This window comes from Paenibacillus sp. 1001270B_150601_E10 (genome assembly GCF_015558675.1).
Taxonomy (GTDB): Bacteria; Bacillota; Bacilli; order Paenibacillales; family Paenibacillaceae; genus Paenibacillus_B.
In genome coordinates this window covers 93,210-147,373 of the sequence record NZ_JADMOL010000003.1, presented here as the reverse complement: position 1 = coordinate 147,373, position 54,164 = coordinate 93,210, and the positions used below count along the sequence as shown (strand labels likewise).

The following is a 54,164-nucleotide window of genomic DNA, read 5'->3' as shown; positions in this document are numbered from 1 at the left end:
CGTTCAAAGACAATGATTACAAGTCTAGCCATAAAGATTCTGGAAAAAATTTAAAAATAGCATGCGGGGCTGTTGACAGAAGAAAGAATGATTGTGTATACTAAAACCAGTTAATATTGATAATCATTCTCATGTGTAGAGGTGATATCGCGTTGACTACGTTCTTGCGGACGTTCCTCCGGTAAGGTGACGTCATGCAGTTGGTTGGTTGTAGTTCCTCATCCTCCATTGGTTAGCCGTGTAGAGACACGGCTCTTTTTTTTGCCTCGATAAATAATTCTGCACTACCCTCATCGAACGTCTTCTTCCTTTAGAACTTTATCCCCTATGACGTATAAAGCGGACGTTCCTTCATTCGACTTATAAAGCTCATATATAAGCAATTCTTATCTCGCCTTGCGTTCCTTATCATAAACAGAAAGCCTGTTCATATAGTATAGATAGCAAGAGAAAGACAGGTAGGGCACTTCATTCGTGGTTCTAACAAGATGATGGTGCTCTGCTTGAATAGCAAGATGGGGGAGATGCGATGGAATACATCAATCACTACGTCATCGTGGTCATATTCGTGGCCCTTGGTATTTTGCTGCCTGTTGTAGCACTTACAGTAGGGCGATGGCTCCGTCCACATAAACCGACGGATATGAAGCAGACCACCTATGAAAGCGGGAACGATCCTGTAGGTGTAGGACAAGTTAGATTCAACATTCGCTATTATTTGTTTGCGTTGATGTTTGTTATTTTTGATGTGGAAACGATATTTTTATATCCCTGGGCCGTCGCATATAAGCAGCTAGGCATTTTTGTCTTAGTGGAGATGCTGATCTTTGTCCTGCTGCTGCTCGTTGGATTGCTGTATGCCTGGAAGAAGAGGGTGTTGACATGGAATTCTCACTAGAATCTTTGGCACCAGAAGACAGACGACAGCTAGAGCAAAATGTATTCTTTACTACGCTGGAGCAGATTAAGGGATGGGCTCGAAGCAATTCGATTTGGCCGTTAACATTCGGGTTAGCTTGCTGTGCGATTGAAATGATGGGGACTGGAGCCTCGCATTATGACCTCGATCGATTTGGCGTTATGTTTAGAACTTCTCCCCGTCAATCCGATTGCATGATTGTGGCCGGCACGGTTACGAAGAAGATGGCGCCTTTGCTACGCAGATTGTATGATCAAATGCCGGAACCGAAATGGGTAATCGCAATGGGCTCGTGCGCTACAGCAGGCGGCCCCTATGTAAAGTCCTACGCTGTCGTGAAGGGAGTCGATCAGGTTGTCCCGGTCGACGTGTACATTCCCGGTTGCCCACCGAATCCAGCCGCGCTCATTTATGGGATTCACAAGCTTCAGGAGAAGATTCGCTACGAGGCGAAGACCGGAAAGCGGGTGACATCTACATGAGCGAAGAGGAGAAGCAGAACGCTACGAAACATAGCCATTTATCCAAGAAAAAGTCTGAACTGCCTGCTTCACAAGAGCAAGAAGATCAGGGTACGGGGAAAGTGGATGCTGCAGAACAGGACTTGAAGACATCGGGAAATGAAATCAATCATGAGCTGGAGCAAAGCGAACAAAGGAAAAAAGATCATAAAGAAGACAAAGGTCATAAAGATCGGATTGATGTTGGGGATCAGAACAATCAAAAGAATCGCTTGGAAAAGAACGCAAAAAATGTCCAAGATGATTCAAATGCAGCCCCTTCTAATCAATCAGTAGATTCATCTGCGCCAAGCAGCGACCAAGAGTCGAAGGCGATTACTTCCACAAATGCGCCCGACACACAAGCATCGGACTCTTCTGCATCAGCTGCTCAACAAGACCCTCAGCATGAAGAACAATCACCACCGAAGTCCTCAACAGGCGATGAGAAAGAAAAGGCCGAAAAGGCTCCTGCCAAAGAGCGGCCAGCTAGAACTCCACGAAATGCAAAAACAGAGGAAAAAGAACCAGAGGAGCCTTCACCGAACCAGCCACTATTCGAACAGCTGCTTGAAGATCTTAAGCATGATATCTCGGAGCAGGCGGTACAGACTTCCTCTATTAATCGAAAAAACGGCCACTTGCTCACGCTTACGATTGAACCCGAGCATTGGCTTGCGACAGCCAACTGGTTCAAAGAGCACCCTCAGTGGCAGTGTAATTATTTACGAAACCTGTCGGGAGTAGACCAAGAGAGTTATCTAGAGGTGGTCTATCATTTGATTGGTCTAACGACAAAAAGTGAGGTTGCCATTCACGTTAAGGCTGAACGCGAGGCTCCCTCCATTCCATCGGTAACACCGATTTGGGCTACCGCCAATTGGAATGAAAGAGAGGTATATGACCTGCTCGGCATCCATTTTACGGGACACCCGAATCTCTCTCGAATCATGATGCCTGATCAATGGGTCGGTCATCCGCTTCGCAAAGATTATGAGCCGATTGATTCGGAGGTATAGCTATGATACGCACGGAAGAATTGCTATTGAATGTTGGGCCGCAGCATCCAAGCACACATGGAGTATTCCGAATTATCGTCAAGCTGGACGGTGAGATCATTACAGATGCGATTCCTGTTATGGGCTACCTGCATCGGGGGACGGAGAAGCTCGCCGAAAGCCTGAACTACACGCAGATCATCCCTTATACCGATCGTATGGACTATGTATCTGCGATGACGAACAATTACGTGCTTGTCCATGCGGTCGAGAAGATGATGGAGATCGAGGTTCCGGAGCGAGCAGAATTTCTAAGGCTCATTGTCATGGAGCTGCAGCGTGTCGCCAGCCATCTCGTGTGGTGGGGGACTTATTTGCTTGATATTGGTGCAATGAGCCCGTTCTTGTACGCCTTTCGCGATCGTGAGATCATCGTTGACCTGTTCAATGAGCTGTGCGGTGCAAGATTGACCTATAACTATATGCGGGTCGGAGGCGTGAAGTGGGATGCTCCAAGCGGCTGGCTGGAGAAGGTACGCGACTTTATCCCCTACATGCGAAAACGACTGGACGAGTATGACCGGCTTGTAAGCGGGAATGAGATCTTTCTAGCGCGAATTAAGGGCATCGGGCAGTATGATCAGGAAACGGCGATCGCGTACGGCCTTAGCGGAGCTAATCTTAGATCGACAGGCGTGGATTGGGATCTGCGGAAGGCAGAGCCGTACAGCCTGTATCCTCGGTTTGAATTCGATGTTCCCCTTGGGACGAGAGGAGACTGCTATGACCGCTATCTTATCCGAATCCAGGAAATGAAGGAGAGTCTTCGCATTCTTGAGCAGGCGGTTGAGCAGTTCCCTTCGACAGGGGAAACAATGGGCAAGGTTCCAAGAGCGATTCGTCCTCCAGAAGGTGAGATTTATGCGAGAATCGAGTCTCCTCGTGGAGAGATCGGCTGCTACATCGTATCCCGGGGGAAGGCAGAACCGTATCGCTTAAAATTCAGACGTCCGTCCTTTGTGAATTTGCAGATCTTGCCGAAGCTGTTGATTGGAGAAACCATGACCAACTTAATTACCATTCTGGGCGGCGTTGATATTGTGGTTGGAGAGGTGGACTGCTGATGAATGAGCTCATTCAACAGACGTTTACGTGGCAGCACGGACTGATCTTTTTAGGGTGGGGCGTTGTCTTTCTATTCGTGGTGCTTGGATTCGTGACGTATGCCATTTACTTTGAGCGCAAAGTCATTGGCTGGATGCAGTATCGTCACGGTCCGAACCGGTTAGGCCCATTCGGGCTGTTTCAGACGATTGCAGATATTTTCAAGCTCCTTATTAAGGAGGACACGATTCCAAGAAAAGCAGACCGCGCGTTGTTTGTTCTTGCGCCAGTCATGGCCTATGTGCCTGCATTTGCGGTTCTGGCAACGATTCCATACACGCCTTCCTTGCGATTTGCAGATTTGAATGTCGGACTGCTCTATTACGCTGCCTTATCAAGCATTTCGACGATAGGGATTGTGCTTGCAGGCTGGGCCTCCAACAATAAATATTCCTTATTGGGTGGGATGCGCTCCGCTGCCCAAATGATCAGCTATGAGATTCCGCTCGTGCTGTCTTTGGTTGGCATCATTATGATGAATGGAAGTCTTAGCCTGAAGACGATTGTAGAGGGACAAGGGCAAAACTTTTGGGAATGGAACCTGTTTCCGCAAATCATAGGCTTTGTCGTGTTCGTCATAGCAGCAGTGTCTGAGCTTAATCGTACACCGTTCGACCTGCCCGAGGCCGAATCAGAGCTAGTCGCAGGCTATCACGTGGAGTACAGCGGCTTTCGCTTCGCCTTCTTTATGCTGGCTGAATATGTGTATGTATTTGCTATCTCAGCGCTCACAACCGTTCTGTTCTTGGGCGGATGGCACCCGCCGCTTGCGATTCTGGATTTTGTGCCGGGGCTATTGTGGTTTGTACTCAAGTTCTCCTTCTGTGTCTTCTTCCTGTTCTGGCTGCGAGCTACCCTGCCGCGCATACGTGTGGACCAATTGATGAGCTTCGGCTGGAAGGTGCTCATGCCGATTGCGCTGCTCAATATCTTTATTACAGCGGTATGTCTTGAAATATTCAGCAAGTAGACGTTGGTTGTTCAAACCCTCTAGATTAGAAGGGGTGATCCGATGAAAGGATTAATTAAAGGGCTAGGTGTTACCTTCAAGGCGATGACGTCGAAAAAGGTAACCTACCGTTATCCCGATGTGCCGCTCCAAATGCCTGATCGCTTCCGCGGCATTCAGTATTTGGACCCGGATAAATGTATTGTGTGCAATCAGTGTGCCCGAATCTGCCCCACCGATTGCATAACTTTAACAGGTAAGCCCAATCCCGATCCTGCGGTGAAAGGGAAGGTGGTGGACACGTTCGATCTTAATTTCGAGACGTGTATCTTATGCGATCTCTGTACCGAGGTATGTCCGACAGAAGCGATTATCATGACCAATCAATTCGAGCTGGCTGCCTACAGCCGGGATGATCTGTTCAAGGATCGAAAGTGGCTGAGCGAGAACACCTCGCTGATCCGGCAGGATAATAACGGGGCTTTCATGCTGCCGAAGGGAGGCGGGAAGAAGGATGTCTGACTTTCAGCTTGTCGTCAATGGACAGACGATAGCCTTCTTTTTACTCGCAATATGTACGATCGTTGGCGCCATTCTGATGATCAGCTTTACCAAGGTTGTGCATATGGTGGTTTCACTGGCCTTCGTTTTTCTTAGTCTAGCCGGTATTTATGTGATGCTTGAGGCAGAGTTTGTTGCCTTTGTCCAAGTGCTCGTATATGCAGGTGCGATCTCGATTCTTATGATCTTTGGCATCATGATGACTCGACATGACAAGCAGGAACAGCAAACCGTTAAACCTGTTCGCACGTTAGCTGCGTTTATCGGCTGTGCTGCCTTATTTGGCGTGTTGTTCTTTGCGATTAGAGGGACAGGATTTCCCCAAGCAGGTGAGGTGTCGCTGGCTCAAGACAATACCCTAAGGCTCGGGCAGCTCCTATACACCGAGCATGTCATCCCCTTTGAACTGTTGTCCGTGCTATTGACGGTTGCCTTCATCGGAGCCATCGTGCTGGCAAAGTCTGACCCAAAGGAAGCAAGCCAGCTTTCAGCAAATGGACAGGAGTGTCAAGCGCCTGGAGGACATGACCATGTTCAGCATGGAGACCTCGTTCAAGCAGAGGAGGAATCAAAATGAGCACGATGCTGGCATCCTTCCTAACACTCGCAGCCATTCTATTTTGCATCGGTTGTTATGGTGTCCTTACGAAACGGAGCGCCGTGATCGTCTTGTTGTCGATTGAACTGATGCTGAACGCAGTGAATCTAAATCTCATTGCTTTCGCGAAATACGGCGTGATGCCGAGCCTCAAGGGACAAGTGTTCTCGTTGTTCACGATCGCAGTTGCTGCCGCCGAAGCTGCAGTGGGCATCGCGATTCTTATTGCTCTCTATCGAAAGCGCGGTACGGCGAATGTCGATGAGTACCATGAGCTTCAGTCATGATCGGTCGAATCGTGAATGGGCAGAACATTGATCCTGTTCAAAGGAGGTGCGTAAATGAATAGTGTATTTTCTCCCTATGTATGGATCATCCCGGTGATCCCACTCCTCATCTTTTTTGTTCTGATCGGGCTTCGAGGATTCTTAACCGGACGAAAGGCCGCTTATATTGGAACGGTCGGTTCAATGCTTATCCTTCTGTTATCCTTTTTGATTCTCGTAGAGCGATTGCCATCGGGTACGGCGAATCTTGCAAAACTTATCGATTGGGTGCAAATCGGAGAGGTTCAATTTCAGATTGGTTATGAGCTGAATAACTTAAATATGCTGATGCTGATCGTCATTACAGCGGTCAGCACGCTGGTCCACTTGTATTCCATCGGATATATGGGCCAGGATAAGCGGATTGCGGTCTATTACGCCTATCTCTCTTTATTTACTAGCTCTATGCTGGCGCTTGTACTCTCTCCTAATCTCATCCAGCTCTTTATTTGCTGGGAGCTTGTAGGATTGTGCTCCTTTCTATTAATCGGCTTCTGGTATGAGCGGGAATCGGCCAAAGCTGCGGCTAAGAAGGCTTTCATCGTTACAAGAATTGGCGATGTCGGCTTGTTGATTGCCATCCTTCTGCTGTTTTGGCATATGCCGAATCATGCACTGGATTTCGCTACCTTGTCTGCTGTATTTGAACATGCTTCAAATCTCTCTCAAAACGGAATTTCCATCGGGCTAGCAACATGGATCGGCTGTCTGCTTTTCGCGGGAGCGATTGGCAAGTCAGGTCAATTTCCGCTTCATGTGTGGCTGCCTGATGCGATGGAGGGCCCGACGCCAGTATCCGCTCTAATTCACGCAGCAACTATGGTTGCGGCAGGCGTATATCTTGTTGCACGAACTTTTGATGTGTTCCTAGCATCGGATATCACCTTGACCCTCGTTACGATGGTTGGTGGTTTTACCGCCATCTTTGCGGCATTGATTGCGTTGGCTCAGCGGGATGTAAAGCGGATATTGGCCTATTCCACCGTCAGCCAGCTTGGCTACATGATGCTTGCACTTGGACTTGGCTCCGCCACAGCAGCCATGTTTCATTTATTTACCCATGCCTTCTTCAAGGCCTTGCTATTCTTAGGAGCGGGCAGCATTATTCATGCCGTACATAAGCAGGACATCATGGAGATGGGTGGACTTGGTCGAAAGCTTAAGATTACGGCATGGACCTTTGCCGTCGGCATGCTTGCCTTATCGGGAATTCCTCCGTTTTCGGGCTTCTGGTCGAAGGAGGCCATCCTGACCTTGGCATGGGAGCACCATAAGCTTTGGTTTGGGGTTGCCATTTTAACCGCCTTCTTAACAGCATTGTATATGTCGAGATTATTCTTTCTCGTATTCACGGGAAGACAATCGAAAGAAACTTCTTCAGCCCACATTCACGAATCTCCCGCAGTCATGACTGTGCCCCTAGTGATCCTGGCGGTTGCTAGTGTAATTACGGGATTTGTTTATACCCCCTTTAATCCATGGCTGGAAGGCTGGCTGCAAGGATCGGAAGCGAATGCGCATGCTAGCGGCTGGATTATGGTGTTGTCGAGTGCGGTTGGCTTGCTAGGGCTCGGAGTAGGATATTTCCGCTATGGGCCAAAACGACGCGTTCAAGTGCAGGAAACCTCCCAATCCTGGCTGTATCGCGTGCTGGAAAACAAGTTTGGCATGGATGAGTGCTATCAATTTTTAATCGTACGTCCATTGACAGCATTGTCAAAAGGTCTGCATGTGATGGATCGTGTACTTGTGGATGGGGCCGTTCGCGGCTTATCGCAGCTCACGGTCAAGTTCGGGAGCGGCTGGCTTCGTTTGCAGCAGGGTCAGCTTCAGGCCTATGGGGTTGTCTCGTTGTTTGGATTTTTATTGTTTATTGTCTTGCTGCTCGCTTTGAGAAGGGGGTTCTGGTAAATGCTGCAGGAGTGGTCTCATATCCCATGGCTGTCCATCCTTGCATTCTCCCCGCTGCTTGGCGTGATGACGTTGCTCTTTGTGCCGGCGGCAAGAACCCGCGTGATTCGGGGCATTGGGTTCGCAGCGACGCTTATCCCTCTCCTTTTGTCTTTCGTGATTTATGGAAGCATCCGATTAGAAGGGCAGGGGCAATTTTTAACGGAGCGATTGGACTGGATCTCTATCCCCTTGAACATCGATGCGGCAATGAGTCAAGGATTCGCCTCGTGGACCTTTAAGGTCCCTTATCATTTGGCCATAGATGGTATTTCGCTGCCTCTAGTGCTGTTAACATCTATTATTGCCACAATGGCCGTGCTTGGTTCTTGGATGATTCAGCATCGTCTCAAGACTTACATGATCTGCTTCTTGCTGCTTGAGATCGGAATGCTGGGTGTCTTTATGGCAAGAGATCTCTTTTTATTCTTTATGTTCTTTGAATGGACCTTGGTCCCTTCCTTCTTCCTGATTGGCATTTGGGGTGCGTTGAAGCGGGAGCAGGCAGCCAATCGCTTCCTCGTGTATAACGGAATCGGTTCAGCGCTTATGCTCGTTGCGTTTATGATGATAACTGCAACAGCAGGCTTTGGTGTCGATCCAGCCTCACAAGAGGGCGGCCATTTTATCTATAGCGGCGATCTCTCCTTTTTAATGCAGCAGCTGCAGGAGAAAGGCTCTCTCGCCATGATGGACTCCCCTGCGAATCCATTCTATCTATCGGAGAGCTGGCAGATAAGCGCCTTTGTTTTATTGCTTATTGCGTTTGGCATCAAGCTTCCGATCTTTCCGTTTCATACGTGGATGCTGCGGGTGCATGCCGAGGCTCCTGCTCCGATGGTTATGCTGCATTCTGGAATATTGCTCAAAATGGGCGCGTACGGACTCATTCAATTCGGAATAGCCTTATTGCCTGTTCAAATGACAGAATGGGCAAGCGTCATCGCCATCCTAGGCGTCATTAATATCGTATACGGTGCGCTGCTTGCCTTCGTTCAGAAGGAATGGAGGCTTGTGCTGGCTTACTCCAGCATGAGCCATATGGGCTTTGTTCTATTTGGCGCAGCATCCATGAATGAGCTTGGCTTGCAAGGAGCAGTGCTGCAGATGGTATCCCATGGCTTCATCTCTGCTCTGTTCTTCCTCCTGATCGGAAGCTTGCACGAGCGAACCAAGACGACACGGTTATCGGATCTTGGAGGCTTGGCGAAGGCAGCGCCTTGGCTTAGCGGGCTATTGCTCTTCACGGGCCTAGCTTCCTTGGGCCTCCCGGGCCTATCGCAATTTCCAGCAGAGCTGTTTGCCCTGCTCGGACTCTTTGATGCCATGCCATGGATCACGATGATAGGGGCGCTCGGATTGATCCTTAGTGCTGCCTACGTGCTTCGCGCTGTGCTGCAATCCACCTATGGAACATGTCCACAGCAGCATGCAGGTATTCGGGATCTACGGCTTGCAGAAGGAATACCGGCTTTGATCTTAACGGCAGGCATTGTGCTGCTTGGCATTTGGCCGGGAATTGTTAGTGAACCTATCGCAGATGGCATCAAGCAAGTGGTTCATATTCTTACGGTGAGGGGGTAGATCCATGGTCTCCACATCCACAACTATACACACGCTTCAGTGGGCCGATCTCGCCATCCTTGCCCCGGAGCTGACGCTTGTCATTGCGGCCATATTGATAACCATTCTGGACTTGTTCGCACCTCGAAAGTGGGGGCGGGAGTGGACAGGGGCGCTTACGCTCATCAGCATCGGAATCTCCTTTGGCTTTGTTGCATGGAAGCTTGCCGATCGCATTTCCCTTGCAGCGGCAGTTACGCCGCCGGAGGTTCATCAGCTGCTTAATCACAGCTACCGGGTGGATGATTTTGCGCTATGGATGAAGCTGCTGTTTCTTGTTGCTGCTTTTCTAGTCGTGCTGATGAGTCTGCGAGCAACAGCATTATCAGATATGCTGCATAGAAGTGAATATTATTATCTCATCCTGCCAGCTGTACTTGGAGCTATGATGCTAGCTTCATCAGGGGATTTGATTACCTTATTCATCGGTACTGAGTTGTTAAGCATTACGACATATATCCTCGTCGGCATGAAGAAGAGCTCCAGGGGGCTTGAAGGAGCGTTTAAGTATACGGTTCTTGGGGGAACCGCTTCCGCCTTTATTCTATATGGCATGTCGTTCTTATACGGGCTAAGCGGAAGCACCAATCTGAACGAGATCGGTCGAATGCTGCAGCAGAACGCCGAAGCCTTTGAACCGCTCATTTACCTTAGTTTTATCTTGATCTTAGTTGGCGTCGGCTTCAAGATAGCTGCTGCTCCATTCCACATGTGGGCACAGGATGTTTATGAAGCTTCTCCAACCCCGATAGCCGCATTTTTAGCTGTTATCACGAAGGCGGCGAGCTTAGCGCTTCTATTCCGACTGGTGTACAATTCTTACTTAGGCCTTGGCTATGCTTACGGTGAGGCTGCATCGCCGATGTTCATCTACAAGGACTTTACGACGCTGATCCTTGCTTTAGCAGCCATATCCATGGTTGTCGGAACCGCGATGGCTCTTCGTGAGCGCCGGGTCAAACGGATTCTCGCCCTGTCTGGGGTTGCGAATACAGGATACCTGCTTGTGCCGATAGGGCTTGATCTATTGACTGGAGCATCCATCTATACCTCTTCCTTTACTTCCTTTTGGTACTACATGGCTGCCTATCTCTTTACAGTAATTGGGGCCTTTGCCGTATGGATGATTATAGAGAAGCGTGGAGGTACAAAGGAGCAATCAGCATTAGCGGGATTATTTCACCGATCGCCTTGGCTTGCTGCCGCCATGATCCTATTTATGTTGTCATTAGCAGGCATCCCGATCACTGCAGGCTTCTTTGGAAAGCTGTACATCTTGCTTGGTGCAATGGCAACCCATGCGGTATGGATCACCATTGTCATGATGGTGACAAGTGCAGTATCCTTCTACATTTACTTTGGCTTTATCCGCCAGATGTACATGCGGGGTGGGGAAGCAGGCAAAGTCAGCATCTCATGGACACAGCATACGGTAGTATTCTTATGCATGGCAGGGGTCGTCGGACTTGGATTATTTCCGAATGTCCCCATGGAATGGCTTCAAACGCTATTTACGATCCCAAATGACCTATTTACGCAATAAGTGCCGTTGGAGATAAATGCAATGGGACTTTCTACAGTCTTTACAAGACAAAAAGTATGTTATAATATGACCGACTTGTCACCTAATTTAGGGGAATGGCGAGTCGGTTTGTTTTTTTTTGCGTATAACTTGATGTGTTACTCTGTTTTGTTTTCAACGGGTTTCAACTGACGTTGACCGTAAACAAGAATCGGTTGGTTCTTTAGCAGAACAGTGATCTTTTGTTTCAATTGTGTGATAAGCGTTTATGTTGAGAACATGAAAGATGGATTTATGAATATAGAATCGATGAAGTAATATGGAGTGAATGCGATGATAGAACGAGTGTCAAGAACGACTGCGTGTCTATTGATCGCCTTGCTGATCTGGACGACGACTGTTGGCTGCAGCAATATCCAAGGTACGGCTGAGCCAATGTCACAGCAGCTAAATGCCGAAGTGAGTGTAAGTGAAGGAGTCATGAAGCAGGAAAGGGCAGCAGAGTCCCTAACTTGGATGGTAAAATGGCATGATCCTAAAGTAAGAGATCAAGAGGTGCTGGATAAGAGCATCATTGTGAATGAAATCCCAAATCTCGGCGTAACGGTCATGAAGCCTGCCAATCCCGATGAATGGGAGCAGTGGGTAGAGGAGCTGGCACAGCATCCGCAGATTGAATATGTGGAGCAGAACCAGCAGGTGAATATTATGGCTAGTACCGTAAAGCCTAATGATAAATATTTGCCTCAGCAGTCCTATTTACATGCAACAGGCGTGGATAAGGCTTGGGAGCAGGTGAATAAGACGCCTGATATCACGATTGCGCTTGTTGACACGGGCGTGGATCTTACGCATCCAGACTTGCAGAGTAATCTGGTCAGTGGAGTCAACTTGCTAGGCAGCGGAAAGCCGCAGGACGACAATGGACACGGAACGAGTGTTGCTGGTGTTATTGCGGCTGTGGGCAACAATAAGCAGGGTGTCGCCGGCATTTCATGGTCGGCCAAGCTCATGCCAATTAAGGCGCTTGATGCCCGAGGTTATGGCGATGAAGACAAGCTGGGAGCAGGAATTATGTATGCCGTCGACCATGGCGCAGACATAGTGGTCATGTCCGTTGGGCTCTATCGGTATTCCAACTATATGCAGGATATCGTGGATTACGCAGAGGACAAAGGCGTGCTGCTTGTAGCAGCTACGGGCAATGACGGCGTCCGCTTGCAGGATAAGGCTGAAGTGAAGTATCCAGCAGCCTACCCGAGCGTTCTTGCGGTCGGCGGTAGTACGGATCGTTTAACCGTTCAGCCTGACTCCAACAAGGGCCCTGAAGTTGACCTTGTTGCACCATGGGATGTCTTTACAACTGCTTTAGGAGGAGGCTACACCGTTGCAGAGGGAACGTCATTATCCGCCCCTCAGGTGGCGGGAATTGCAGCTCTGTTATGGACGAAGTATCCGAAGCTTAAGCCTTATCAGATTCGAGCTCACCTGCAAGCAACTGCACAGGACCTCGGATCCAAAGGGGTTGACTCATCCAGCGGCTATGGATTAGTTCGAGCGGACAAGGCTTTAGCGACAGCACCGACGTCCAATCCTTTTAATGGCCATAAGACAAGGCAGCAGGCACGTACATATCCTTTGAATACGATGGTGCATGGCGTCATCGAAGCTTCAGGGGACAGCGACTGGTACAAGGTGTCCGTTCCTTATGATGGTGTGCTTCAGCTGAACCTAAGCAGAATATCTGGTGCTGGTCAAGCTTCAGTCGTTCGCTATTCAGGAGATTCGTCGAAAGGCACGACTTATGCCTTTGACAAAGGGAAGATTCAGATTTCCGTGACGAAGGGCGTTCATTATTTTAAAGTGGCGAATGCGCAGGCAGCCGGATCAAACCCTTACAAATACAAGCTCTCCTCTCGGTTTACCGCTGCGCCTGACGCCTTTGAACCTAATGATAAGCAGTATGAGGCTTACGCAATTCCAACAGGCGTGAAGCAGATAACGGGGACCTTTAGCCATCGTCAGGATGTGGATTGGTATCTGGTGGAGCTAAAGCAAAAGGGCAGTCTTAATATGAAGCTTACAACCGATACGGCGAGGATTGATCCGAAGCTTGAGGTGTATGCGAAGGACCAGTTGCTCAGAAGCGTCGATAATCATGCGGAGGCGCATGCAGAGCAAGCGGTTCTGTCTAATCTTGCGCCTGGCAAGTATTATATTAAGGTAACCAATGCGGTGAATGATACACCTGAAGCGGTGGCGGGTCATTATACACTTACAGTGGAGACGAAGATTCCGCTCGTAGACGGTAATGAGCCAAATGACAGGATGTATGAAGCTGTCACGATTGTGACGGATGCGGATTATAATGGAGTATTCGATACAAATGCGGATAAGGACTGGTTCTCATTCCAAGTCAGCGAGACAGCCTATTATAAAATAGACGTCAAGAACATTCCAAGCAGCCGTATCGTGGATATGACCGTTTATAACAAGGAAAAGCAGCAGCTGCTCACAGGACATAATGCCAAAGGTACTCAAGCTTTCAGCAAAGGATTGAAGCTGGAGCAGGGTACTTACTATATCCGCCTAGGTACCGATCAGGCCTTTGATACCCAGTACTATAAGCTTCATCTTACGAAGAAGCCATTAGTGGCAGGATATCATGATATCTCAGGGCACTGGGCACAGGATGCAATCGTGAAAGCAACGAAGTCTGGATGGATGAGCGGTTACGGCGAAGGAGAGTTCGCTCCGAATCGAACGATTACAAGAGCGGAGGCTGCGGCGGTGCTTACGTCAGCATTCAAGCTTCCTTCTGCTGGCTCGAAGACTCAGGTGTTTAAGGATGTTCCTGTATCGCACTGGGCGCATTCCTCGATTATGAGAGTGTGGGAAGCGGGCATTGCTTCAGGGGTTGAGAAGAACCGCTTCGGTCCGAGCCAATCGGTCACGCGCGCGGAAACCGCCGTTATGCTGGGTAACGCGCTGAAGCTTCAAGCGGGGCCGATTGCTTCCCCTCCATTTGCGGATGTACCAGTTAACCACTGGGCAGCTCCAATGCTTGCTAAGCTTAGGAGTCTGCACCTGATTGGCGGATATCAAGATGGCACCTTCGCTCCTCAGCGCAAGACGACTAGAGCTGAATTTGTCGTCATGCTGGAGGCGATTTTGGCAGATCAACAATAGCAAGCATGAAGGAGGCATAGCAGATTGGATATTGATCAAACATGGAACGATGTGACGAACTCCATTGGCATAAGCGGAATGATACAAATGATGATTACGCTGGCCTGCATCGCGCTTGCATGGTGGTCTTTGCAAAATGTGAAGCTGGATCTGTTTATCCGTCACCCTAAAAGTGCTCAAGGAAGAATGCTGCAGCTCCTGCTCGCGATCATCGTTGGGCGGGCAATCTCGAGCTTTTTCCTTGATTACTGGGGATGGTCCCAGTCTTTGATGCATTTATTTAGATAGTGTTTGAGTTTTGTCAAAAACGGGTTATTGTAATGGGAAAGAAATGTAATAAAATCATGACAGATTATCGATCCATGGGGGATATCCACCCTTGCTGCCGAATAACATCGAATGAAGATGTCAACAATGGAAGATAGACCAAGGAAATTGTGGAATGATGCTGTCGAAATTAAACCTTGTCCATCGTTACAGTAGGATGGTATGATAAAGTTTGAGTGACCAAAAAACGTACCATTTTTTACAGATTCTTAGTTTTTGATGGACGGAATAAAGGCGCGGAGGGAAACATGATGAGCAAATTTATCGTCCGCGGAGGCAAACGATTGTCGGGTACGGTGCGCGTGAGCGGTGCCAAGAATGCAGTGCTTCCAATACTAGCAGCTTCGTTACTGGGGGAAGAAGGATTCAGCGTCATTCATGATGCCCCTCCACTTGAGGATGTTAAGACGATACACAATGTATTAGAACAATTAGGTGCAAAGGTAACCTATACCAACGAGACCGTTCGCATTCAAGCCGAACAATTGCATTCGCATGAAGCTCCATATGAGCTCGTTCGTAAAATGCGCGCGTCCTTCCTCGTGATGGGACCACTGCTCGCTAGATTAGGTAAAGCACGCATTTCCTTGCCAGGTGGCTGTGCAATCGGCACACGCCCAATCGATCAGCATCTTAAAGGCTTTGAGGCTATGGGCGCTGAGATTGGTTTGGGTCAAGGGTATATTGAAGCTACGATTAATGGCCGATTAAAGGGCGCGAAGATTTATTTGGATGTAGCTAGTGTAGGTGCAACAGAGAACATCATGATGGCAGCAACGCTGGCAGAAGGAACAACGATCATCGAGAACGCAGCACGTGAGCCTGAGATCGTGGATCTTGCTAACTATCTGAACAAGATGGGAGCTAAGGTGCGCGGAGCGGGAACAGGTGTCATTCGTATCGAGGGTGTGGATCGACTTCATGGTGCCGAGCACACTGTCATTCCAGACCGTGTTGAAGCAGGAACCTATATGGTGGCTGCAGCGATGACGGGTGGAGATGTGTATGTTGAGGGTGCGATTGCAGATCACCTCGGACCAGTTATTGCTAAGATGGAGGAAATGGGCGTAACCATTACTCCAGATGAGAATGGCGTACGAGTGATTGCAGATAAGCCGCTTAAGGCTGTGGATCTGAAGACACTTCCTTATCCAGGCTTCCCAACAGATATGCAAGCTCAGATGATGGCCTTGCTGCTTGTTGCATCGGGAACCTCAGTCATTACGGAGACCGTCTTTGAAAACCGCTTTATGCATGTGGATGAGTTCAATCTCATGAATGCAAACATTAAGGTGGATGGACGTGCGGCGATTGTATCTGGGGCTGCCAACTTGATTGGCGCCAAAGTATGCGCCACCGATCTTCGTGCAGGAGCTGCACTCATCTGCGCAGGTCTTGTAGCTGAAGGGACGACAGAAGTTGGTGGAACACACCATATTGACCGCGGCTATGTTCATCTTACAGAGAAGCTGTCCAACTTAGGCGCAGATATCTGGCGAGTAAATGCAGAACCTGTAGATGCTGCTGAGGAATCAGCGGAAGAATCAGAAGTGAAGATCTTTAACGTACAACCGACTTGGGCGTAATCGCCTTTAGCGGTACAAATAGAACGATTGGCTTTGAATGGGGACCGTCTTTTTAGGAGACGGTCTTTTTGTTGTTTCCATATGGAGGTACAGATCGTTGTCGAAGGACGCCTTTCCTCGTTCTATATCTCTTAATCTTGCATAAATTAAGATCAAGAAGAGAAAGAATAGATATCAGGCTCCATCTGAAAGAATGCCAATACGGCAACGAAACCTTAATGATTATTTAGGATTATTGGAAGAAAGAGAATCATATGTTAGGGCTAGAGATGGGAGGGAACATGATGCTGCCAGAATCGACACGAAGAGTAAGGCGATTGCTTCCTATTCGATGGAAGTGGCGAAAACGATCTCCAAAGGAAAAGGGGCTCGTGCGAGGAGTATTATGGACTGTGAGTCTTATGATGCTCGCCTTGCTGCTGCCGCTGCTGCTCGTTGCCAAGGGCAACCCTGTTCAAGATAGCCGTTCAGCATCTGGCCAATTATCGGAATCAAGCGCTAGACAGTCTGGCTCCGTAATAGATGGGAAGATCTATGAGCATCCAGCAGCAACAGAGCCTTATATTCGAGTTTTTCTTAGCGGCGCAGACAAGATAGAGAAGGTTCCGCTGGAACAGTATGTACGAGGGGTTGTTGCCGCAGAGATGCCTATTGAATTTGAGCTTGAAGCTCTTAAAGCGCAGGCGATCGCTTCTCGCACGTATATCGTTAGAAGAATGGAGCAGGGGCTTGCCGGTAAAGCGGAAAAAGGTGCCGATGTGAATGATACGATATCATACCAAGCCTACTTGTCCTTAGAAGAGCTGTCTAAAAAAGATGCAGAATCGATCAAAAAGCTTAATCGTGCAGTCAATGAGACTTCGGGTCAAATCATTACCTATAAGGACAAGCCTATTGAGGCTTTGTTCTTCTCAACGAGCAATGGGTATACGGAGAATGCAGAGGATTATTGGAATAACCCGGTTCCCTATCTCAAAAGCGTAGAAAGCCCATGGGATGCGATGATATCGCCGCGTTACAAGTCAGTTACCGAGATGAGCCCAGACGACTTTTTGACAAAGCTGAGCATTCCGGTACAAGCCGTTCCTGCATTTGGCGCTGGTTCCAATCATTCGAAATCAAGTACATCACCGTCCTTGGTTGACATGAAGGTGATCGACCGGACTGCAGGAAAACGAATCGGAGAATTGAAGATTGGCAGCTATGCTTTTACTGGACGTGAATTTCGCGAAAAACTAGGACTTCGCTCATCCGATGTAGAATGGAAATCAAAGAATGGAATGATAGAACTGACAACCTATGGGTATGGTCATGGAGTAGGAATGAGCCAGTATGGAGCTCAAGGCATGGCGCTTGAGGGGGCCGAAGCAAAGAGCATTATTACGCATTACTATCAAGGAGTTAAACTTACAACCTATTCTGTTGATAGGTAGCCAACGAAGAAGGAAAACTCGCATTCTCAAAAATTAGTAAAATGGTGCGTATAAAAGTGAGAGGCTCGGTAACAATGGTTACTGAGGTGATCACAAATGAGTGAACAAAATCAAAACTCAAAAAACAACAAATCTACGACATCATCATCTACGAATAGCACGAACGCGCCAGAAGCTCAAAAACTATCAGGGGCTCAAGCGGTTCAAACTTCGGGATGGAGAAAGCTGCTCGCGAAGAAGTGGGTATTCCCTACTGTGTATATTGCTGCAGCAGCTATCATTCTGACATTAGTATGGGTCTATCAGGGCTCGCAGCTTGACAAACAAACGTCTACTACTGCTACAAATGAGACGGTATCCGAATCTACCACAGGAGTAACGAAAGAGACGGAAGAGCAGGCAGAAGAAATGGTTGCAAACAACGAATCTTTGGGATGGCCAGTTGAAGATGCGCAGGCAGTAAGTGTTGTGAAGGGCTTCTATGACGACAAGGCTTCTGAAGAGGAGCGAATTGCCGCAACGGTAGAATACAATCAAACCTTCTCGCCGAATACAGGCATCGACATTGCACGTGAAGACAAGCAAGCATTCGATGTACTTGCGGCTATGACGGGTACGGTTACTCGTGCGGAGCAGCATCCAATCATGGGAAGCGTTGTGGAGATCGAACATCCAAACGGGATGAAGACAATCTACCAAAGCGTTGCTGAAGTACAGGTGAAAAAAGGCGATTCCGTAAAGAAAGGCGAGAAGATCGCAACAGCGGGTCGCAGTGAGATGGAGAAGGATCTGGACGTACATGTTCACTTCGAGTTGTATGAGAACAATCAGCTTGTTAACCCAACGGGCTACTTGTCCAAGAACTAAAAAAGATTTCATTAGCCTTTAGCGGAGGAAATACCTCCGCTTTTTTTTATGTCCGAGAATCCTTGAAAAAACAGCTCGTTTTGAAAATAATCGCTTTCCTAATGCTTGTCAGGCTTGGTCACAAAGCATAAGTGTGAAGACCACTCATATAATGTACCAAACTAAACCGAGCAGGGAGGCGGGAACGTGCACGATTACATCAAGGAACGAACCATTAAGATCGGCCGCTGCATCGTGGAGACGAAGCACACGGTACGCACCATCGCAAAAGAGTTTGGCGTGTCCAAGAGCACCGTGCATAAGGATTTGACTGAGCGTCTTCCGGAGATCAACCCGGATCTCGCAGATCAAGTGAAGCACATTCTCGAATATCATAAATCTGTGCGTCATTTGAGAGGTGGCGAAGCTACAAAAATCAAGTATAAGAAGTCGAGCGGCAAAAAGAGGGAAGTGCTGACTGCGGGTAAATCGTAGCAATAATTACACAGGAAGGACATGGAAAAAACTCTTCGTTCCGAAAAGTCGTATACGTTCTCAAAATCATTGAACCGAGAGCTCGTTCTATGCTATGTTTATTGACGAGTGACTTTTTTGCAGGAAATGGTCGGAATTCATCGCATTTTAGTCGAAATAAGGATTATGGAGGCTCTCGAACCTATGTTTAGCAAGGATATCGGAATTGACTTGGGAACGGCGAATGTTCTCATCCATGTAAAAGGGAAGGGGGTAGTCCTGGATGAACCGTCTGTAGTCGCAATCGAAAGCGATTCGAAGCGTGTATTAGCCGTAGGCGAAGATGCGCGGAAGATGGTAGGACGTACCCCTGGAAATATTGTTCCAATTCGTCCCTTGAAAGATGGCGTTATCGCAGATTTTGAAATTACTGAAGCAATGTTAAAGTATTTTATTTCAAGTGTCGGCGGCCGCAAATGGTATTCTCACCCGCGTATTCTTATTTGCGCCCCGACTAACATTACATCTGTAGAGCAGAAGGCGATTCGAGAGGCAGCAGAACGCAGCGGCGCGAAGGAAGTCTTCCTTGAGGAAGAGCCTAAAGCAGCCGCTATTGGCGCTGGTATGGATATTTTTCAACCAAGCGGCAACATGGTCGTCGATATCGGCGGAGGTACGACGGATGTTGCAGTGCTGTCCATGGGTGATATCGTTACGGCAACCTCCATTAAAGTTGCAGGGGACAAATTTGATTCGGCCATTATGAAATATATTAAATCGAAGTACAAGCTCTTGATCGGGGAACGCACTTCCGAAGATATCAAGATTAACATAGGTACGGTTCGCCCGGATTCCAGCGGACAACGGGAGATGGATATTCGCGGCCGCGATATGGTATCTGGGCTTCCATATACGATTACGATCACAAGCAGCGAGGTTCGAGAAGCATTATGGGATCCAGTATCCTCTATTGTAGCCGCTGCGAAAAATGTATTAGAGCGTACACCGCCTGAGCTCTCAGCGGACATTATTGATCGCGGTGTTATTCTCACAGGCGGCGGAGCCATGATGGATGGCCTCGATGAACTGATGGCCGAAGAACTGAAGGTTCCAGTGCTTATTGCGGAGGACCCTATGCATTGTGTTGTAAAAGGGACAGGCATTATGCTCGATAATTTGGATAAGGTCATTAAGAAAAAGTTCGTATAAACCGATAAAAGATAATAAGCTAACTTTTTTCGGATATACGGGAGGATGCACCCATGTTAAGAGGATTATATACAGCCGCTTCGGGAATGATGACGCAGCAGCGCCGTCATGATACGGTGACCAATAATATTGCGAATATGAATACAACCGGTTATAAGTCGGTGAACAGCGTACAGCGCGCATTTCCAGAGATGATGATCAAGCTAATGGGAAATGATGAGGCCTCGGGAAGTACGGTTGGGAAGCTGCATACGGGTGTATTCGGCGAAGAAGCACGAATGATATTTGCACAGGGCGACTTGATGCAGACCAACATGATGAGCGATTTCGCGTTGGTGTCGGATATTCAGGTCCCAGGTGTTACCTTTGATGCTTCCGGCAAGTCCGTGGACGAACAGGGCAATATCACTTATAAGCCGGAGGCATTCTTTACCGTGCGAGCAGGTGATGAAACTCGTTATACACGCGATGGGCACTTTCAGCTGAATGTGAACAGTCAATTAATCACAGCAGATGGGGCATTGGTACTTGGTACGAACAATCAGCCGATTGTCATCCCTGACGATCTGGCGATGTCTGATATTTATGTGGATGGACAAGGGCGGTTGAATAGTCGAATTACGGGACAGCCGTTGGGACAAGCTTTATTGATCAGCCGTATCGATAACCCGAATGACCTGCTAAAGACAGGCAACGGACAATTTCGATTGGATGAAGGAGCAGCTCAGCCTGCAGCCGCACTAGCTCAGGATGCCCGAGTTGAACAGGGATACTTAGAACGCTCTAATGTAGATCCGACACAGTCTATGGTGGAGCTCAACATGGCCTTCCGAGCCTATGAAGCGAATCAGCGCGTGATCCAATATTACGATAAGACGTTGGAGAAGACGGTGAACGAGATCGGCCGCGTATAAGCGGTGTGATTCGTTTTCCAGCCAAGGAGGAATAACAGATGAATCAATCCATAATTGCCGCATCGGTATCCATGAGCGGAATACAGCGCAAGATCGATGTCATCTCCGACAACGTCGCGAATGTGGACACGTACGGTTATAAGCGGAAGACGGCTTCCTTTGCTGATGTATTAACGAATGTTACACAGCAGCATCAAAATTTTGAGCAGCCAGGGCGTGCTACGCCGCTTGGCTTTACGAATGCTTACGGTTCCCGCATGACAGGAGTCATGAGAGACTACTCCATGGGAGAAGTGAATATTACAAATGTCCCAACGGACTTTGCGCTTATTGGTGACGGATTATTTGAAATCAACACGCCTGACGGCCTAGCTTATGTCCGGGAGGGGAACTTCCAAATGACGCCTCAAGAAGGAGGTGTGGGCTTGCTGACGACAAAAGATGGCGACGTAGTAAGAGGCCTTAAAGACGGAAATGAAGTGGAGTTCCGGATTCGGGTACAGGATGGCTTCCAGATGAAGGTGGACGAGCAGGGCCGTGTATTTGAAGTGAACCCAACAACCGGTGAGCAAAACGAACTCGGAGCCCTTAGCCTTCTCTTTCCAAAGCGCCCAGAACTGTTAGAGCAGGTGGCTGACAACAAGTACATCATCCCTGAAGGCATTGATCCTGCAAGCGTACTATTGCGCTGGGACTTGACGCAGCCTGTGGCAGATGGTATTGTGCCATTGAAGGTTCATCAAGGTGCGCTTGAGACATCCAATGTCTCTTTAATAGACGAGATGAGCGACTTGATCCAAGCTCAGCGTGCCTATCAGATGGCTTCTCGTGCGCTATCCTCTGCGGATCAGATGTGGGGGCTGGCTAATAGCATAAGGGGCTAAGCGAAGTAGGTGATGGTTAGTGAATGATAATGAACAGAATCAGCCGGCAAGACCAAAAAGGAGCCTTAGTCGTGTAGAGACCAAGCGTGCTGAGGGATCGACAGATCATAAGAAGAGCCCAACTGGCGAAGATAAGTCGAAGACAGGCAAGCCGTCCAACACGGGAAAATGGGTGTTCCGACTCGTAGGCATCCCATTGTTAATGCTGTTGTTTTTGTACGGCGGCATGGTTGCGGGCTTTGTCCTGCTAGGCAAAGCGCCTTTGTCTGAAGCGCTTGACTTCAGCACATGGACGCATGTGGTGAAGCTGGTCTTCGAATAATTCCGTTCATGCTGATTAGACGAAGTAACTAACGTAATCAAGGTTTTTCTGCACATAGAAAAAAACAGCACTCCAATGTCAAATTCGTATGATCCTATACGAATGAGGTATTGGAGTGTTTTTGTATTTATACAATAAATAGAGGGTTTATACCGAAGCCACTGTGATGCAGTTTAATTTTTGGAGGCAGGCATGTATAATAGGTTGGAGGTCAAACTTCGACATTCCTTGATCTATATACGTGAACTTTTGCGGGTACTGGAGGTATAGGGGTGAGTATCCCGAATCGTCTGACGGCAGTGCGTTTTTTTCTGATCCCCGTATTTGTAGCTTTCTTCGTGGCGGAGAAACGTGATGTGGCCTTCGTGGTCTGGATGCTGGCTGGAGTGACCGATATTCTAGATGGTTATCTTGCCCGCAAATGGAATCAGGTAACTGAAGTAGGAATGATGCTGGATCCGTTAGCTGACAAATTGATGATGATGACGGTCATTCTATCGTTGTTCTTTGCAGGAGACCTGCCGTTTTCCTGTGCGTTGGTCATGTTCGTACGCGATGCAGGCTTGATCTTAGGCGCCCTTTGGTTTCATAGCAGAGGCAAGAAGACTGTTCCTGCAAACTGGATGGGAAAGGCAACAACCGTCATGTATTATGTCGCTGTTGTAAGTCTTTATTTTGGATGGGATTATGCGGTTCCATTTCTATGGTTTGTCATTGGTTTTTCATTTCTTACGCTTGTGCAGTATACCCATCAGATTATTCAAGTCAATCAGCGGCAAGCGCTAGAGCAGCAAGACCATACATAGTCCTTTTTGCAGCGTTCTCTAATGGAGAACCACTCGTTAGCAAAAAAGAGCTTGCCTAAGAGCATCACAGATGCCTTTAGGTAAGCTCCTTATCTTAACCTTCTCGCCTGCAGTCGATGAAGGATGTTCTTAGTGTCGCCATGATTGACGACTTTTTATTCATGAAGGGAGAATGAACATGGAATTGAATACGCAGCAAATTAAAGAGATTATTCCTCACCGCTACCCATTTCTGCTTGTGGACCGCATTATAGAGGTCGTTGAAGGAGAGCGTGCGGTTGGCATCAAGAACGTAACGATCAATGAACCTTTCTTCCAAGGACATTTCCCAGACTATCCGGTCATGCCTGGGGTATTGATCATGGAGGCGCTCGCACAGGTAGGAGCATGCTCCATCTTGATGAAGGAAGAGAACAAAGGACGTATTGGCTTCTTGGCGGGCATCGATAATGCGCGTTTCCGAGGACAAGTATTCCCAGGAGATACACTGACGCTTGAAGTAAACATTATTCGCCTGAAGGGCTCCATCGGTAAAGGACAAGCTACAGCCAAAGTTGGCGATCGTGTCGTTGCTGAGGCGGAGATTATGTTCGCGCTATCGAAGCCTGAATAATTGATGATTCGTTAACATTTGGACATTCTATTAAGAAATGCAGCCTTTATCAGAAAAAGGGTAAGAGGTGCTGCCTCACTAGCGCACTCATTCTGATGCATGCAGGATGAGTGCGGGGTGAGGTTGTCTTTGAGGAGGGACAACCGTGTTTCAAACTTTGGAAACCATAAATCGACGAGCGAAGCTCTGGTTATGGCTTATCGTTATCGTCGGTTTGGTGGCTTCACTTGCTGTTGTCGTACAGCGAGTGCAGACAGAACAAACAGCGAAGCAAGTTGAACTTGTTTTTGATTATCGTGATCTTGTCGATATGTCCGTATATCAACCGAATCCGAGTCAATATATTAAGGATCAGCTTGGCGTATTAAAAGATGCAGGGATACAGTCGATGGCGATGTTTGAGAGCTCGCTTCAGGAGTTCAAGTCAGCAAAGCGCATTTGGCTGTATAATTCGAACGAAGCTGCACTTCTTCAAGGCAAGCCGTCAAATTTGAACGAGAATTTCACCTATTTGCTGTTTGCAGGCCCTGAAGAAGAACGCGAACTTCAACCGATCATTGAAGAGACTTTTCTGAATCTAGGCATCCAAGTAAAGCTGTGGAGCTTTGATGGCAAAAACGGACTCATTATCGAGACGCCTTATGAAAGTGCAATTATGAAATCGATGCCTCAAGATCCAATTGCCATGAAGCTGCTTCGTGATCAAGGCTTTAATATTGTTCCGCGCTTATCAGATTCGATGCCGTATGATCCGGATCAAGTTGAAGCGCTGTTGTCCATGTATGAAAAGAACGGGGTTACCCGCCTTCTATTTGACGGAGATGCCGTTAAAGGCTTTAATGATGATTTGAAATTTAGCTTGACTCATTTTGCAGAAACGCTGAACAAGCATGGCATTGGCATTGCTGCGATTGAAGGCTTGAAAGCTCCGCAAAAGGGTTTCTCAAAGCTTGCTTATTTGACCCATTATAATGTGGTTCGCATTCACTCGATCTCGGAACAAGAATCATTCAACGATCCTAAGGTGCTGGGTGATCGACTCTCCCTCGCCGTTAAGGACCGCAATATCCGTATGTTCTATCTGAACGCGATTGTGAAGAAAGACACGACGAAGTCGGAAATCGTGGATTCCGTTGAAAATATCGTGAAGTCCCTAGGCGAGCCAGGGGATGCAAAAGCGAAAATTCAGCATGACGGCTTTACTTTCGGACAAGCAAAGCCATTTGAAGTTGTCGATTCAAGCTGGCAGCGTTATGCGAAGGCCGCAGCTGTTGTCGGCGGCGTCGCCTTGATTGCGCTCATGATTTCTTATTTTGTGCCTTATGTGATGCTTCTTGTCTTTGTCATAGGTCTTGTTGGAGCTGGCGGCTTGTTTGTCCTTCACTCCAATCTGCTGGAACAAGGGCTTGCGCTCGGTGTGGCGATAAGTGCGCCAACCATTGCGATGGTGCTTGCCGTTCGACGGATCGATATGAGCTCGATTGATCTTTCCTTCGGACCGCGGTTTGGACGTTCTGTTGCATTGTTCTTGCGCACATCCATTCTGTCGCTTATTGCTGTTCCTTATGTCATTGCTCTACTGAATAATATTACGTACAGCCTCGTACTGGAACAGTTCCGCGGCATCAGCTTGTTGTTTGTTGCCCCAGTTGGATTGACTGCACTTTATGTGTTCTTGTACAGAGGGGAATCGGTATTTAAAGAAGCAAAAAGATGGCTTTCTATGCCGCTTACCCTGTTGTGGGTCGTTGCATTTGTGGTTGTAGCTGGTGCAGGGTATTACTATTTGTCCCGTTCGGGCAATGCGGGGACAGTGAGCTCGATTGAGCTGACATTCCGTTCTTTGCTTGAGAATACGTTCGGCGTGCGGCCAAGGAACAAAGAGTTCTTGCTTGCCCATCCGATCTTCCTCGTCGGTGCATTTATTGCACTGCGTTATCGTTGGGGGCAGTTCGTATTTATGATTGCAGCAGTGGGACAGATGTCTATGGTTAATACCTTTACCCATCTTCATACGCCAGTACTTATTTCTTTGATCCGTACCGTTCTTGGCATGGGTCTTGGGTTGATTATTGGTATCATCGGAATTCTGGTATGGACTGTCATCGAAAGGTGTTGGGAATCTTGGCGTCTGAAGTTAGGACTATAGCGCTGTCTGGCTACTATGGCTTTAATAACAGTGGGGATGAAGCGGTGTTGGTTTCTATTCTTACGGCATTAGAGCGTGCATCGAAGGAACAGGGAGTGCCTATTGAGCCAATTGTTCTCTCTGGAGACCCAGAAACCACGACGAAGCTTTATGGCGTTCGAGCCGTTCATCGCATGAAGCCGGCAGACATTTTTCAAACATTGCGTTCCATAAATGGATTGATTAGCGGGGGTGGCAGTCTTTTGCAAGACGCCACCAGCTCTAAGACGATTCCTTACTATGTTGGAATATTGAAACTGGCTCAATGGCTCGGGAAGCCAACCTATATTTATGCTCAAGGCGTAGGTCCTGTGCAAAAGGAAATGTTTTTCCCGATGATTCGAAATGCATTCCAGAAGTCTTCCTATATATCTGTACGTGATGCGGAATCCAAAGCCTTGTTAGGAAAAATGGGGTTGGCTCAGGACCTTGTTCAGGTCGTGCCGGACCCCGTCATGGGCCTTCGCCTTCCTGAAGAACGAAAGCTTCAAGCCAATGAGGACGAACGTGGTCTTCCTTATGTTGGGGTGTCCGTTCGTTATTGGAATGAGGACCGCAGCGATCTCGAGCAGATCGCCAGCATGCTGCAGAAGGTTATGGAGAAGAAGCAGGTGCATCTGCGCTTCCTGCCTTTCCATGGCGGTGCAGATGAAGAAGCGTCCACATTGCTGATGAAGAAGCTTGGCAATGTGAAGGCTTCCGGTTCGGCTATGAGCATCAGCCCTGCCTATGCTCATCCGCTTGACATGCTAGCAGAGGTTGGGCGCTGTCAGCTCTTGATCGGCATGCGCCTGCATTCCTTAATCTATGCTGCATCTCAGCGCGTGCCGGTGCTTGGAATCTCGTACGATCCGAAGATCGATCAGTTTTTGAATCGCCTTGGCGATCAAGCGATAGGCTCTACGAAGGAGCTGCATGCGGAGCAAGCTGCTCAAGCAGTGCTTCGCACATTAGATGATTTGGACGGCTGGCGTGAGAAACATAAAGCAGCTATCGATCGTCTTATAGAAGAAGCTGAGCGTCCTGCTGCGGAAGTCATCCGATTGCTTGGTCGTTAAGCGTGAGGATGTCTAATATTTTGAATAAAATCAAGGGTGAACAGAATGAAACAGTCCAATAGCATACCAACGGTACCCATTTACGGCATCCCTTTTTCCAATATGACAATGAAGGAAACGGTTCAATGGCTAGCGGATGTTATCGAGAAAAGGCAGGAAACTCATGTTATCACAGCGAATCCAATCATGGTAATGGCCGCTTTAGAGAATACTAACTACATGCAAATGATGAAGCAGGCTGACCTTATTGTTCCTGACGGTAGCGGTGTGGTGTGGGCTGCAAATGTTGGAGGTCAGCCGCTCAAAGAGCGTGTAACAGGATTTGACTTATTGCACGAGCTCATGGAGATTGGACAGAAGCATACTTACCGTGTTTATATGGTGGGATCCTCTCCTGAGGTGATTCAGGCTGCTTATGAGCGGTTACAACAACAGTATCCTGGCGTAGAGTTTGTTGGCTGCCGAGATGGATATTTTGGCCCGAATGAGGATGCAGAGGTAGTGGCTCAGATTGCAGCTGCTAATCCTGACATTTTGTTTGTGGCACGTGGAGCTGATACACAAGAGCCTTGGATTGCAAAGTACCGTCACCAGTTGAATAGTACGGTCATGATGGGGGTTGGCGGAAGCTTCGATGTCATCAGTGGACGAACAAAGCGAGCTCCGAAATGGGTTCAAAATTTGCGCATGGAATGGTTTTATCGTTTAGTTAAGGAACCAAAGCGATTCATTCGCATGCTGGCTTTACCGAAATTTGCATGGAAAGTCATGCGAGACAAAGATAAGGTGACAAAATCGAAGGATTAGCTCGTGTTATCTTACATTATCGTAAGTTTTTAGCGGAGAATGGAGTTGGAAGTTCCATTTTGAACGGAGTATAATTCATTCCGGTGAACTCAAATGGAGGTAGATTGAATCCAATGATACTCATATATATACTCGGTGGAGTGTTATCACTGCTATTAGCCACCGGTCTTACGCCTTTGGTAAAGAAGTTTGCTGTTAAGGTGGGGGCTGTTGACGTACCTAACGCCCGTAAAGTTCATACTCGGATTATGCCGAGAATGGGTGGTCTTGCGATTTATGCAGCGTTTGTGCTGACCTTGCTCGGGTTCATGCTTGTTGCACCTGACACCTTGTTTGGATCAACACGCAGTGCGAGTCTTGTGAAATCGCTGCTGGCAGGCGGAACCATCATTGTGCTGATCGGTGCGCTTGACGATCGTTTTGAGCTCTCCGCAAAAGTGAAGCTAGTCGGTCAAATTATCGCAGCTTGTGTCGTTGTATTCGGGTTCGGACTTAAGGTGGATTTCATCAATGTACCGTTTGGCGATCAATATGTGAACTTTGATGCTTGGATTGCGATCCCTGTTACGATCTTCTGGATTGTGGGTGTCACTAACGCCATCAATTTGATTGACGGATTGGATGGTCTGGCAGCTGGCGTATCGGGTATCTCGATTGCGACATTGCTGGTCATGGCAGTTATTATGGGCAATCCTGCTGTTATTCTTTTATGCTCGATCTTACTTGGATGTGTGGTTGGATTCCTGTTCTTTAACTTCCATCCTGCTCGCATCTTTATGGGGGACTCCGGTTCCTTGTTCTTGGGCTTTAGCCTTGCAGTTATCTCCTTGCTTGGATTCAAGCAGGTTGCGATTGTGTCCTTTATTACACCACTTTTGATTATTGGTGTTCCTTTATCTGATACATTCTTTGCTATCGTGCGTCGTGCATTACAGAAGAAGCCGATTTTTGCGCCAGACAAGGGTCATTTGCACCATTGCCTGCGTGAATTAGGATTCAGTCATCGTCAGACTGTTCTCATTATCTACGGTATCGCCGCATTCTTCGGTATGCTTGCTGTTATTCAATCTATTGCAGCGTCGCATGATGCCACTTGGGTAACCTTTGTTGTAATCTGTGTGCTGCTGGTGTCCTTGCAGCTTGGAGCCGAGGTCATCGGCATTGTCAGCAAGACAAAGCGGCCTATGCTTAGCATGATTCACCGCATTCGTGTCAAGGTGAATGCGAATTCCCGTTCGGAATAGATTCATTTTAGATTTTAGTCAGCTTACGATTAGAATTAAATTGAAGCCTCTATCTTTATTACTGACAAAGGTAATAGGATAGGGGCTTTTTTTGCATGCGCTTTGTATGTTCATCTTAATGCGGTCTTATTTGTGTGTTTGTATTATAGAGGTTCTCTTGCAAAACTTCCAACTGACTATTCACTAAACAGATCCAATAACCGATAAAAAGTGTAAGTACTATGCTGTGGAACACAGTGTGGCTTGGCTTGGCTTGGCTGGTCTAGCGAACAAGGAGGTTTTTTAATTGAGGAAATTCATTTCAATGATGCTCGTGATGGTGCTGCTAGTCACCATGGTGCCGCTTCCTTTTGCGGGTCAAGCGTATGCAGACAGCGTCAGCCCAAGGGCAGGAAGTAATTTTATCTTTAATAATGAATCGACTAGCATCGGCAGCGCTCGTGTTACACGAGATGCCGTCACAAGCTTCTCCGGGACACTGAACGGTGTCAGTGGAAGCAATATTTCCTATAGCGTTTATAACGTCACGAACAATGACCGGGTCATTGACGATAATTATCGCGAAGGAATTACGAGCAATATCAATACGAACGACGGCCGTATTACGGTTAACAATATTCAATTGTATCCAGGCTTGAACCGTATTGTATTTACAGGCTATCAAGGGATCACAGTAATCCAAGAAACGTTCTACGTTGAGTACCGCAATGGTCCGACTTTGCATGACTTGGAAATTTCCTTGTCAGGCAACAACTTTCCGATTGCTGAGAATGATGTAACCGTTGTGTACTCAAGTACAACAAAAGGAGCTACAGAAGCGAACGTCACCATTAAAGGGGTTGCGCCAAACTCCAATAAGGTGCAAGTGATCGTGAATGGCAGCTCCAAGACTTATAATGTAACGGAATCGGGCGGATGGAGATTCTTCTCATCCTCTACGAAGCTCGTTCTAGGAAAGAACATCATAACATTTAAAGTCTATAACGGCACACAAGTGGTAGAAACGACGAGAGAAGTTGCTTTTTATAATCAAAAAGTAACGTACTTTGATGTGTCTATGACGGATACAAATGGTAACAAAATCGACTTGTCGCAAAATCCAACACTCGTTACGAACAATCAGCAGGTAACGGGTCGCGTCATTATGCCAGTAGACTCGACGGTTACAGTGCCTGCAACCGTTGATGTGAAGTACAAGCTGGATAATGGTACAGAATCTACGGCTACCGCTAGCCGAAATGCTTCTCTTGGTACGACTCATTATGAGGTGTACGAATTCAGCATGAACCTGACAGGTACTCAGTATGACAAGAGACATGAGCTTGCACTGAAGGTTGCGCCGTTTGTACCAGATCCGTCTGATATTAGACAAGGCGAGAAATCCTTCTATTTTACATTAAAGAACGCAAGTGAGCCTTACATCTATCAAGCTCGCTACCTTCAAGGGTATGCACCTGGCATGTCCGTTGGCGAAGTTCTTAACCTGCAAGGTGTGACCTTGAATGGATCAGATATTTACTCTTTGCCAGCCGCGATCGAGTTCTTGGTCGTAAACGGCAGTGTAAACAATGCAAAAGATTTGATTCAATTAGACAGCATCGTAGGTCAACCGAATACGACAGGCGCTGAGCTTAAATTTTTGGATGGTGCCGCAACGACGGAGCAGGTGACCGTTAACGGTGTCACGATGGATATGACCAAGGTCGTCTACACCTTGAATAAGCTGCCGAAGACAGGTAAGCTTACGCTCAACCTGAAGGCCAATGGTTCTACTTCTTTGTTCCCAGCTACGATTACACTTTTGTATGGACCATATGTGAAATTCAACGAAGTGTATGATGGCATGAAGATCAATCAATCGACTCCAGGCCTTGATATGTTTACGGCTGCAAAGCAGATTGTTGAGGATCTCAATTATTTCAGTGGTGAGATTTATAATGTCGCAAACGATAGCAACATCGTTTACAGCGGAACGGGTCAAAATGTTTTCTTCTATATAAATAACAAACCGATTCAATTAAATCCGGGAACACGGAATAGCCAATTTACCTTGGATAAGAATAATCAAGCAATTATTGATGAAGCAGCACGTGCACTGACAATTGGTGGAGACAACACCGTGAAGTTTGTTTACCGTACAGATAATCAGCGTTACGAAGCGAGCATGACGTTTACGATTATCTCTTCTGGGGCGCCTTCTATTCCAGCTGTAGATAAAGATCCGATTTTCCCTTATATTACGAAGCAAGAGCCGAATGATCCTGCGATTACGGAAAAAGGCGGTATCTACTATACTTCTGAAACGAAGTTCAATGTATTTGGTACATTTGACTTCATTGATCTTGGTCAAGATCAAGGTACTGTAGAGGCTACACTTTCGGCGATGAGCCCTGATGAGCTTGCGAGCTTTGTATTCCAAATCCGCATGCCTCATTTGTCCAAGCCAATTACATGGACATTGGCTAATGACTTGTACCAATGGAAGGGTTCAAGCACGCCATATAACGGAACAAATAATCCGGTAGATAACCTAAAGGTTTACTATGATGAAGAAAAGCAATCCTTTATCTTTGTTGTCGAGGATATTCAGCTGCCGGCTGACGGTACACCGCTTAATATGCGCTTTAAAGTGTCCAATAACGGCGGTATTACGGGTCCAGAGTATCCAATGCAGGTTATTCGCATCGTTGATGTGTACAACCTCATTAAGCCGGTTCCAGAGAAGCGCGTTGTGAATCAGAACTTTGTTGAGGTGGTTCTGCAATCTGAGCAGGCAGACAAAGTCACGATCAATAAGCAGGAAGTTAAAAAATCCACGTACAAGCCATTCTATGTGGATGACATCATGTACGAGAATGCCTATCGTACAATTGTAACGGGCCTAAAGGCAAACAAAGAAACGAAGATCGACATCGTCATTACAGTAGGCGATGAAGTGATCAAGGACACGCTTTATGTTAAATATGTACCAACTATCATTCCTGGCGCGGTCAATATCGAAAACATGAGCAGCTCTTATAAGCTCTTTGAAGGAAAGTTAAATCTTAGCTTCGAAAAAGGGACGAGCCTAGTCCGTCGAAACTATGACGCAGCAGATCCGCTGTACAATCAGATCTATGCGGATAATAAGCTGTACTTTGCGGTCGCCAATCCGAAGGATGGAATCGTAGATCGCTTTGAATTTGAAGCCGTACCAGCAAACTATGATGATGAGATGGCAGAAGCTGGCGTCATTTTCGAGAGCTCCTTCCCAAAACAGTATGTGAAGATGAGCGAAGTGTTCTGGATGGACCCTGGTTTAGCAGATGACATTGGGACGCCAACTGTATATGACCCAATCACTGAAGGACATAATCCTGTTCAAATGTCGAGCAACGAGAAGGGGATTGAATCCTTCCATAAGCGCACGGTTGATAGAGAGCTTGTTCCATCGAAGCGTGGTAAATTGACACTTAGCTATAACCCTAGTGTCATTCAAGATACAGGTAAGATGATTACCGTACTTCGCTTTAACCCTGAAATGGGACAATGGGAGAACCTTGGTGGTGTCGTTGATGCGAAGAAGCACACCGTGACGGTACCGTTTGATCAATTCGGCTATTATGTCGTTGCGAAGCTCAGCTATTCTTATGAAGATATCGTGGACCACAGCTATGGTCGTGATTTTATTGAGACGATCTATGCAAAAGGCGTGATGAACGCAAGCGTGCCAAACTCTTACTTTGGAACCGGCGAGTACATCACACGTGGTGAGTTTACACGCATCATTGTAAAAGGAATGGAGTTCAAGCTGAACTATGAAGGCCAACTCCACTTCGATGATTTATACATCCCGCCTGTGATCGACGTTAATGCGACATGGGATTATCGTTATATCGAAACAGCGGCTCGTTTAGGGATTGTGAGAGGCGTTGCACCAAATTACTTTGGCGGTGACCTCCAGATCACAAGACAGGATGCTGCGGTTATGGTAGCTAAAGCGCTCAATCTGAAGCTGGATACAGACCCGGATAAAGTGCTCAATGGGCTGCAAAAGTATTTCCGAGATGCAAGCAAAATTAATTACTATGCACGACCTTCTGTTTTGGCTATTGCGAAGAAGGGCTTGCTAGCGGGCGTACCGGTCGATCCTAACGATCCATCTCGCGGTGCAGTGTTTAATCCAGAGGCGAATATGCTTCGCGGCGATGCTGCAATTCTGATGGCTCGCGTAATGATTGATGCGAAGAAGCTTCCGAAAATGTAAACCTATCGATTCAATGATGGAAATATAGGGTAATGGGATAGTGGGAGAGTTGAAACCATAGGCTCTTCCCTATTTCATTCTAAAGATATGCATACACCTTTTAATAGAATTGCAAGGTGTGTTCAAATTATCCATTTGCCTGAATAATTTACACTCACTGGAAACAATTGATGAATGACGCGACTGATAGAACTCGCTATACTTATGAGCGTGGATCACGGAAGCATACATAACGTGTAGCAGACCGTATAGAGAGGTCATGTTATAAACTATTCAGAAGCGAAAAGAAAAAAAGCAAAATAATTTCGAAGCAACCGCAACTTTTTCGAGCCTACTGCGTTTATAATCATGAAGCTGAAAAACAGTCGCCAAAATTCTTTATTGTTCCCTGTTTTTCACAAAAATATGCTTTACGCTAGACATTGTCCCATGTATAATGACTAGAGTGGCATAGATATCTCTATTATCCCGAACCATTCGTTTACAAGTTTCTGTAGCATTATCGTGTTGCAGACTTATTTTGAATACATTTCGCTCTACTCTTTGGAAGGGGGTGAACCGGCGAATGAGGGAAATGGGTTATCAGTCTTCAAAGAAAAATTCTCAACAACCGAAGGAATTTAGAGGAGGAGAAAAAAAGGTTATGAAGAAAAGATTAGCTTTGCTACTCTCCGTTGCTATGGCGTTCTCCATGTTCGCAAACGTAGCATTCGGTGCTAGCTCCGATTTGACAACACAACAAAAATACGATGCATTGGTTAAAGAAGGTATCTTCACAGGCATCGCAGGATCCAACGATCCACAATTGAACGCTACAACTACACGTGCTCAATTTGCTAAAGTATTGGCTTTGACTTTGGGTCTTGAACCAGTTAACACTGGCAACTCTTTCAAAGATCAAAACTACAGCAAGCACTGGGCTAAGCCATACGTTGAAGCTCTTGTAAAAGAAAACTTGATCACTGGTTATGCTGATGGCAAGTTCCACTTCAACGACACTGTAACAGGTGAGCAAATGGCTAAAACTTTCGGTGCAGCTTTGGGTCTTGAAGAAGTTAAAGACGCGGCAGCAATCGAAGGCGTATCCAAGTGGGCTTACGGCTGGGTTCAAGCTGTTAAAGACGCTGGCTTCGACTGGTCCGAAAACGGCAAATGGAACGTTCCAGCTAAACGTGCTACTTTGGTAGAAGCTTCATACGATGTTCGTGAGCAAGTGTCTGTACAAGTAGAATCCGCTAAAGCAATTGACGAGAAAACAGTTGAAGTTAAATTCACTGACGGCGAAACTGAAAAAGTAACGCTTGACAAAGCTCTTGTTGAAGGCCAAGAAACAGCTGTTAAAGTTGAACATAAAGGTAAAACATACGAAGTGAAAGTCACTCTTCAAGCTCTTGCAGTAGAAGCTAAAGTATCTGGTTTGAAAAAGCTTGACTTGACTTTCAACCGTACTGTGGATGCTTCTAAAGCAAAAGTTGAAGTGAAACGCGGTTCCACAGTTGTATCCGTTAAGGAAGTTAAATTCGCTGACGACAAGATGCACGCTTCTGTTGAGCCAAACAGCAAACTTCTTCAAGGCGACTACACAGTAACAGTTACAGGTGCTTCTGAAAAAGCTGTTTCTGCTACTTTCAAAGTAGAAGCTGAGAAAGTTGCGAAAATCGAATTAACAAGTGATAAAGGTGCTTCCAACGAAACTTTTGAAAATGTTAAAGTTGGATACCGTATCACTAACCAATATGGTGATGATATCACTAAAAACACTAGCCTGAACTGGACTGTTTCCAAAGGTAAAGCTGAAGCAGTAAACGGTATTTTAACGATTAATTCCAAGTGGACAGAAAATGGAACAGAACAAAGCTCTGGTAAATTCATTCTTGGTGAAAAAATTTATGTAACGGCAGTTGATACTGCTTCTAGCACTGTACTTACAGGAACTGTAGAGGTTGGTTCTGTGGCTCGTGCGGATTCTGTAGAGTTTAAAGGCCTTTACAGCAGCACTTCTAAGAATCTGAACAGCAGCACTGTTGGTGACTACTATGTTCTTATCGATGTGAAAGATCAATATGGAAACAAACTCAGCAGACAAGAGGTTCAAGATGGACTTGTCTTCTCCAGCACTAATCCGTCTATCGTTTCTGTATATGATGAGAACTCTAAACCAGTAGTTGAAGATAAGTTGGGTGAAGATGGTAACTCTATTGGTTTGAAGTTGTTCAAACCGAATACAGCTTACCCAATGGAAGGTAAAGTGAATATCAATGCGATCGCGTTAGCTTCTGGGAAGACATTTAACTATGAGTTAGATGTTCCAAAAGCAGCTGCTGTGAAGACATTTACTTTGCAACAACCAGATGTTGTTGCTAAAGGCGACACTGTTAAAATTCCATTTACCGCTGTAGATCAATTTGGTGAGCCAGTTACTAAATATAACGATCTTGTGGGTAAAGTATCCTTCACAAGTAGCCTTGGTGCAAAGGCTGTTCAATTGAAAAAAGACTATAACACAGGTAATGCGTATCTTGAATATGTAGTACCAGCAGACACTGCACTTTCATTGGATGTAATCACAGCTAACGTTGTGAATACGGCGTCTATTTCGCAAATCAACGTCAATTTGAAAGCAGCAGCAATTGCTAGCACAATTGATGGACTTGCTAAAGACACTGCTAAGACTTTGGGTGTAGGTGCGAAATTAGAACTTGGTAAAGATGATATCGTAGTACTTGATCAACACGGTCGTAAAATGACTTTGAATGATGAGTTCTTTGCTAAATACTATATTAAGCAAGAAAGTGTATCTAACAATAAGGTCCTGACAGTTGATGGAACTACAATTAAATCTACATCAGAAAAATTTGTTGTTAACGGAATTGACAAAGGTAATGCTCGTGTTGAACTGGCTATCTACCAAGTAAACAACAATGAGATTGTTAAAAACTCCAATAACAGCATCAGCCTGTCTGTTGCAGATAAAGGCGACATTGCAGAATACAAAGTTGATGATGTAGCAACGATTTATCAAGCAGCAGATACTGCAGCTGCATCTACTTATGCAAAAGAAGTAAAAGTATATGGTGTTAAAGCTGACGGTAGCAAGGTTGTTCTGAGCAAAACTGAGTACAACGTTATTCCAACTGCTTCCTTCATCAAATACGATAAAGTTTCTGGTAAGTTGAGCGCTTCTGGTACTGTAGTTGAGTCCGGTAAAGAAGCTAAATATGCAGTTAATGTCATCATTAACGGACAAGAAACTAATGTTCTTACTAAAGAAATCACAATTTCGGCTGTAGCACCAGCTCCTGCTGTAATTAAAGCGGGTGATACGCCTAAGGGTCAAGTTACAGAAATCTCTGGTAAGGTATTTGTTATCGAGGGTACATCGTTCACTGCTGGTGGAGCTAACCTTGGAAACTTGGTGATTAAAGACCAATATGATGTAACAATGACAGGTTACAATAAGTTGACTGCAGTTGTTACTAAGCTTCCATCTGGTGCTGAAATTTCAGGTGTGAATGGCGGAAGTGCTGATCAGCTTTCCATCAATAACTTGCCAGCTAACTCTGAGTTCCAAATCACTTACACAACTGAGAATGGTAAGTTGGAAACATTCACTATTGCAGTTAAGTAAGTAAATCTTTTAAAGGCTATCCTTATAGGATAGCCTTTTTTAGTTGAACTGTAGTGGTTTTTTGTGTGGGAAGAAATAATTACTTGTTTATCAACTAATTAAATAGTAAAGAACACTCTTAAGGTGTTACTTGAAGGTAATAAAGAGGTGTGTAAACTGAATTAAACAATATAAATGCCTTCGAATTATGAGTTGTACACAAATAGTATAATTCAGTATATTAAAAAACTTTAACTGGTCAACCCCTCTATTTAATTGTACTGTTAAGATAGGATACTTACGTAGAAGAGGTGAAAGATTTGTATAAAGGGAAAAAGGTATTATTAATGAGTATGGCTTTAGCAACTGCAGCTTCGTTGTTTACTTTACATCCTATAGACAATAAAGTGCAGGCAGCATCCGTAAGCACTAATAAAGTACATAGTAATCAAATCAATAATAAAGTTATGCTAACATCCAAAAGTTATCTTGAAGTTAATGATGTTCAGTTTAATCATTTACAGAATGATAAAGTCGTATATTTTACGGTTACGGTTCATAATAAAGAATCAAAGTCATTAAATTTGATAGATTATTGGTTCAATGTTAAATCAAATACAGGTGAAAAATATTCTGTTCAGATCAAAGGCTTAACAGAAAAGAAGGATAATCTTATAGCGCCCAATACTTCTCGGACATTTAAAATATACACGACTGTTAACTCGAAATTGAATTATTCGAACTTATCATTGAATGTTATCAAATGGGATTTTTCAGTAGCTGGATTTGAAAGGCAAATCGGTTCAATAAAAGTTCCACATAACTATTCCAATGCTGCTCCAATTGGAAAAGAACAGTATATTACACAAGGCAATAACAAAGTTCTTACTATAACTTCAGCATTGCAATTAGTAGAGATCGGATCTCAAACGGAAGCTATGGTTGCTATGTACATGACAAATACAAGTGACTCCACCATTTCTTTGGCAAATTACAAGTATTATCTGAGAACAAGTGGGAATAAATATTATGCCCTTGAACCAGATCAAACTGATAATCAGTTAAAGCCTGGTGAAAAGAAAAAAATAAATTACTATGCAAAATTACCAAAAGACTTAAAGAAAGATAATTATCAATTGTTTATTTCGGAAGTTGAAGGGACAGAATCGAAAGAAGAATTGCCTGTTGCTTATTATAAGCTGATGCTAAGAAGTGCGATTAACACAATTACACCTGCTGGAAAAAGTGGTTCAATTACTATTGAAAATTCTACTGTGGCTACGAATATCGATCATACGATGATTGATTCAAATTCAGAATACCACAATATCACATTGTCATTAGGCTTGAAAAACAACAGTAAAAATCCAGTGAAATTGCCTTCTTACATGTACTATATTATGACATCTGATGGGGCACTGTATCCTGTTAATGTCCAAGATAGTGAGAAGGAATTGCTTCCGAATATTAAAACTGAGTTGAATCTATCTTCTTCAATTCCAGCGGATGCGTCTCTTAATAATCTAAAATTGATTGTTAAGAAATCACCTGTTGAATCCAAAAATAACGATTATCTTGTAGCGCAATTTAGAATACCTGAAAGTAAGGTAGTAACAAGTGAAGATAAGGTCACTTATGTGAATAAAGAAGGAGTCTATGAGGTAACCGTTAAGAGCTTTGAGAGATTACCTTGGTCTAACCAGGATATTGTTAACGCAACAATTCTCGTGAAGAACATAGGAAAAGAAATGCAAGGGATGCCTAAGCTACAAGCTACCGCATGGTTGAATGGAGTAAAGGTAAATGCTGATGAGACATTCTTGTTAAATGTACAAAATAGTGTAGGATTAAAACCTGGGGAGTCATCAGAATTAATCCTCACGACGAAAGTATCGAGCGATGCCAAATTTGATGATGCTAAAATAACCTTGTCAGAAGTGATCAATGATAAACCAGTCGCAACTGTAGGTAATTTTATGATAAAATCAGAGGAATCAAGTATCCCAGTGTACCAGCCGGGTTCGACTGCAAAATATACGCTAAAGCAAGACGGAACTGAGGCAGAGCTTTACGTACTCGAAGCAAATACTTATACAGGCAGCTCTCAAAACGTCATTGAATCACAACTTACTTACCAGAACATTGGAAAGAGATTCACAAAACTTCCAGTACTACAAGCATATTATTATACCGACTCTGGTCTTACCATTCCAGCAGAAGTAAGTGTAATTGAGAATGAAGTGGGTCCAAGCTCGCAGAACTTAATATCTATTAAAGCCGATGTCCCAAAAAAATATGAAGCAAAAGATTTTAAGTTGTTAGTGGGACAAGGTATTGCTGATGGTAAATATATTACTGGCAATGGAAAGGCAGATAGTTACGTAAATGCCGCTTTACTTTCCATTCAAGAAGAAGATAAAACTGTAAATACGGTCTTCAGTGAGCTTAACCTACGTCCGTTTACTTTTAACTTTAATAGGGTAAGTGCTTCAACAAACAATAATGATGAAGCACAATTCAATTTTGAATACACAATGTCTGAGTATAATCCATTTGATTATATGTTAAGAGATCATAAACTGGTGCTAGAGATTGAATACAATGGGAAAAAATTCAGTAAAGCTTATGCATTAGGAAAAGGAAATGAAGCACTTTCCGTAGGGGACAAAATCCAAAATTCATTTACTATCAATGATCCTGCTATGAAAGGTGTTGCATATACAGGTTTCCATATTAACGTGTATGAGGAAGTTAATGGCGCGAGAAAGTTGCTGCTTAAGCACTATATTTCAAATTTCGGATAATATGGAGTTGTTTTATAAATGAAGAAAAAGAAATGGTTAGTTAGTTCAATTGCTTTACTAACATTGGGTGTTGGGACAATTATGATTAGTAACAATGGTCTTCTAAGTGCCCAACCCGGTGATTCCCAAGATCCTTTGGTTACGAAGAGCTATGTCGATACACAGATCAAGAAGCTCGTGCAAGAGGAGATTGGGAAGCAGCAAGGTGGTACAGGCAGTGGAGGCAATAACTCGGGCTCAGGCAACACAGGAGGCAGCACTGGCGATAGTGAAGGTGGGAGCTCAGCTGACACCGCTATGGAGATCGTAACGATCAAGCCAGGGCAGCAGCTTGTAGCTAAGGCGGGAGCCGAGTTTGTGATTCGAGCAGGGAAAGCTGCAATTTACAGCTCGGATGCGAATGGGGTATCTGATTTGACAGCTGGTGCCGATCTAGCGAACGGTACAGATGCGCCTACGAACCACTTACTGATGTTCCCTCGTGATGGACGTGGTATAGTAGCGAAAGACACGGTTAAAAACAGTGTTGTCGTTATGGTACGCGGTGGATATGAGATTCAAAAAGTAAGTGAATAATTCCAAATTCCAGTATCCCATCAGCACTCATTGATCTTAATCGATAACAAAAGCAAAATGGTTCAGGTGAGTTGTCAAAAGCTAAAGCCTTACAACAGCATCGAAGAGTTAATGAGGTATGTCTGACTTTATTAGTCGATTGCATCGTTGGATCGACTTAATGAGCTGAAAGATACTTTTGATGAAGCCTTTGGTTATCTTTAGGATGATCAATCGCAGTTGATAATATGTACGATACAGGATACAACTCATATTTCTTGTGCATTGAAAGTAAAGCAACTTGTGAATCATTAATACAGAAGTTAATGTAAAGCACATGCATGAAAGATAATGTTGCAAGTATTGTATGAACAAATACAAACCACAAGAAGTGCATAGTGGATATCAGCTGATTGCTCATTGATCTATTGAAGCATAGTTAATAGCAGCTGTCATGTTGCGTTGAGAACATGTAATTACTAAAAAGAAGCGGCCTTATGGTCGCTTCTTCTTTTTGTCAGCATAAACAAGATTTCCTTCGGGTGCAGATGAGCGACAGGCACATACTAAGCTCACCAGCATTTAATTAAAGGAGGAATCATTTTATGGCGAATAATAAAAAGAAATTGGTCCCTGCAAGCAAAGATGCGCTTTACCAAATGAAATATGAAATTGCGGCAGAGTTTGGTTTACCGGTATCATCTCAACGTGTAGGAATGGGCTTTAGTGATACGGAGTTTGGATTGGACTTTGGTGAATACTTCTCAAGTGCTTATGGCTCTAAGGGACATGACAGCTGGGGACATATGACTTCGCGCCAAACGGGTTCGGTTGGTGGGGAGATTACAAAGCGCCTTATCGCCCAAGCCGAACAATCCTTTCACGGTGACACAGAATTGTAAAGAAAATGTGCAATCATTTTCCAACATATTTTTGGATTCATTGATTGACATGGCTTGACAAATACAGTAATATGAATTTTCGAAGGCTGGTATAACAACCTTTTCCATTTGGGAAAAGGTTCGTTTTTTGTCTAGACTTTCCATAGAGAGAGTCACATTATGGTATGGGAGGTTGAGTCCAATTGTCTATTAAAGGACGCCACTTGTTTACTTCCGAATCCGTCACTGAGGGACATCCAGATAAGATCTGTGACCAGATTTCAGATGCGGTATTGGACGCCTTTCTGGCAAATGACCCGAATGCACGGGTAGCGTGCGAGGTTTCCGTAGCAACAGGCCTAGTGCTTGTTATCGGTGAGATCAGCACCACAGCCGATTATGTTGATATTCCATCCATCGTTCGTAACACGATCAAAGAGATCGGTTATACACGTGCGAAATATGGATTCGACTATAACACTTGTGCGGTGTTAACATCTTTGAACGAACAATCACCAGATATCGCTCAAGGCGTTAACGAAGGCATTGAAACCCGTACAGAAGAAGATGTAAAGAATGAGAAGGAGAACATCGGTGCAGGCGACCAAGGCTTGATGTTTGGCTTTGCGACAAACGAAACACCTGAGCTGATGCCGCTTCCGATCGCTCTGTCCCACCGTATTTCTCGCCGTTTAGCAGAAGTACGCAAGAACGGTAAGCTTGGTTACCTTCGTCCAGATGGTAAGACGCAAGTTACAGTTGAATATCAAGATGGCAAGCCAGTTCGCATTGACACCATTGTTGTGTCTACACAGCATGCGGAAGATGCATCTTTGGAACAAATCCAACAAGATATTCGTGAACATGTTATCGCTCCTGTTGTGCCGGCGGAATGGCTGGATGAACAGACCAAATATTTCATTAACCCAACAGGCCGCTTTGTAATCGGTGGTCCTCAAGGAGATGCAGGTCTTACAGGACGTAAGATCATCGTGGATACGTACGGTGGCTATGCTCGTCATGGCGGCGGTGCATTCTCTGGTAAGGATCCTACAAAGGTTGACCGCTCTGCAGCTTATGCAGCTCGCTACGTGGCGAAGAACATCGTTGCAGCTGGCTTGGCTGACAAGTGCGAAATCCAATTGGCTTATGCGATTGGTGTTGCTAGCCCAGTATCCATCAACGTGGATACGTATGGCACAGGCAAAGTTGCTGAAGAGAAGCTCGTTGAGCTGATTAAAGAGAACTTTGACCTTCGCCCAGCAGGCATCATCAAGATGCTGGATCTTCGTCGACCAATCTACAAGCAAACAGCTGCTTATGGACACTTTGGCCGTACAGATGTTGAACTTCCTTGGGAGAATGTGGACAAGGTAGATGCCCTTCGTACACAAGCAGGTCTATAATTAAAGCGAAGCAATTATATATGTGTTATTCACCCCCCTGTTTCCATTGTTGGAGCAGGGGGTTTTTATGTGGAATAGGAGAAAAAGCAAACTAAGAAAAGTACATTCTGAATTTATAAACGTTCTGTTTCTTTCTCTATTATGTGTGTCATCTGTTATTTGCAATTAATCCAGGAAATCAGTTATCCGGATAAATCTTTTTATTACAAATGATTGGGATGGAGTACGTCCATAAGAGAAAAAAATCCTACATGTTATAGCGATGCACATTTAAGAAATAGGAAAAACCTGTTTTCTATAAAGAAAAAGGCTCAATCATCCGAAAAATAAGAGTAAGTGTGTCTTAGAACGGAAGGGTGAACATACATATGAGATTCAAACAAGGAATAGCCGCATCCATCGCAGCATTGCTTTTGATCCAAGGTTCTTGGGCGATCCCGGTGCAGGCTAAGGAATCAGCTTCGAGCATAGAGACAACATTTTCAACACATGATACAGGTAATACCAAGGGACTTGTTACGACAAGTGCAGCAGATACGACAGCTCCTGTCCTGGAGTCTATCTTCATGGCGAAGACAAACATGGTTGAGCTTCGCTATAACGAGCAATTGGATCCTTCCAGCACTCCATCTAAGGATGATTTTAAAGTCGTTGTTAATAATGAGGAGCGTCCTTTAATTGCAGCTGTAGTCGTGGGCAAGAACGTACAGATTTACCTCGAAAGTGGTGTCGCGATTGGCCAAGTTATCAAAGTGACCTATCTACCGGGCAGCAAGCCCATAAAAGACCTTAGCGGCAATCGTGCGCCATCCTTTTCAAGTCGCGACGTGTCCAACACGGTAGAAGATTTTATGAATAAGATTGTAAATGCAACTGTCACCGGAAAAGTCATACAAATGACGTTCAGTGATGAAATGCTTCCTATGGATAACCGCGGGGTGTCCCAGTTTACCGTTATGGTGGATGGGAAAACAGTCCGTTTGAAAGAGGCATTGGTGTCTGGGTTCAATATTGTTATTAATCTAGAGCAGGATGTAACAGATGGACAGGCGGTTAAGGTGCAGTACAAGCCTGGATCCTATCCTATCAGGGATCGCAATAATGCTCCGATAATGGGATTTGGACCGGTATTTGTCCGCAATACCATTGACACCAAGCCGCCAATACTAGAATCCTCTAGAATCGATGGCAGCAGACTTACGCTTAACTATAATGAGGGCTTGAACGAGCATGAATTATTCCTGCCTATGAAGAGCCACTATTCTGTTCTAGTCAATGATAAGGCGGTATTTGTAAACAAAGTAGAAGTGAAGAGCAATATGGTCATTCTTACGCTGGCATCAAGCGTTTCTTCATTGAATGACAAGGTCACGGTGTCCTACGTGCCAGGGCCTAAGCGTATCGTAGATCTTAACGGCAATGCCGCACCAGGCTTTAGTCTCGTCGAGGTTGGTGTGGTCAAGGATTCGGACCTGCCTTCAATTGAGAAGGCCACGTTTAGAGACAATGTAATTACATTGGACATGACCGGGTCTATGGATCAAGGCTCTGTGCCATCCAAAAACTATTTTAACGTCAAAGCTGACAATCGGACGCAAACGATATCGAACGTGCAAGTGAATAATACACAGGTCATCATTACCCTATCGAAAAATCTGGACTGGAATCAATCCGTCGTCATTTCCTACAGTGCACCAGGCACGAAAGGCTTGATGGATACCAATGGCAGCAAGGTGAAGAGCTTTTCCAATCAAAAGGTAGAGTTCAGCAATAGTTCAGGGTCTGGTTCCGGTTCAGGATCATCTGGAGCTGTACTTGATTACGTGCATGATGCAGATTGGAAGGACTTCCTTCAGGATGTGATGCTTGTAGATACGGTAGTAGCGAGCAAGCTGACAGATCGCTCATTAAGCGGACAATATGTGAATCGATATAATGTAAACAACGACGATTGGGCAAAGGTGCTGGATCAAGCAACCAAGGATCGATCAGAAGTTGTTGCGCTTGACTTGAGTGGTGATGAGAAGGCAGCTATGGTTGCAATTGGACTGAAGCCGCTTGAGGACATGGTACGAAAAAACGGGGATCTCAAGGTAGGCGTTCGTTACGGAGATTGGCTTTATAGCATTAAGCTCAGTGATATTCCGTTCAACGAGATTCGTCGTCAGCTATTAAGCGCGAGCAACAACACGACCTTGCTATTCCAGATTGAGCGTCAGCCTTCCAGAGACGCAACAGGCCTCATTAACGGTATTCGCACGGCAAGTGGGACGTCGCTTGTGGAGCCGGTTATGTTCAGTCTGACGGCATACTCAAGTGCAGGAAAGGAATCCGAGGTAACGGCTAAGACACATATTAGCTATCAAGCAGGTCGCATGATCAGCGGGAATGAGATAGCGGTTGTTCGCCAGAACCCGACGATTAACGGTAAGATTGCCTATATTCCAACACATGTGAAGAGCGAGAGCAGTTCACAAGTTGTAAACAGCATGCTGACAGGCAACAGCGCCATTGCAATTGCGCGCAGCAATATGTATTTTACTGATATTAACGGCCATTGGGGAATGAATGACATTCAGGCACTATCCGGAAGATTTATCGCGGATGCTGTGGTTGGGACGAGATTCGAGCCTAACAAGGCGATCACGCGAGGAGACTTTGCAGTGCTTATTGCCAAAGGAATCGGCTTAGACGGGGATCTAGACGCCTCTAAGCGCTTTAGAGACGTGTCTACAAGCTCAGCGGCTGCACCTTATATCGGAGCGGCAGTAAAAGCGGGGATTATTTCCGGTCATGCAGACGGCACATTTAAGCCGGAGAGTGTGATTACTCGGGAGCAAATCGCGCTCATGATGAATCGCACACTTATCCATACGGGCAATACCATTCAGCTGTCCCGTCCTGTAAGCCAGTGGATGGCGAGCTTTACGGATCGCAATCAGATTAGTACCTCCGCTCAAGATGCTGTTGCGAAGACCATGGAAGCAGGCATAATACAAGGCTTGACCTACAACACGTTTGGTCCTAGACAACAGGCAACGCGTGCACAAGCGGCAGTGATGGTGAAGAGATTGCTCGAATATATCGAGTACATGTAATAAGTATGGAAGTAGAAAAAGGGTAGAATTAGGCTGGTAGAGCTGCTTGTTCAACAAGTGGTTTTCTGCCAGCTTTTTTTCATTTTTTTTCATTAAATATTTGGTTAGGACGATATAAGCTGCTGACATCGCATTTTGTTTTGAATCTATGTGCTAATAAGTTTGAATCTTTCTGTTCCCCCTAAAGAATGGTTGCGTTTATGCCGTAATAAATGGTAAAGTTGATGAATTGATCCTATCTAGTCATATCCTGCATTCTACTAAAAATTCTCTTTTTATACGTACTTATGCCTCATAGCCTGATTGTATTGGGAAAATGCTATTAAATCCGAACAAGCGCCATTATCTCTTCTCATTTTCTTCATGAAGCCTCCGAACTTTACCATTCCATTCACTATACTTCTATCTTTTTAGACAAAAATCGGAATCTCCATGAATTGTATTGCCGAAAAGCGAAACTTTTTACTTGTAAAACGAGTCTATAAACATAGTGATTCTATCTATTGATTATGTTTATGCGATCATATGCTTATGTGAATTAGATCGGAGGACACAGGCACTCTTTTTTGGCGTGTTCTCTTTTCTATTCTACCAATCATTGCTGCAATTGAGAGATTCAGCAAACATCATGGGGAGTGAAGCAGGGGAAATGAATAATTCTAGTGATTCAAGACGTTCTGCAGCTAGACGGTCCAAGTGGCTCGTGATGCTGTTGACCGGAACAATGCTGATGTCTCCTTTCTTCGGAATTGGAAATGTCGTGCATGCGGATGGAGAACTGCTATCGGCATCTGAGACTCGCGCAGCCACAGGCTTAGTCAAGGTAGGGGAAGAGATTATTACTTCTGGAGCGAAGCTCCTCAAGTATCAATATACAACGACTCGCAGTGGCAAGCAGGTCAAAGCCAATCTGAATATGATTCAGGCAGATCTGCAGAATCCATATCTGAAGCTGGACACGATGACAGGAACCAATGGCAAGCTGAATGCTCGCCAATCGGTATCTGGCATGGCGAAGGAGACTGGGGCGGTAGCCGCTGTAAACGGCGACTATTTTGCGACTGACAAAGAAGGCGCGCCCCTCGGCCCTGAGATTTCCAGTGGAACAATGGTATCGAGTCCTTCAGCCTTGAAGGGGATGTATGCGTTTGGCGTGACGAATTCCAATCAGCCGGTTATTGACGAATATCGCTTCCAAGGTAAAGCGACTTCAAGCGATGGAACAAGCTTTGAGCTTGCCGGCATTAATCAATCCACTTATATGACAGAGCCGAATAAGCAGTACAGCCACGTCAATGCGATGTATATTTATACAAGTGCATGGAAGAATCAGGAGCGCCCTATTAATAGCTCCACGACTCCAACCGAGGTCCTTATTCGTAATGGCGTGGTTGAGCAGTTCTCGGACAACGCATCCTTGAAAATGTCAGTTCCAGAGGACGGATACATACTGCGTGGACATGGGACGGCTGCTCAATATATGCGAGAGCATATGCAGGTGGGTGCGCCAGTACAGGTAGACTATCGTCTTGTCTCGCAAACGACAGGGCAGCTTGTAGACCCAGACAGCTTCCAAATGATGATCGGCGGTCATACGCTGCTCGTAGAGAATGGCAAAGCCTCCGCCTTTACACGTGATACAAATTCCATTAGCGGCAGCAGCGCACGTGCACGCACAGCTGTTGGCTACTCCAAGGATAACCGCTACGCTTACATTATTACGGTAGAGAAAAACGACTCCAGTGCAGGCATGACGCTGAAAGAGATGCAGCAGGCCTTGGTCCAAGCGGGCGTATGGAAGGCCGTGAATCTGGACGGAGGCGGCTCCACAACAATGGTGCATCGTCCACTTGGTGAAACGAACAATGTATTGTCGTTCAATACGGAGTATGGCACGACACAGCGCCAAGTGGTGAATGGCCTCGGTGTGTATACGACAGCTCCGCAAGGTGCTGTCAAAGGGATGGTGCTGTCAGGCAGCAGCAAGCTGTATATCGGACAGCAAGCAACATATTCAACAAAAGCTTATGACGAATACTATAACCCGATTGACGCAGGCAATATGAACATGACTTGGAGCGCATCCAATGATGTGCTGGCTTGGAACGGATCAAGCTTTGTCGCAAAGCGCGCCGGAAGCTCTCAAGTTATTGGCAAATCAGGAAGCGCGACAGCGAAGAAGGATGTAGAGGTAATCGGTGCGAGCCAGATCGATCAGATCTACATGAATGCAAGCTCTGCTCCGCTAACTGCAGGCACGAGTGTGAAGCTTCAAGTAAAAGTGAAGATGAAGGACGGCTCAACAGGAACATTGCCGAATGAATCGGTAAAATGGGAGCTGAAAGGCTTTGAAGGAAGCGTAAAGGATGGAACGCTGAAGGTGAATTCCGTTCCTGCTGGAACATCAATTGGCTATGCCTTTGCAAGCTATGATGGCCTTCGCACGATGATTCCACTGACAGTGAGCGCTGAACAGAAGGTAGAAGACTTTAATGGAACAAGTACGACGGTTGGCTTCACTTCCCTGCCGCAGAATGTCACGAAGGGACAAGCTTCAATCGTAGGAAGCTATGGCGGCAAGACCGCACAAGACAAGGTCGTGAAGCTGACTTATGATATGACGGCCGGAAGTGAGAACAAGTTTGCTTATGCATTGTTTAACAACGGCAAGGGGATCCCGATGGGCGGGCTTCCAACATCCGTGAAGCTTGATATTTATGGCGACAACAGCTTGAACTGGCTAAGAGCGGAATTCATCGATGCAAACGGCAAGGCCCATGTAACCGACGTAGCCAAATATATCGATTGGACAGGCTGGAAGACGATTGAGATCGATACATCTTCATTAGGCGCAACAGGTTCCCTTTCGTTAAAACGCCTTTATGTCGTAAATCTCAAGGATGGTCAGGATGAGCGAGCTGCGAAGGGCGAAGTCGCCTTTGACCAAATTCGGGCAACGATGCCTGCAGGCGGTGCTGCAAACTTGCCAAAGGCGAATATGAAGCTCACGGTAAACAGCCGTACTGCAACGATTGACGGCAAGCAGAAGACTTTGGATGTAGCCCCAATCGTGTTGAATGGCTCTACTTATGTACCCGTGCGTGTAATCCTTGATGCATTTGGCGGCGAGACAAGTTGGAATAGTCAGCAGAAGCGAGTAACGGTGCTGCGCGGCGATCGATATCTTGAGCTGACGGTAAATTCCAAGGAATATTTGAATAATGGGAAAAGAGTCGCATCTGATGTATCTCCGATTATTCGCTCTAATAGGACTTTAGTACCTCTTCGCCTAGTTTCCGAACAAATTGGACTAAATGTAAATTGGGATCAAAAGACGAAGTCCATAACAATCCGTTGATGTGGTATGATAAAGGATAAGAGTAAATAGTAACATCCTTTACATACAAGGAGACGGACCATTCGTGGAGAATCAGCTTGTTGTCATTGATCGAGTCATCAAGAACGCGATCGAAGTGATGGAAGACAGCAAATATCAAATTTTTGAAATCCTGGACTCCGCTCGTGACGAAGCAGCTACCTTGCAGTATCAAATGCAGGAGCTTCATAAGGAGATGGAGCAGATCATTGATAAGGTGGATGAGCTGGAACGAAAGTTTCGTTTGGCTCGTTTGCGTTTGACGGAAGTAAGCCGTGACTTTAACAAGTACTCCGAGGAGGACAGCAAGCAGGCTTATGAGAAAGCGACACATATTCAAGTCGAGCTGATGATCTATCGGGAAAAAGAAAGCCATTTACGCTCTAGGCGGGATGATTTACAGAAGCGCCTCAAGCATGTTGAATTGTCAATTGAACGTGCCGAGACCATTGGATCCCAGATGAATGTGGCACTCGAATATTTGTCTGGGGATCTGTCTCAGGTTACACGCATATTGGAATCTGCAAAGAACCGACAGATGATTGGCCTCAAAATTATATTGGCTCAGGAAGAGGAGCGTAAGCGCATTGCCAGAGAAATTCATGATGGCCCTGCGCAATCGCTAGCAAACGTAGTATTAAGAACGGAAATTATTGAGCGGATGTTAACGAAGCAGGATTATGGAATGGTGCAGCATGAAGTCGCAGATCTGAAGTCTCAAGTTAGAACGGGGCTGGAGGAGATCCGCAAAACCATTTTTAATCTACGTCCAATGGCGCTTGATGATTTAGGATTGATCCCAACGCTTCGCAAATTCGTACAGGATTTTGAGGATAAGTTCAAGATTCGCACCTCTTTAGAAATCAAGGGGATGGAACGAAGACTCAGGTCCGCTATGGAGACTGCGGTGTTCCGGCTGGTTCAAGAGGCATTTACGAATTCGGCCAAGCATGCAAGTCCAACTTACGTGGCTTGCAGACTTACATACGCTCAGGATGAGATTCGTCTTGTTATTGAGGATAATGGAACTGGTTTTAATGTGAATTCGCTGGAGCTTAAGGCGAAGGAACAATCGCATTTTGGCTTGCTCGGCATGAGGGAGCGGGTTGATTTGCTGGAAGGTCAGATGGAGATCCACTCCACCGAGAATGAGGGTACACAAATTGTTATTCTAATTCCGACGAACGTGGACAGGAGAGAGGTGTTAACAGATGGAGAATCGTAAGACGGAGAAGAAGATCAGAGTGCTCCTTGCTGACGATCATCAGCTCTTTCGCGAGGGCTTGAAGCGTATATTGAATATGGAAGATGATCTGGAAGTTATCGGTGAATGTGGCGATGGAATTCAAGTATTGGAGTTCTGTAACTATGATGTACCGGATGTAGTCCTGATGGATATCAATATGCCGGTCGAGAATGGGGTTATTGCTACAGAGCGGATGAGAGACATCTTTCCAGATGTAAAGGTTCTCATTCTGTCCATTCATGATGATGAGAGCTACGTATTCGAGACACTTCGCAAAGGGGCCTCTGGTTATCTGCTTAAAGATATGGAGGCAGAGTCGCTTATTAATGCGATTCGCTCCGTTGTAGGCGGCTATGCCTACATCCACCCGAAAGTAACAGGAAAGTTGATTACTCAGCTGCGCCGTATGACGATCTTGGATGACAGTGGCACAATGGACGAGCATTATGCAAAAGATCCAGGTGTTCGCCTGAATCCGACAGAGAGTCCGCTTACACGACGCGAGGCTGAGGTTCTCCGCCTAATGGCAGAGGGCAAGAGCAATAAAATGATTGGGGAATTCCTCTTTATTAGCGAGAAGACGGTGAAAAACCATGTCAGCAGCATCTTGCAGAAGATGGAAGTAGACGATCGCACCCAAGCTGTTATTAATTCGATTAAAAATGGATGGGTCACGCTGTAAGAAAAAAAGTTGAAATTTGACGACGCTTGTCCGTCACCGTAGCAGGTTTTGCGGCATACACTTGGTAATAAGGAGGTGGGCCGCATGATCACAACGCTATTATGGATTGTGGGATGCTATGGGTTGGCGGTGGCGGCTGTTCATCTCATGCATCTGCTGCAGAAGAAGCTGTACAAGGATAGACCTTCGCCTTGGATGCATGTTGTGCTGGTTACGCACAATGATGAACGGCATATGGAATGGGTTGTACGCGCCTACTGTTGGTTTGCCTGGTTAAAGGGAAGACGGTTGCAATTTACGATTGTGGATCGTCATTCACGGGATGCGACGCTTCCCATTTTGATGCGAATCGTATCTGGTTATGATGTCACTTGTCATGTGATCGAAAGCCATAGCGTGAAGGAACAAGAGCAAGCTGTGCAGCAGTTGGAAGAAGCAAAGAAAACAGAGGAGTCCTTCATTGTCCTGCATCTGGGATCGCGGGATGATTGGCGCCGGATACCCTTTGTGGTGGGCGGCACGTTGTAAACGTTACTGGCGGCGCTTCCAGCGCCACAGACGTCGAAGATAATGGACAGCAAGGACAACATACAAATAAATAAGAAAGAACATGTGAAGCACACATTTCGGGCTGCAACCTGAAGGTGTGTTTTTTTGTTTTTATACGTAAGGAAAGAAGAGTGAGAAGATGAAGGTATGGCTCTATGCAGTACGTGATCTGGACGAATGGCACATGATGCTGTCTATGGATCGTGCAGTGGATGAATTATATTGGGACATGCTCGCGAATCAGACTAATCGGAAGCATTGGTCTTCAGGTATGGAGAATCACAATTCCATGCATTTTGATAGGAGATATAGCCAAATATGGATGGAGCAAAAGGTAACGCTTGTCACGGCTCTCTTCGTCAAAAAGCTATTTGATCAGTTCAAGCGAGAGAAGGAGCCGCTTGCATTCGATCAATGGAGGGCACCAGATTGGGAGGCTTCTATCCGTCAATGGATGATCAGCGCTCACCGTGTAATTGAGGGTCAGAAGAAAGATAACCCTTTTCAAATGCATCGAGTAGGTAATCAATTGTTAAAGGTGGGCCAGTGGGAAGAAAAGCTGTCACAGCATATTCATGTTGAGGTTCGTTATCCTAATGTTCAAGGCCCAGGCCATCATGTAGCTAAAGAGCTTGAGGCCTTAAGGCTTGAAAGCTTAAGTCAGGAAATGAGCGTCATGATTGAGGGAAGGTCGCTGTTTGAAAGCGAGCTCCTATCGCTGCTTCGTGGCCGAGGATTAGAGTGGAAGCGAGAACAGCTTTATCGCGTGCTGCAGTGGGGGCTCGTGAGCAACAAGCTGGTCGTTCAGAGCGGAATTACATGGCCTTTTTTAGATGCGGCTAGGATCATGGACTTTAAAAAGAAAAACGCAAGTGCAAGTGTTGATAGTGCCAATCAGGAGCATAGGAAAAAGAATAAAGCTTTGTCGACTCGGGGCGGGGCTGATATGAATGATTCAGCAGCTTATACGATGAGGCGAGTGAAGAGGTTGATGAGAAGTCTGTTGTCTATACGTATTCAGGTGGATAAAGAAAGGTTTGCGAGAGCCAGTCAGAGACTCCCATACTGCCAGCGCTGCGGGGCCAAAGGGGACGATCTGCAGGAATCCTTTTGTGAAAGCTGCGGATCTCGCTCCTGCTACTCTTGTAAGGCTTGTCTGCAATTGGCGCGGAGTCGCTCCTGCGCTTTGCTCATCCAATGCTCATCATCTCAAGAAGATAAAACAGCAGACGGTGGCACATTGACCATGCATGATCGGTTATCACTCAAGGAGCATAGGAGGATGCATGTGAGTTTGGACGGACGCTCCGTTATGAATAAGGACAAAGGTCATTTAAGGCTGCATTCTGCGAGGGATGAGGATATTGATTCATTTCTAGAGCCGTATCATTTAGCGCCAGCTCAACGGGATGCGAGTCGTACAGCCCTTCAGTACCTGGCTTCTCGGTTATATAGAGGAGATGGAGATCTAGTTAATCCATCTTTGTTAGATGTACCTACAGAACCTCTGAATACAGTTATTCCTTCCCCCATACATATGCAGCGGCGCAAGACGCAGGAGAGGCAAGCGAGGCAAGTGGGGGGAAGCAGATTGGAGGCATTGCCAGCTTCCGGAACGGAACCGCATAGGGGAAGGACATCAAGCCGTTCTATCTTCGAGGATAATCAAGGGCCTATTTCAACCACTACTAAGATATATCCCGCATTAAACAAGGGTGTAGGCATCGAGGGTCAAGGAGAATTCTTGTTGTGGGCGGTGACAGGAGCTGGCAAGACGGAAATGATGTTTCCGATGACTGCTTATATGCTTGCTCATCAGCAGAAGGTGTGTATTGCAACGCCGCGAAGGGATGTTGTCCTTGAGCTTATGCCTCGGATTAAGAAGGCTTTTCCCGAGGCAAAGGTGGTGACGCTCTACGGAGGGAGCGAGGAGCGATGGGACAGCGGTGATATTACGCTGACAACGACGCATCAGCTGCTGCGCTTCCGAAGAGCCTTTGACCTTATGGTTGTGGACGAGCTTGATGCGTTCCCGTACCACAACAACCCGATGCTTGAACGTGCGGCCAAGCTGGCCTGCCGCGAAGGCGGCACGTTCGTGTTCCTGTCGGCCACGCCGCCTGGAGCGCTTGCGCGTGCTGCTAAGCGTGGCCGACTTGCACAGGCTACGGTGCCTGTGCGCTATCATCGGCATCCGCTGCCCGTGCCGAAGCGGCTGCCGATGCCATCTGCCGCCCGCATGATTGCGAACGGGCGGCTGCCTTCCCGCGTGGTGGGGGCATTGCACCACGCGGTGGAGCGGGGCGCGCAGCTGTTCGTCTTCGTTGCGCGCATCCGCCATATAGATGGCGCGGTGGCGCTGCTGCGGCGAAGCTTTCCGCAGCAGGCCATCGCGGGCACGTCCGCTTCCGATGCGGAGCGGACGGAGAAGGTGCAAGCCTTTCGCAGAGGCGAGATACGCATCCTCGTCACGACGACCATTTTGGAACGGGGCGTGACCGTTCCAAAAAGCGACGTATTTATCTGGGATGCGGATGACAAGCTATTCGACGAAGCGTCCCTGGTCCAGATGGCGGGACGTGCAGGACGCTCGAAGGATGACCCCAACGGCAACGTCTATTTTGGCGCTGCGCAATGGACAAAGTCTCAAAGAGCGGCTGTTCGTCAAATTCGAGCCATGAATCATCTAGCGAAACAGGGTGGC

The 54,164-nt window shown here is 46.1% G+C and carries 38 protein-coding genes and 1 pseudogene; all 39 read left to right on the top strand.

Annotated elements, in window-relative coordinates:
* Nucleotides 1–529: 529 nt before the first annotated feature.
* Nucleotides 530–898: an NADH-quinone oxidoreductase subunit A gene (locus tag I2H74_RS09355; protein WP_195573689.1), complete on the top strand. Its 369-nt coding sequence runs from the start codon at nt 530–532 to the stop codon at nt 896–898.
* Nucleotides 883–1,401 carry a NuoB/complex I 20 kDa subunit family protein gene (locus I2H74_RS09350; protein ID WP_195573687.1) on the top strand — a complete coding sequence of 173 codons (519 nt, stop codon included), beginning with the start codon at nt 883–885 and terminating at the stop codon, nt 1,399–1,401. Before I2H74_RS09355 ends, I2H74_RS09350 begins: the two co-directional genes overlap by 16 nt.
* Nucleotides 1,398–2,438, top strand: coding sequence for an NADH-quinone oxidoreductase subunit C (locus tag I2H74_RS09345; protein ID WP_195573685.1), 1,041 nt, complete (start codon nt 1,398–1,400; stop codon nt 2,436–2,438). The genes I2H74_RS09350 and I2H74_RS09345 overlap by 4 nt, the downstream gene beginning before the upstream one ends.
* Nucleotides 2,439–2,440: 2 nt before the next feature.
* The gene (locus tag I2H74_RS09340; RefSeq protein WP_195573683.1) at nt 2,441–3,541 is read left to right on the top strand and encodes an NADH-quinone oxidoreductase subunit D; all 1,101 of its coding nucleotides are present in this window, start codon (nt 2,441–2,443) and stop codon (nt 3,539–3,541) included.
* Nucleotides 3,541–4,551 carry an NADH-quinone oxidoreductase subunit NuoH gene (gene nuoH / locus I2H74_RS09335; RefSeq protein WP_324254038.1) on the top strand — a complete coding sequence of 337 codons (1,011 nt, stop codon included), beginning with the start codon at nt 3,541–3,543 and terminating at the stop codon, nt 4,549–4,551. Before I2H74_RS09340 ends, nuoH begins: the two co-directional genes overlap by 1 nt.
* Before the next feature lie 42 nt (nt 4,552–4,593).
* Nucleotides 4,594–5,052 carry an NADH-quinone oxidoreductase subunit NuoI gene (nuoI, locus tag I2H74_RS09330; protein ID WP_195573681.1) on the top strand — a complete coding sequence of 153 codons (459 nt, stop codon included), beginning with the start codon at nt 4,594–4,596 and terminating at the stop codon, nt 5,050–5,052.
* Nucleotides 5,045–5,557 (top strand): annotated as a pseudogene (locus tag I2H74_RS09325) (NADH-quinone oxidoreductase subunit J); the annotation flags it as partial. The gene nuoI and the pseudogene I2H74_RS09325, both read left to right, overlap by 8 nt.
* Before the next feature lie 107 nt (nt 5,558–5,664).
* Nucleotides 5,665–5,976, top strand: a complete 312-nt coding sequence (gene nuoK / locus I2H74_RS09320) for an NADH-quinone oxidoreductase subunit NuoK (protein WP_195573677.1) — start codon at nt 5,665–5,667, stop codon at nt 5,974–5,976.
* A gap of 54 nt (nt 5,977–6,030) precedes the next feature.
* On the top strand, nt 6,031–7,926 hold the full coding sequence (gene nuoL, locus I2H74_RS09315; protein WP_195573675.1) for an NADH-quinone oxidoreductase subunit L: 1,896 nt from the start codon (nt 6,031–6,033) through the stop codon (nt 7,924–7,926).
* On the top strand, nt 7,927–9,549 hold the full coding sequence (locus I2H74_RS09310) for a complex I subunit 4 family protein (RefSeq protein WP_195573673.1): 1,623 nt from the start codon (nt 7,927–7,929) through the stop codon (nt 9,547–9,549). It abuts the gene before it with no gap.
* A 4-nt stretch (nt 9,550–9,553) separates the two neighbouring features.
* Nucleotides 9,554–11,131, top strand: coding sequence for an NADH-quinone oxidoreductase subunit N (locus tag I2H74_RS09305; protein ID WP_195573671.1), 1,578 nt, complete (start codon nt 9,554–9,556; stop codon nt 11,129–11,131).
* Between the two features lie 312 nt (nt 11,132–11,443).
* Nucleotides 11,444–14,299 (top strand): S8 family peptidase, encoded by a 2,856-nt coding sequence (locus tag I2H74_RS09300; RefSeq protein ID WP_195573670.1) that lies wholly within the window; start codon nt 11,444–11,446, stop codon nt 14,297–14,299.
* 78 nt (nt 14,300–14,377) lie between these two features.
* Nucleotides 14,378–14,587, top strand: coding sequence for a DUF1146 family protein (locus tag I2H74_RS09295; protein WP_195574050.1), 210 nt, complete (start codon nt 14,378–14,380; stop codon nt 14,585–14,587).
* Between the two features lie 290 nt (nt 14,588–14,877).
* Nucleotides 14,878–16,212, top strand: coding sequence for a UDP-N-acetylglucosamine 1-carboxyvinyltransferase (murA, locus tag I2H74_RS09290; protein WP_195574049.1), 1,335 nt, complete (start codon nt 14,878–14,880; stop codon nt 16,210–16,212).
* A 281-nt stretch (nt 16,213–16,493) separates the two neighbouring features.
* Nucleotides 16,494–17,645 carry a stage II sporulation protein D gene (spoIID, locus tag I2H74_RS09285; protein ID WP_229106534.1) on the top strand — a complete coding sequence of 384 codons (1,152 nt, stop codon included), beginning with the start codon at nt 16,494–16,496 and terminating at the stop codon, nt 17,643–17,645.
* Nucleotides 17,646–17,741: 96 nt separating this feature from the next.
* Nucleotides 17,742–18,512 (top strand): M23 family metallopeptidase, encoded by a 771-nt coding sequence (locus I2H74_RS09280; RefSeq protein WP_195573668.1) that lies wholly within the window; start codon nt 17,742–17,744, stop codon nt 18,510–18,512.
* A gap of 186 nt (nt 18,513–18,698) precedes the next feature.
* On the top strand, nt 18,699–18,986 hold the full coding sequence (gene spoIIID / locus I2H74_RS09275; protein WP_195573666.1) for a sporulation transcriptional regulator SpoIIID: 288 nt from the start codon (nt 18,699–18,701) through the stop codon (nt 18,984–18,986).
* A 183-nt stretch (nt 18,987–19,169) separates the two neighbouring features.
* The gene (locus tag I2H74_RS09270) at nt 19,170–20,174 is read left to right on the top strand and encodes a rod shape-determining protein (RefSeq protein WP_195573664.1); all 1,005 of its coding nucleotides are present in this window, start codon (nt 19,170–19,172) and stop codon (nt 20,172–20,174) included.
* A gap of 53 nt (nt 20,175–20,227) precedes the next feature.
* Nucleotides 20,228–21,088, top strand: coding sequence for a flagellar hook-basal body protein (locus I2H74_RS09265; RefSeq protein ID WP_195573662.1), 861 nt, complete (start codon nt 20,228–20,230; stop codon nt 21,086–21,088).
* Nucleotides 21,089–21,126: 38 nt separating this feature from the next.
* Entirely contained in the window at nt 21,127–21,972 is an 846-nt protein-coding gene (locus I2H74_RS09260) for a flagellar hook-basal body protein (protein ID WP_195573660.1), read from the top strand.
* A gap of 19 nt (nt 21,973–21,991) precedes the next feature.
* The gene (locus tag I2H74_RS25130; protein WP_324254037.1) at nt 21,992–22,294 is read left to right on the top strand and encodes a DNA-directed RNA polymerase subunit beta; all 303 of its coding nucleotides are present in this window, start codon (nt 21,992–21,994) and stop codon (nt 22,292–22,294) included.
* Between the two features lie 272 nt (nt 22,295–22,566).
* Nucleotides 22,567–23,100: a CDP-diacylglycerol--glycerol-3-phosphate 3-phosphatidyltransferase gene (gene pgsA / locus I2H74_RS09250; RefSeq protein WP_195573658.1), complete on the top strand. Its 534-nt coding sequence runs from the start codon at nt 22,567–22,569 to the stop codon at nt 23,098–23,100.
* 178 nt (nt 23,101–23,278) lie between these two features.
* On the top strand, nt 23,279–23,713 hold the full coding sequence (gene fabZ, locus I2H74_RS09245) for a 3-hydroxyacyl-ACP dehydratase FabZ (RefSeq protein ID WP_195573656.1): 435 nt from the start codon (nt 23,279–23,281) through the stop codon (nt 23,711–23,713).
* Nucleotides 23,714–23,858: 145 nt separating this feature from the next.
* The gene (locus I2H74_RS09240; RefSeq protein ID WP_195573654.1) at nt 23,859–25,862 is read left to right on the top strand and encodes a DUF5693 family protein; all 2,004 of its coding nucleotides are present in this window, start codon (nt 23,859–23,861) and stop codon (nt 25,860–25,862) included.
* Nucleotides 25,838–26,959, top strand: a complete 1,122-nt coding sequence (csaB, locus tag I2H74_RS09235) for a polysaccharide pyruvyl transferase CsaB (RefSeq protein WP_195573652.1) — start codon at nt 25,838–25,840, stop codon at nt 26,957–26,959. The genes I2H74_RS09240 and csaB overlap by 25 nt, the downstream gene beginning before the upstream one ends.
* Nucleotides 26,960–27,004: 45 nt before the next feature.
* Entirely contained in the window at nt 27,005–27,766 is a 762-nt protein-coding gene (locus I2H74_RS09230) for a WecB/TagA/CpsF family glycosyltransferase (RefSeq protein WP_195574046.1), read from the top strand.
* 113 nt (nt 27,767–27,879) lie between these two features.
* Nucleotides 27,880–29,010, top strand: a complete 1,131-nt coding sequence (locus I2H74_RS09225) for an MraY family glycosyltransferase (RefSeq protein WP_195573650.1) — start codon at nt 27,880–27,882, stop codon at nt 29,008–29,010.
* 286 nt (nt 29,011–29,296) lie between these two features.
* A complete protein-coding gene (locus I2H74_RS09220) occupies nt 29,297–33,256 on the top strand; it encodes an S-layer homology domain-containing protein (protein ID WP_195573648.1) in 3,960 nt (1,319 codons plus the stop codon).
* A gap of 565 nt (nt 33,257–33,821) precedes the next feature.
* Entirely contained in the window at nt 33,822–36,884 is a 3,063-nt protein-coding gene (locus tag I2H74_RS09215) for an S-layer homology domain-containing protein (RefSeq protein WP_195573646.1), read from the top strand.
* A 299-nt stretch (nt 36,885–37,183) separates the two neighbouring features.
* Nucleotides 37,184–39,667: a hypothetical protein gene (locus I2H74_RS09210; RefSeq protein WP_195573644.1), complete on the top strand. Its 2,484-nt coding sequence runs from the start codon at nt 37,184–37,186 to the stop codon at nt 39,665–39,667.
* Between the two features lie 18 nt (nt 39,668–39,685).
* A complete protein-coding gene (locus I2H74_RS09205) occupies nt 39,686–40,243 on the top strand; it encodes a hypothetical protein (RefSeq protein ID WP_195573641.1) in 558 nt (185 codons plus the stop codon).
* Nucleotides 40,244–40,827: 584 nt separating this feature from the next.
* Nucleotides 40,828–41,124 carry an alpha/beta-type small acid-soluble spore protein gene (locus tag I2H74_RS09200; RefSeq protein ID WP_195573639.1) on the top strand — a complete coding sequence of 99 codons (297 nt, stop codon included), beginning with the start codon at nt 40,828–40,830 and terminating at the stop codon, nt 41,122–41,124.
* A 182-nt stretch (nt 41,125–41,306) separates the two neighbouring features.
* Entirely contained in the window at nt 41,307–42,509 is a 1,203-nt protein-coding gene (gene metK / locus I2H74_RS09195; RefSeq protein ID WP_195573637.1) for a methionine adenosyltransferase, read from the top strand.
* A gap of 368 nt (nt 42,510–42,877) precedes the next feature.
* A complete protein-coding gene (locus I2H74_RS09190) occupies nt 42,878–45,607 on the top strand; it encodes a SwmB domain-containing protein (protein WP_195573635.1) in 2,730 nt (909 codons plus the stop codon).
* 649 nt (nt 45,608–46,256) lie between these two features.
* The gene (locus I2H74_RS09185; RefSeq protein ID WP_195573633.1) at nt 46,257–48,965 is read left to right on the top strand and encodes a stalk domain-containing protein; all 2,709 of its coding nucleotides are present in this window, start codon (nt 46,257–46,259) and stop codon (nt 48,963–48,965) included.
* Nucleotides 48,966–49,029: 64 nt separating this feature from the next.
* Complete coding sequence (locus I2H74_RS09180) at nt 49,030–50,208, top strand: sensor histidine kinase (protein ID WP_195573630.1); 1,179 nt, start codon at nt 49,030–49,032, stop codon at nt 50,206–50,208.
* Nucleotides 50,195–50,911: a response regulator gene (locus I2H74_RS09175; protein ID WP_195573628.1), complete on the top strand. Its 717-nt coding sequence runs from the start codon at nt 50,195–50,197 to the stop codon at nt 50,909–50,911. Before I2H74_RS09180 ends, I2H74_RS09175 begins: the two co-directional genes overlap by 14 nt.
* Before the next feature lie 84 nt (nt 50,912–50,995).
* Complete coding sequence (locus I2H74_RS09170; RefSeq protein WP_195573626.1) at nt 50,996–51,439, top strand: glycosyltransferase; 444 nt, start codon at nt 50,996–50,998, stop codon at nt 51,437–51,439.
* Between the two features lie 160 nt (nt 51,440–51,599).
* Nucleotides 51,600–54,164 (top strand): helicase-related protein (locus I2H74_RS24570; RefSeq protein ID WP_229106533.1); only part of this gene is annotated, 2,565 nt, incomplete at its 3' end.

Excerpts from the sequence above, each read along its gene's own strand:
- I2H74_RS09355 (WP_195573689.1), top strand. The coding sequence starts at position 530 with ATGGAATACATCAATCACTACGTCATCGTGGTCATATTCGTGGCCCTT.
- I2H74_RS09350 (WP_195573687.1), top strand. The coding sequence starts at position 883 with ATGGAATTCTCACTAGAATCTTTGGCACCAGAAGACAGACGACAGCTA.
- I2H74_RS09345 (WP_195573685.1), top strand. The coding sequence starts at position 1,398 with ATGAGCGAAGAGGAGAAGCAGAACGCTACGAAACATAGCCATTTATCC.
- I2H74_RS09340 (WP_195573683.1), top strand. The coding sequence starts at position 2,441 with ATGATACGCACGGAAGAATTGCTATTGAATGTTGGGCCGCAGCATCCA.
- nuoH (WP_324254038.1), top strand. The coding sequence starts at position 3,541 with ATGAATGAGCTCATTCAACAGACGTTTACGTGGCAGCACGGACTGATC.
- nuoI (WP_195573681.1), top strand. The coding sequence starts at position 4,594 with ATGAAAGGATTAATTAAAGGGCTAGGTGTTACCTTCAAGGCGATGACG.
- nuoK (WP_195573677.1), top strand. The coding sequence starts at position 5,665 with ATGAGCACGATGCTGGCATCCTTCCTAACACTCGCAGCCATTCTATTT.
- nuoL (WP_195573675.1), top strand. The coding sequence starts at position 6,031 with ATGAATAGTGTATTTTCTCCCTATGTATGGATCATCCCGGTGATCCCA.
- I2H74_RS09310 (WP_195573673.1), top strand. The coding sequence starts at position 7,927 with ATGCTGCAGGAGTGGTCTCATATCCCATGGCTGTCCATCCTTGCATTC.
- I2H74_RS09305 (WP_195573671.1), top strand. The coding sequence starts at position 9,554 with ATGGTCTCCACATCCACAACTATACACACGCTTCAGTGGGCCGATCTC.
- I2H74_RS09300 (WP_195573670.1), top strand. The coding sequence starts at position 11,444 with ATGATAGAACGAGTGTCAAGAACGACTGCGTGTCTATTGATCGCCTTG.
- I2H74_RS09295 (WP_195574050.1), top strand. The coding sequence starts at position 14,378 with ATGATACAAATGATGATTACGCTGGCCTGCATCGCGCTTGCATGGTGG.
- murA (WP_195574049.1), top strand. The coding sequence starts at position 14,878 with ATGAGCAAATTTATCGTCCGCGGAGGCAAACGATTGTCGGGTACGGTG.
- spoIID (WP_229106534.1), top strand. The coding sequence starts at position 16,494 with ATGATGCTGCCAGAATCGACACGAAGAGTAAGGCGATTGCTTCCTATT.
- I2H74_RS09280 (WP_195573668.1), top strand. The coding sequence starts at position 17,742 with ATGAGTGAACAAAATCAAAACTCAAAAAACAACAAATCTACGACATCA.
- I2H74_RS09270 (WP_195573664.1), top strand. The coding sequence starts at position 19,170 with ATGTTTAGCAAGGATATCGGAATTGACTTGGGAACGGCGAATGTTCTC.
- I2H74_RS09265 (WP_195573662.1), top strand. The coding sequence starts at position 20,228 with ATGTTAAGAGGATTATATACAGCCGCTTCGGGAATGATGACGCAGCAG.
- I2H74_RS09260 (WP_195573660.1), top strand. The coding sequence starts at position 21,127 with ATGAATCAATCCATAATTGCCGCATCGGTATCCATGAGCGGAATACAG.
- fabZ (WP_195573656.1), top strand. The coding sequence starts at position 23,279 with ATGGAATTGAATACGCAGCAAATTAAAGAGATTATTCCTCACCGCTAC.
- I2H74_RS09230 (WP_195574046.1), top strand. The coding sequence starts at position 27,005 with ATGAAACAGTCCAATAGCATACCAACGGTACCCATTTACGGCATCCCT.
- I2H74_RS09225 (WP_195573650.1), top strand. The coding sequence starts at position 27,880 with ATGATACTCATATATATACTCGGTGGAGTGTTATCACTGCTATTAGCC.
- I2H74_RS09215 (WP_195573646.1), top strand. The coding sequence starts at position 33,822 with ATGAGGGAAATGGGTTATCAGTCTTCAAAGAAAAATTCTCAACAACCG.
- I2H74_RS09205 (WP_195573641.1), top strand. The coding sequence starts at position 39,686 with ATGAAGAAAAAGAAATGGTTAGTTAGTTCAATTGCTTTACTAACATTG.
- I2H74_RS09200 (WP_195573639.1), top strand. The coding sequence starts at position 40,828 with ATGGCGAATAATAAAAAGAAATTGGTCCCTGCAAGCAAAGATGCGCTT.
- I2H74_RS09190 (WP_195573635.1), top strand. The coding sequence starts at position 42,878 with ATGAGATTCAAACAAGGAATAGCCGCATCCATCGCAGCATTGCTTTTG.
- I2H74_RS09185 (WP_195573633.1), top strand. The coding sequence starts at position 46,257 with ATGAATAATTCTAGTGATTCAAGACGTTCTGCAGCTAGACGGTCCAAG.
- I2H74_RS09175 (WP_195573628.1), top strand. The coding sequence starts at position 50,195 with ATGGAGAATCGTAAGACGGAGAAGAAGATCAGAGTGCTCCTTGCTGAC.
- I2H74_RS09170 (WP_195573626.1), top strand. The coding sequence starts at position 50,996 with ATGATCACAACGCTATTATGGATTGTGGGATGCTATGGGTTGGCGGTG.